This window comes from Vibrio sp. 10N.286.49.E11 (assembly GCF_041469505.1).
GTDB classification, from domain to species: domain Bacteria; phylum Pseudomonadota; class Gammaproteobacteria; order Enterobacterales; family Vibrionaceae; genus Vibrio; species Vibrio crassostreae_C.
In genome coordinates, this window is record NZ_JBFRKQ010000065.1 from 1 (window position 1) to 57,671 (window position 57,671).

A 57,671-nucleotide genomic window follows, 5' to 3' on the forward strand; every position below is an offset into this window, starting at 1 on the left:
TTCAAAACTTTTTTCAAGCGATTGGCTTGGCTAATTTGGCTTGCTGATTCGTTCTGGTTTCCTAAGAAGCCATCCCGTGTCAGCGAGGTGGCATTATAGAGATTTCGATCACACTGGCAAGCCCTTTTTTAAGTTATTTTCGTTTTTTTATTCGTTCGATTAAAAAGAACTCAAAACGCCTCAAAAGTAGGCTTTTATCTTACATATTCTTCAGTTTTTCAGTGAACAAAGAGACTTTTTCCCAGTTTGTGTACTCAACTTCCTTCGTTGTATCCGTTTCACCACCTGTCATATTCATAATAAAGCGGATCATGGTTCTATCGAACCAGTTATAACGTGGGTAATAGAGGGCACCTGCAAATACACCGATTAAAGTCGGCTGCCATGGAGACTTGGTAAGGAACTTCTTAATATACGCACTGCCTTCTGGTGTATCTTTGCCTTGGTCTTCTTTACGCGCCGTTAAGTTAACACAGAAGAACGCAACCTTGCTTGATTGCAACTGAGTAAGGTTGGCATCAATAAATTGATATAGCTTCTTATTAAGGTGGCCATAACGAATCGATGCGCCAATCAACACTCTGTCGTACTGAGCAAAGTCCACCTTGCCAATAGTGTGCAGATCTTGAAGCTCACATTCGAACTCACTCATTTCTTCTTTTATATAGTTCAAGATTTTCTTGGTCTGCCCTTCACGGCTTGAATACAAAAATAGAGCTTTTGCCACAATGTTGTCCTTAGCTACGCCAAAACGTAGGGGTCAATAAGATTAATAAGGTGAAGATTTCTAATCGGCCAAACAGCATAGATACGATAAGTACCCATTTTGCTTTGTCGTTCACATCGCCAAAGTGCACCGCGACTTCACCAAGGCCCGGGCCAAGGTTATTTAATGTCGCCGCTACCGCAGAGAAAGCACTCAACTCGTCCATACCAGTTGCAATAAGAGCCAGCATACAAACCACAAACACTAATGCGTATGCAGAGAAGAAGCCCCAGACCGCATCTACAACACGTTGTGGTAGTGCAGAACCGCCAACCTTGATGGTATAGACAGCCCGTGGGTGAACAAGACGCTTCATTTCACGAGCACCTTGCAGAGTAAGTAGTAAGATTCGAATCACTTTCATACCACCACCCGTAGAACCTGCACATCCCCCTATAAAAGAAGAGAACAAAAGCAGTACGGGTAAGAACAATGGCCACTCTGAGAAACCCGTCGTTGTAAAACCCGCGGTCGTAGAGATAGACACGGTTTGGAACAAGGCTTGGTCGAAAGCATCGTAGTACGAATCATAAGAGTGATGGTTAAGCAGCAATAAGAAGCATACTAAAAACAGTAGCGCTTGAATAAAGATAAAGGCGCGGAACTCAGGATCTTTCCAATAGTATTTAGGGTGCACACCACCTGAAGCAAAAGCGGCAAAGTGAAGAGAGAAGTTACATGCTGATATAAGCAGGAACACGACGGTAATCATGTTGATCGCCGGGCTATTGAAATAACCCATACTCGCATCGTGAGTCGAGAAACCACCAATCGCAATAGTAGAGAAGCTATGGCTGATCGCATCAAAGAAACTCATCCCTGCTAGCCAGAACGCCACTGCACAAGCAATCGTTAGACTCAAATAGATGTACCAAAGTGCTTTTGCCGTTTCAGCAATACGCGGAGTCATCTTACTGTCTTTTACTGGACCTGGAATTTCAGCACGGTACAGCTGCATGCCACCGATGCCCAGTACAGGAAGAATGGCTACTGCCAATACGATGATACCCATACCACCAAACCACTGCAGAAACTGGCGATAAAACAAGATCGCTTTAGGTAAATCATCAAGGCCAACGATCACCGTCGCACCTGTAGTGGTTAATGCAGAGAAAGATTCGAAGAAAGCGTCTGTTACCGAAACGCTCGGGTTATCAGCGATCAAAAACGGTAAAGCACCCGCACTGCCGATTACCGTCCAGAACAAAACAACAATCAAAAAGCCATCACGCGCTTTCAATTCATGCTTATAACGTCGGTTGGGAAACCAGCAAGTTGCTCCACAGAATAAGAGAACGAAGAAAGTCGTCACAAATGGCACACCCGCACCGTCTCGATAGATCAGTGCGACGAGCGCAGGAGCAAGCATTGATACACTAAAAAGTGCTAATAATAATCCGACGATTCGAATAATTGAGCGAAATTGCATGAGCTATTGAACGAAGCGAAATGCTTCACACTTCCTAGTTGTCTTTGACTTTCGTTACCAGTGCCTTAGCACCGCTTTTATTGATCATGGTTTGGGTAAACGAATCTACCTGAAGGAGCTCTATTTCAATAATAAGCTCAACTTGAACACCATAATCCGCTTGGACCTCAACAGCCTGATGCTGAGCCATGATGGATTGTGCGATCGGCACAAAGCCATAGTCTAACTCTAGCCGTAATTTTGTGGTTATTTTTTTCTCGATAGTTTGAAGCAGCTTGAGAGCTTGTTGTACGCCACCGCCGTAAGCCTTAACCAAACCGCCGGTTCCAAGCTTAATTCCGCCAGAGTAGCGCGTCACAACAGCCGTTAATTCACCGACACCAGAGCCCGATAGTTGCGCCAAGATAGGCTTACCCGCTGTACCCGAGGGTTCACCATCATCACTGAAACCCCAAAGCATTGAGTCTTCAGGTCGACCAGCAACAAAACCCCAACAGTTATGTCGTGCTGAAGAATGCTCTTTTTTCACCTGTTCTACGAACTGTTTTGCAGCTTCAACACTTGGAGTATGAGCAAGATGCGTAATAAAGACGCTCTTTTTTATCTCTTCTTCAAACAGAGCCGACGCAGAAGGTATTAAATAAGGCTGTTCATTCATATCGTTAACTTAGTTAATAAGAGCGACGAAGTGTATCACGCGTGAATAATAAGGGTTAGAGGATCTGTGCCATCGCACAATGTTAAACAATTGTTTAAAAAATGTATTGAAATTAATCAAGCAGAGGTACAGACTAAGATAACTGGTCTTACCAGGTATTCTACAATAATAGAAAGATAACAAGATTCTCTCAAACAATCGTGGATTGTATGTCATGGAGATAGACAATGATTTACCAAGCTAACACCCTACAGGTAAAGGAATTACAAGATGGTATTGCGGAATTAAGCTTCTGTGCACCAGCCTCTGTAAACAAACTCGACCTTGCTACTTTAGAATCACTAGATAAAGCGTTAGATGCTCTTAATGCTCACGCAGGATTACGTGGTTTAATCTTAACTTCAAACAAAGACGCGTTCATTGTAGGCGCAGACATCACTGAATTTCTTGGCCTATTTGCTAAGCCAGAAGCAGAACTTGATGAATGGTTAAGATTCGCTAATTCAATCTTCAGCAAGCTCGAAGACCTTCCTGTCCCAACTCTTTCAATGATGCGTGGCCATGCCCTTGGCGGCGGCTGTGAATGTGTACTCGCTACCGATTTCCGTATCGGTGACAAGACCACCAGCATTGGCCTACCTGAAACCAAACTTGGCATCATGCCTGGTTTTGGTGGTTGTGTGCGCCTACCTCGTGTTATCGGTGCTGACAGCGCAATGGAAATTATCACGCAAGGCAAAGCATGCCGTGCAGATGAAGCGCTTAAAGTTGGCTTGTTAGATGCGATTGTTGAAACAGACCAGTTACTAGAATCGGCAATCAATACCGTTTCTCTGGCTGCTAATGAAAAATTAGACTGGCAGCTACGCCGTAAACAAAAGACATCAGCGCTTTCACTAAGCAAACTCGAAGCGATGATGAGCTTTACCATGGCGAAGGGCTTAGTTGCTCAAAAAGCAGGGCCTCACTACCCAGCTCCGATTACTTCTGTGATTGCGATTGAAGAAGCAGCACGCAGCAATCGCGATGCAGCACTCGACATCGAACGTAAGCACTTCGTTAAGCTAGCGAAATCGGAAGAAGCAAAAGCATTAGTTGGCTTATTCCTGAATGACCAGTACATCAAAGGCTTAGCGAAACAAGCGGGTAAGTCAGCAAACAAAGCAACTGAGCGTGCAGCCGTACTTGGTGCAGGTATCATGGGCGGCGGTATTGCTTACCAATCAGCTCTAAAAGGCGTGCCAGTGATGATGAAAGACATCGCACAAGCATCGCTTGATCTAGGTATGAACGAAGCATCTAAGCTGTTGAATAAACGCTTATCACGCGGTCGCTTAGATGGATTCAAGATGGCAGGTATTCTGTCTTCTATTACTCCAAGCCTGCATTACGCGGGTGTAGAACAGTCGGATGTGATTGTTGAAGCAGTAGTAGAAAACCCGAAAGTAAAAGCAGCAGTACTGAGCGAAGTGGAAGGTTTGGTTGGTGAAGACACGGTTCTAACATCAAACACCTCTACAATTCCGATCAACCTGCTAGCGAAATCACTGAAGCGCCCAGAAAACTTCTGTGGCATGCACTTCTTTAACCCTGTGCATCGCATGCCTTTGGTTGAGATCATCCGTGGTGAACAAACTTCAGAAGAGACCATCAATCGCGTGGTTGCTTACGCAGCGAAGATGGGTAAATCCCCAATCGTTGTTAACGACTGCCCAGGCTTCTTCGTTAACCGTGTACTTTTCCCTTACTTTGGCGGTTTCAGCATGTTGCTACGCGACGGTGCTGATTTCACTAAGATCGATAAAGTGATGGAGCGCAAGTTCGGTTGGCCAATGGGCCCGGCTTACTTACTAGACGTTGTAGGCCTAGACACTGCACACCACGCACAAGCTGTGATGGCGCAAGGTTTCCCAGAGCGTATGGGCAAAGAAGGTCGTGATGCGATTGATGCACTTTACGTTGCTGAAAAATACGGTCAGAAAAACGGTAGCGGTTTCTACACATACAGCGTAGACAAGCGTGGTCGTCCGAAGAAGACCTTCTCTGAAGACATTCTTCCTATCTTGGCTGACGTATGTCAAGCACCACAAGATTTTGATGACCAAACAATTATCCAGCGCGTGATGATTCCAATGATCAACGAAGTGGTGCTTTGTCTAGAAGAAGGCATTATCGCGACACCGCAAGAAGCGGATATGGCACTGGTTTACGGTTTAGGCTTCCCTCCATTTAGAGGCGGCGTATTCCGCTACTTAGACAGTGTGGGCATTGGTAACTTCGTTGAAATGGCGAAAGGCTACCAAGACTTAGGTGCAATGTACCAAGTTCCTCAGCTATTGCTTGATATGGCAGCGAAGGGCGAAAGCTTTTACGACAGCCAACAAGCCAGTTCTCTGTAACCCACATTTGGAAAAGGAATAGCAAAATGAAAAATGTAGTTGTTGTTGATTGCCTTCGCACCCCAATGGGACGTTCCAAAGGTGGAGCTTTCCGTCACACTCGTGCTGAAGATCTGTCTGCACATTTGATGAAAGGCATTTTAGAGCGCAACCCAGAAGTAAACCCTGTCGAAATTGAAGATATTTACTGGGGTTGTGTACAACAAACACTAGAGCAAGGCTTCAACGTTGCACGTAACGCTGCCTTGCTTGCTGGTCTACCGATTGAGATTGGTGCTGTAACAGTCAACCGTTTATGTGGTTCATCTATGCAAGCTTTGCATGATGCAACTCGCTCTATCATGGTTGGTGATGCTGAAATCTGCCTGATTGGTGGTGTGGAGCACATGGGCCACGTACCAATGAACCATGGTGTTGATTTTCACCCAGGCATGTCAAAACACGTAGCAAAAGCGGCCGGCATGATGGGGCTAACCGCTGAGATGTTAGGCAAAATGCACGGTATTAGCCGTGAAGACCAAGATGCATTCGCAGCACGCTCACATGCTCGCGCTCAAGCAGCTACGGTTGAAGGTCGTTTCAAAAATGAAATCCTGCCAACCGAAGCTCACGCTGCAGACGGTTCTCTGTTCACTCTGGATTACGACGAAGTCATTCGCCCAGAGACAACAGTTGAAGGCTTATCCCAGCTGCGTCCGGTATTTGACCCAGCAAACGGCACAGTAACAGCAGGTACTTCATCAGCTCTGTCTGATGGTGCTTCTGCAATGCTTATCATGAGCGAAGAGAAAGCTAACGCACTTGGCCTTAAGATTCGCGCTCGCGTGAAGTCTATGGCTATCGCTGGCTGCGATCCTTCAATCATGGGTTACGGCCCAGTACCAGCAACCCAAAAAGCACTTAAACGTGCAGGACTAACCATTGAAGACATGGGTGTGATTGAGTTAAACGAAGCGTTTGCTGCTCAATCTCTACCTTGTGCTAAAGACTTAGGTCTACTGGATGTTGTTGACGAGAAAGTAAACCTTAACGGCGGTGCGATTGCTCTGGGTCACCCACTAGGCTGTTCTGGTTCTCGTATCTCGACGACGCTAATCAACCTGATGGAAGCACAAGACGTGAAATACGGCTTGGCGACTATGTGTATTGGTTTAGGCCAAGGTATTGCAACGGTATTTGAACGCCCATAGCGTTTACTGACTGTAATATTTGAAGGGTAATCTTTTGTGCAGCTATATTTATATAGCTGCACTTTTTATTGCTTGGCATCCAACAATGCATCGATTGTGTTCAGCGAACTCAACGAGAGAAAAACCAACCCTGACATCTATGCACAAAACGCATATATTCAATGTTGATGTTTCATTATTTTTTCTCGGATGATTCAACTAAAGTTACTTCAGTTTCCTAATATTCCTCCACGGAGCAGATCATGTTTAAAGCACTTGTACTAAACCAAGAAGACAAAAAAACTATCGCGTCAGTTTCTCAAATTGAAGAATCTCGATTACCAGAAGGTAACGTGAAGATTGATGTTAGCTACTCTTCTTTGAACTACAAAGATGGTTTGGCGATTACAGGTAAAGGGCGCATTGTTCGCAACTTCCCTATGGTTCCTGGTATCGACCTTTCTGGTGTGGTTTCACAATCTGATGACCCTCGCTACAAAGCAGGCGACGAAGTGGTTCTAACTGGTTGGGGTGTTGGTGAAGGTCACTGGGGCGGCATGGCTGAGAAAGCAAGCCTAAACGGTGACTGGTTAGTGCCGATGCCTAAAGGTCTAGACGCTAAGAAAGTAATGGCGATTGGTACAGCAGGCTTCACAGCAATGCTTTGTGTTCAAGCTATTGTCGATGCTGGCATCAAGCCTGAAGACGGTGAAATCCTAGTTACCGGCGCAAGTGGCGGTGTAGGTAGCGTATCTATCACTCTACTAAACCAACTGGGCTACAAAGTGGCAGCAGTGACTGGCCGTGCTTCTGTAAACGGTGAACTACTTAAATCACTAGGCGCGACACGTATTGTAGAGCGTGCTGAACTAGAAGAACCAGCTAAGCCACTAGAAAAACAACTGTGGGCTGGCGCTATCGATACGGTAGGCAGCAAAGTCCTTGCGAAAGTATTGGCGCAAATTGATTACAACGGTGCGGTTGCGATGTGTGGTCTAGCAGGCGGTTTTGACTTACCAACCACGGTAATGCCATTCATTCTGCGTAACGTTCGCCTACAAGGTGTTGATTCTGTAATGTGCCCTCGTGAAAAACGTATTAAAGCGTGGGAACAACTGGCTGAGCTACTACCAGAATCTTTCTACGCTCAAGCAACCAAAGAAGTGTCTTTAGACGGTGCAATTCAAGCAGCAGAAGACATCACTAACGGTCAAATCACTGGTCGCGTAGTCATTAAACTATAGGCTCTCAAACATAAAGTTATCAAACCTTAAGCAACAACTTTAGGCTTGGATAACCCAAAACAACAAAGGGCTGATTTTTATCAGCCCTTTTGCGTTTTTGTCATTCGGGTCAAGTGAACTCAGACTCAGATCCGGTTAACCCAAACCGACATCCGCAATCCGTTTTTGAATCAACTCACCACACTCTTCTTTTACCACTCTTCTTAACCATTGTTGTGAAGCAGAAGAATCGCAACGCGAGTGCCAGATCAGTGAGTAATCAAACGGCATAAATTCAAATGGTAATGGCTTAACAACCAAGTCATAACGCTCTGCTACCAAATAAGCCAAATCAGCAGGCACAGTAATCACCAACGGCATTCTATCGACAATCGCCAATGCCGCTTCAAGGTGATAAGCACGCAGTACCATTTTTCGTGGGTTTTGATTGGCTAAAGCATTATCTAATAACGCTTTAACACCATCACTGATCGCAATCATCGCGTGCGGGAGTGATACATAGTCTTCAAGGCTTAAAGGCTGATCCGCCAATGGGTGGTTTTTAGATAACAGACACGACACACCGACCGGCCCCAAGACCTCTTGATGAAGTGGTGCAACGCTGCCACTCGGTCGACAGATCGCCATATCAACACGTTCGGTACTGAGCTGTTTAAACAAATGCTCATGCTGCAGCGGTGCAAACTCCAAAGAGATGTTCGGCGCTTGTTCATAAATCTTAGGCAATGCATAAGGCAAGATGGTTTGCATCGCATAATCGGTGGTAGCGATCAGAAAACGTTCGCTGCAATAGTAAGGGTCAAAGTCACTCGGACTCAGCAATTGGCGAAAAGACTCCAAAGGCTGATCAATACGCTGACTGATCTCGAGTGCTTTCTTGGTAGGAATAAGGTGCTGACCTTGACGTGTAAACAACGGATCGTTTAGTAATTCTCTTAAACGCCCTAATACTCGACTGGTTGCGGATTGGCTTAAGTTAAGACGAAGCGCGGCCTGGCTTACGCTGCCCTCTTCAATCAATACCTTTAAAGCGACCAATAAATTAAGGTCTCTACGATAGATGTCTTCTAATTCCACGCCACTTACCTAGCTGTATACGATTGCCATTAGTCACTAAGTTGTTTATAGCATGCTTTAGATAAAAAAAATCCCGCAATTACGCGGGGAAGCCCAAGAAAATTTGGGGATAGTGTCGGAATGTTGTCGTATCGGAATTCGCTTGCTGTATTCGGGTTAGTGCTCTTGCTCTTCGGCTATGCCTTGCCAACGGCGCATCTCTACCCAAATACCAATAATCGTTGCTACTATGCCAAAAATAGGCATCAGTGAGGTCTCTGTCGATGAGCGTAGTACTAACGCACAAAAAGAAATAAAACAGAGAACCGAATAAATTGTTAATCTATCTAATCCTGTCAACATCGCCACTCCTTAGCTAGTTGCCTTTGCTTCAAGTTGTTATCAACTTGTTAACTAAGTTATAGGAAATGATTCTGTTTGCCAAGCACTTATTGCATATTTTTTCTGCAGACGTATTATTCACTCGTTAGATAGATATAGAGATACAAACCATGACATTCAAACCTGAACTGGCAACCCATACTTTAGAAGCTGAAGGCCTGCGTTGCCCGGAACCAGTAATGATGGTCAGGAAGACAATTAGAAACATGCAGGATGGCGATGTGTTACTGGTAAAAGCTGACGATCCTTCGACAACTCGAGATATTCCGAGCTTTTGTCGATTCATGGATCACCAGTTGGTAGGCCAAGCAACAGAAACGTTGCCTTACCAGTATTTGATCAGAAAGGGATTGGAGGCGTAACGCCCCACCGACTATCAAGTATCAAAAAAGCCGCTCGTACCTTATGTTCTTAAACAGAACTCAGAGTACGAGCGGCTTTTTGTTTATTCGCTTCTAGATTTGTTTTGCAGATGCTCCAGCTGATGCTGAATTTCTCGGATATCTTTGCGCATCGGAATAATATGCGCGACCCGAATCCAAGCCTCTACCGCAAGTGCAGTCATGATGATGGCACCCGCGACCATTGGCAGCCACATGTCCGTCAACACCATGCCTAACAGTGTAAGTGCAAGACCAAAAGTAAATAGATAACTTTGGCTTTGTGGAGTAATACCCATATAACGCGTCAACATAATCATGCCCTCGTGTTCTTAACTCACAAGATTAAAATATCATGACAAGTATGACAGTTATATGTCCATTCGCTCGATAAACCCCACAATACTGTAAGAGTATGACCTACAACACATTACTCTACTGATTGAGTATAATAAGACTCAAAACACTTACGAGTAAAACGCAGCAGCGATAGCTAAACCCACGAATAGCAAGGCTGTGATCTTACGAATCAGATCAAGAGGCATCTTATCAGCAGACAGCTTACCGATGATCACCACAGGCACATTTGCCAGCAACATACCAATGGTTGTACCCAGAATCACCCACGCTAATGCATCCGCATATTGAGCCCCTAGGATAGAGGTCGCAATTTGGGTTTTATCGCCGATCTCAGCAATAAAGAAAGCGATAAAACTGGCGACAAACGGTCCTCGGTTTGAGATCTGTTCATCGTCATCTAACTTATCGGGAATCAAAATCCAGCCAGCCATCGCAATGAAACTGACCACCAGCACCCACTTTAATACTTCAGGTGAAAGATAATCAGCAACCACGACCCCGAGCCATGCTGCAAGGGCATGATTGGCAATGGTGGCAAAGAAGATAGCTGCGATGATAGGTATCGGCTTGCGATATCGACTGGCTAATAAAAGAGATAGCAACTGAGTCTTATCACCGATCTCGGCTAAGGCGACAGTTGTAATTGAAATTGCTAAAACGCTCACGACATGCTCATTTGGGATGGGGATTATTATATTTAACCAAAGACAAACCTCGCGCCCCATCCCGGTTCACGATGCTTGTCTATGGTCTTGCTAAGCACCACCAAGGTGGTGGTTGCCTCGAACGCCATGATGATTTTGCATCAATTATGTTGACGAACGAACTCATTCAATAGGATATGAATAAGTAAGCTACTCCCCAAAGACCGCGAGATTTTAATAGCCCATGCTTTCAAACACAAGTGTCAAAGTTATCAAAATATCCACTTGTGCCGAAAAACAAACATTAAAGGCACAAAAATCCACTAAACGACATTTTAGACCACTAATTAAACAAGATTACCCCTACTCGCTTTACAAATATCTCGGTATACTCAGAGGTTATTTTTCTCATTCATTTAAAAGAATCGCGCGAACCTGACTATGCAAAAATACGATATCAAAACCTTCCAGGGAATGATCCTCGCGCTGCAGGATTACTGGGCTCAAAACGGTTGTACCATTGTTCAACCTCTAGATATGGAAGTAGGTGCAGGCACCTCTCACCCAATGACATGTCTACGAGCACTTGGCCCAGAGCCAATGTCTACAGCTTACGTTCAACCTTCTCGTCGTCCGACCGATGGCCGTTACGGTGAAAACCCGAACCGTCTGCAGCACTACTACCAATTCCAAGTAGCGCTAAAACCATCGCCAGACAATATCCAAGAGTTGTACCTAGGCTCCCTAGAGGTTCTTGGTGTTGACCCACTTGTTCACGACATTCGCTTCGTTGAAGATAACTGGGAAAACCCAACACTAGGCGCATGGGGCCTTGGTTGGGAAGTATGGCTAAACGGCATGGAAGTAACACAGTTTACTTACTTCCAACAGGTTGGCGGCCTTGAGTGTAAACCTGTAACAGGTGAGATCACTTACGGTATCGAGCGTCTAGCAATGTACATCCAGGAAGTAGATTCTGTTTACGACCTAGTATGGAACGTAGCACCAGACGGTTCTAACGTGACTTACGGTGACATCTTCCACCAAAACGAAGTTGAGCAATCAACATACAACTTCGAGCACGCAGACGTAGATTTCCTATTCACTTTCTTCGATCAGTGCGAGAAAGAGTGTAAAGAACTACTTGAGCTTGAGAAGCCACTGCCGCTTCCAGCTTACGAGCGCATTCTAAAAGCAGGTCACGCATTTAACATCCTTGATGCGCGCAAAGCTATCTCTGTAACAGAGCGTCAACGTTACATCCTTCGTATCCGCAACCTGACTAAATCAGTTGCTGAGGCGTACTACGCGTCACGTGAAGCGCTTGGCTTCCCAATGTGTAAGAAGGACAAATAATCATGGCGAAGAATTTTCTAATTGAACTGGGTACGGAAGAGCTTCCACCAACAGCACTTCGTTCTCTAGCAGAAGCGTTTGCTTCTAACTTTGAAGCAGGTCTTAAAACGGCTGAGCTTTCTCACGAAGGCATCAAGTGGTACGCAGCACCTCGTCGTCTAGCACTTAAAGTAACTGCACTGGCTGAAGGCCAAGCAGACAAAGTGGTTGAGAAACGTGGCCCTGCTGTTTCTGTGGCGTTCGATGCTGAAGGCAACGCGACCAAAGCGGCACAAGGTTGGGCTCGTGGTAACGGTATTACTGTTGAGCAAGCTGACCGTCTGAAAACAGACAAAGGCGAGTGGCTTCTTTTCAAACAAGAAGTAGCTGGCAAACCAGTTCAAGAATTGGTGATGGACATTGCTGCGAAAGCACTGGCTGGCCTACCAATTCCTAAAGCAATGCGCTGGGGTAACTCAGACATTCAATTTATCCGTCCAGTAAAAACACTGACAGTACTACTAGGTGATGAGCTTGTTGAAGGCGAAATCCTAGGCGTAGCATCTGCTCGTACTATCCGTGGCCACCGTTTCATGGGCGAACAAGAGTTCACAATCGACTCTGCTGACCAATACCCTGCGATCCTAGAAGAGCGCGGTAAAGTAATGGCAGATTACGAAGCGCGTAAAGCGATCATCCTTGCTGATTCGCAAAAAGCGGCAGCTGCGGTTGGCGGTACAGCTGACCTAGAAGATGACCTTGTTGAAGAAGTAACGTCTCTGGTTGAATGGCCAGTAGTACTGACAGCGAAGTTTGAAGAAGAGTTCCTAAAAGTCCCTTCTGAAGCTTTGGTTTACACCATGAAAGGTGACCAAAAGTACTTCCCTGTTTACGATGACAACAAGAAGCTACTACCGAACTTCATCTTCGTATCGAACATCGAGTCTAAAGAGCCTCGTCACGTTATCGAAGGTAACGAGAAAGTGGTACGCCCACGTCTTGCTGATGCTGAATTCTTCTTCAACACAGACCGTAAGCGCCCGCTTATCGACCGTCTTGCTGAACTAGACCAGGCTATCTTCCAGAAGCAATTGGGTACTATCAAAGACAAAACAGACCGCATCACAGAGCTTGCAGGCTACATTGCTGAGCAAATCGATGCTGACGTTGAAAAGTCTAAACGTGCTGGCCTACTGGCTAAGTGTGACCTAATGACCTCTATGGTATTCGAATTTACGGATACTCAAGGTGTGATGGGCATGCACTACGCGACTCACGACGGTGAAGACGAGCAAGTTGCACTGGCACTTTACGAGCAATACATGCCTCGTTTCGCGGGTGACGATCTACCAAGCACGGGTATCTCTTCAGCAGTAGCAATGGCAGACAAGCTAGACACTATCGTAGGTATCTTCGGTATTGGCCAAGCACCAAAAGGTTCTGACCCATTTGCACTTCGTCGTGCGTCTCTAGGTGTGCTACGTATCATCGTTGAAAACGGCTACAACCTAGACCTAACCGATCTGATCGGCAAAGCGAAAGAGCTACTAGGCGACAAGCTGACTAACAAAAACGTAGAAGCTGACGTTATCGACTTCATGCTAGGTCGTTTCCGCGCATGGTACCAAGATGCTGGTTTCAGCGTTGATATAATCCAAGCGGTACTAGCACGTCGTCCAACTAAGCCTGCTGACTTTGACCAACGTGTTAAAGCGGTTTCTCACTTCCGTGAACTGGAAGCAGCAGAAGCACTAGCAGCAGCGAACAAGCGTGTAGGTAATATCCTTGCGAAATTCGATGGCGAGCTACCAGCTGAAATCGACCTAACGCTTCTTCAAGAAGACGCAGAGAAAGCACTGGCTGAAAACGTTGAAGTAATGACGGAAGCACTAGAACCAGCATTCGCAACAGGTAACTACCAAGAAGCCCTAAGCAAGCTTGCTGATCTACGTGAACCAGTTGATGCATTCTTCGATAACGTAATGGTGATGGCTGATGACGAAGCGCTTAAGAAGAACCGTCTAACGCTACTGAACAACCTACGTAACCTGTTCCTACAGATTGCTGACATATCTCTACTGCAAAAATAAGCACAAGTGAGACAATTACTCTAAGTCATACTCTGAGTAATTAACGGTAAACACCCAAAGGGAAGCGAAAGCTTCCCTTTTTGTTTTTGTGAACCAAGCATTTGTTTGTAGAGGTCTTATTGATTAACTGAATGAAACAGCACTCAGACTGTAGAGGGCATTGTTTGCTATAACTGACCTGTTTATTCAGGGGAAGGGAACAATGAAAAAAACAGTACTCGCGCTTTCAATACTCGCACTCAGCGCATGCAGCCAAACCAGTGACAACAACCTATTACTGACAATTGATAACGACACTGTCGTATTCGAATCATCCGGTAAAGGCACCGTGATTGCAGAACAGGAACTCGCGAAAGGTAGCTATACCTTCTCTATCAGCGATACTCAAAATACCTGTGGCACCAACTATGCGCTGGCTGAAGAAAACCGCATCAAATTCAATAAACCCCTTCGCCTAGACGACTGCGCCGAGAAGTCTGAATTAGATATCAAGATCTTTCGCGCTAACACCTATCAGTTTATGCTCAACCCACAAACCAATGAACTGACCGTTCAGATAAAGCCGAAGCAACAACAAGTACAAAGCTTTGCTTGTCCGGTTCCTAGTGACGAACCAACCATCATCGACGTTGCTCAAACCTTTGATGATGGCACCGTGGTTAGAGACGCTCTTTCAGGCAAACAAGTCACAGTAACGAATGGCAGCGTCACCATGCAGCCAGCAGAAAATAGCCAAGGTGTTCTGCTGCTTGAGAAAGTAGAACCAGAAACCAAAGCTGACTTTAGTTGGGATAACGCCACGGTTTACTTCGTAATGACTGACCGTTTCCACAATGGTAATCCTGATAACGACAACAGTTACGGTCGCAGCCAAGATGAACAAGACGAAATCGGCACCTTCCACGGTGGTGACTTGGCAGGCTTAACCGAAAAACTCGATTACATAGAATCACTCGGTGCTAATGCTATCTGGATAACGTCTCCGTTAGAGCAAATCCACGGCTGGGTTGGCGGCGGTGATCGAGGTGACTTCAAACACTACGGCTACCACGGCTACTACCATCAAGATTGGACCAAGCTCGATGACAACATGGGCACCGAAGACGAGCTAAAAACCTTCATCGATACCGCGCATAGCAAAGGCATTCGTGTTGTTTGGGATGTGGTAATGAACCACACCGGCTATGCGACGCTTGCCGACATGCAAGAGTTTGATTTTGGTAAGCTCAACCTAACTGACGAAGAAGCCAAACAAACACTTGGCGAAAACTGGACAGATTGGCAACCTGCCAAAGGTCAGAACTGGCACTACTTCAACAACTACATCTCTTACAGCGACAAAGAAGCGTGGGAAAAGTGGTGGGGCAAAGCTTGGCTACGCAGCGATATCGGCGCCTATGACTCTCCGGGCTACAATAACCTCACCATGTCTTTGGCGCATCTGCCCGATTTCAAAACAGAGTCGACAGAGACAATCGGGCTGCCTAATTTCTATCGCAATAAGTCCACCAGCGCGACCGATGAACTCAAAACACCTCGTAACCATTTAATCACTTGGTTATCGGATTGGGTGCGCGAATATGGTGTCGATGGTTTCAGGGTCGATACCGCTAAACACGTTGAACTCGAAGCATGGGCAGAACTGAAAGAGAGCACCAACCAGGCACTTGCCGAGTGGAAACAGAACAACCCAGACAAGGCCTTGGATGACTTACCCTTCTGGATGACTGGCGAAGTATGGGCACACAGCGTGGTCAAATCAGATTACTTCGCTAACGGATTTGATTCGATCATCAACTTTGAATTCCAGAGTGATATCGCACCAAAGGCGCTCAAGTGCCTATCCGATCTTGATGCTGATTACCTTCGATACGCAGAGAAGATCAACAACGACAGCGAGTTCAACGTACTGAGTTACCTTTCGTCTCACGACACCTCGCTATTCTGGACACAACATGGCAGTGACTTTGCAAAACAAACCAAAGCTGCAAACGCGTTGATGCTGGCTCCCGGTCCGGTACAGATCTATTACGGCGATGAAATCGCCCGAGACTTTGGCCTAACGGGTTCTGATCCAATGCAAGGCACACGCTCAGACATGCCTTGGGATCAAATCACTGGCGAACGTGCAGAGCTGCTAGAACACTGGCAAGCGCTTGGCCAATTCCGCCAACGCCACCCAGCCGTTGCTCAGGGTAAGCACATCATCCGTAACAGCAAGGGCTACTATGCGTTCGAACGCCAATACCAAGATGACAAGGTATTAGTCGTTTATACCGGTTCGAACTAAACCTTCATTAACATAAACACCAGAAACTAAAGGGGAAGCTTAGGCTTCTCCTTTTTTTATCGCTAAAGGTACGTTCAATAAGCAAGCTGTCACTCATTAACCAAACTTTATAGAAGTTTTTTACGTGTTAGAGCATTTGGCGCTATGCGTCGCAAAAACATTGCGGTATGTTCAAGGAATACACTGATGGCAGACATAAGGTCTGCCTTAATGACACGTAACAAGCAATCACAATGAATTAGGTAAAATTAGTAATGCAGTTCTCTAAGTTTGGCGAAAAGTTTAATCGATACTCTGGAATCACTCGTTTAATGGATGATTTGAATGATGGCCTGCGCACTCCTGGCGCTATCATGCTCGGTGGTGGCAACCCAGCCGCTATCCCTGCCATGCTCGATTACTTTAACCAAGCCAGTGCCGACATGCTCGCCAGTGGAGAACTCATCGCCGCCCTCGCCAACTACGATGGTCCGCAGGGTAAAGACAGCTTCATCAAATCGTTAGCGGCAATGCTGAAAGAGACCTACGGTTGGGACATCAGCGAGAAGAACATCAGCCTGACTAATGGCAGTCAAAGTGGCTTCTTCTACCTATTCAACCTGCTAGCAGGCCAACAGCCTGACGGCTCACATAAGAAAATCCTACTGCCGATCGCACCGGAATACATCGGCTACGGCGACGCGGGTATTGATGACGATATTTTTATCTCTTACCACCCAGAGATCGAACTGCTAGAAAACCGTCAGTTTAAATACCACGTTGATTTTGAACAACTAAAGGTTGATGACTCAGTCGCGGCTATCTGTGCATCTCGTCCAACCAACCCAACGGGTAACGTACTGACCGACGAAGAAGTGCGTAAACTGGATAAACTGGCGCGTGAAAACAACATCCCACTGCTGATCGACAATGCTTACGGCCTGCCGTTTCCTAACATCATCTTTGAAGATGTCGAACCGCTCTGGAATGAAAATACGATTCTGTGCATGAGCCTTTCTAAGCTTGGTTTGCCGGGTGTGCGTTGCGGTATCGTAATTGCGAGTGAAGAAGTAACACAAGCATTGACCAACATGAATGGCATCATTAGCTTAGCGCCAAACAGTGTTGGCCCTGCAATTGCCAATCACATGATTGAAAAAGGCGATTTACTGCGCTTAAGTAGCGAGGTAATCAAACCTTTCTATAAAGATAAGTCACTACGTGCAGTTGAACTGTTACAAGACGCTATCGACGACCCTCGCTTCCGTATTCACAAACCTGAAGGCGCTATCTTCTTATGGCTATGGTTTGATGAGCTGCCGATCACCACAATGGAACTGTACGACCGCCTTAAAGCTCGCGGCGTATTGATTGTTCCGGGTGAATACTTCTTTATCGGCCAAGAAGACGAGTGGGATCATGCCCATCAATGTCTACGTATGAACTACGTGCAAGATGATGAGGCGATGCAGAAAGGCATTGCTATCATTGCTGAAGAAGTGAAAAAGGCTTACTCATAGCAGTAATAAGAGCTTTTAGCTTACCGCAGGTCAAATACAAAAAGAGCACCTAATGAGGTGCTCTTTCACTTTTACTTCCCGATGATGTTTGTCACTTGAATACCCTAAATAATTGAGGGTTCAGCTAGGCGACTAGAAAATTCAGCCCTATGAGCATAGGGAACCTATGTGATTAGGGGGGATTTACGACGTCAACAACGCTGTAGCTTCAAGTATGACGGGTATTAGCCTTCTAGTAGACTATTACCATTAATAGCAATCTTACGTGGTTGCATCGCTTCTGGGATTTCGCGTTCGAGGTCGATGTGAAGAAGACCATTTTCCATGCTTGCACCTACCACTTTTACGTAGTCAGCCAGTTGGAATTTACGCTCGAAATCGCGCTCTGCGATACCTTGGTATACGAAGGTTTTCTCTGCTTCTGCTTTACGCTCACCTTTCACAATTAGCATGTTCTCTTTCTGAGTCAGATCTAATTGGTCATCAGCAAAACCAGCGACTGCCATAGTAATACGGTAGTTGTTCTCGTCTTTTTGCTCGATGTTGTATGGAGGGTAACCGCCAGAAGAGTTCTTCGATGTATTCGCTTCCATCATGTTGAATAGACGATCGAAGCCGATTGCGTTGCGGTAAAGTGGAGTGAAATCTACAGTTCTCATAATGCTATCCTTTTAGTAAGCAATAGTCTTAGCTGCGAATTTTACTTGGATCTAACCTGTGTGTGACCCAGTAAACAGCTAAGAGATTCAATTCGCATTCCTCGGGTTTCACCTCTATTGGCGACAACGCTGGGACATGGCAATGAATCAATTTTTAAGTTGTGTGCTGCCAAAGTTATCCTCTATTGAGCGATACTTCGTTAGCGGTAATGAAGGTTCTGTTTCTTCTCTTGTAGAGCAAGACAGTCATCCTCTTCACAAATAGATATATGGATTGAGCAAAATAGTTTCAAGGGGTTATTTTCAATTATTTTTGCAACTCAATATTTTTCAATATCTTACAAACATAAAAAAGCACCATCCAAAGGATAGTGCTTTAAAATGATTTTAGTTTTTTGAGACGAAGCTATTTGGCTTTAGTTCAAGGAAGGGGCGCGGAGCATACGAATGTATGTGAGCACCTCTGACACAGAAATTAAGCCAAAGAGCGAAGTATCAAAGAGACTAAACGTCTAGGTTTGCTACTTTCAGCGCATTCTCTTCGATGAAGTTACGACGAGGTTCAACTTGGTCACCCATTAGCGTCGTAAACAACAAATCAGCACCAACAGCGTCTTCAATTGTTACTTGCATCATACGGCGAGTTTCAGGATCCATCGTGGTTTCCCAAAGTTGATCAGGGTTCATCTCACCTAGACCTTTGTATCGCTGTAGGCTTAGACCACGACGAGACTCTTTCACTAACCAGTTCAGAGCATCAACGAAGCTAGAAACTTCTTGAGTACGCTCACCACGCTTAATGTAAGCGCCTTCTTCAATCAAGCCATCAAGAGCTTCAGAAAGATCCGCTAGCTTACCAAACTCTTTAGAGTTAATAAGATCGATGCTTAGTAGGTGTTCATGAGTCACACCATGAGTACGAACCACAATCTTAGGAACGCTTAAGCCTAGCTCTTCGTGTTTTTCAACTTCAAGGCTGTATTGGCTTGCACCTACTTCTTTCGCGTTTAGCTGTTCAACAAGCTGCTTACCCCAAGCTTCAACTGCCGCGTCATCATGACACTGCTCGGCCGTTAGACGAGGAACGTAAATCAGTTCGTGAACCAATGCGCGTGGGTAACGGCGGCTCATACGATCAACAAGCTTGATGCCTGCATTGTATTGCTGAACAAGCTTCTCTAAACCTTCACCTGCAAATGCTGGCGCTTCAGGGTTTACGTGCAGTTCTGCGTTGTCTAAAGCCAAAGATACTTGATACTGGTTCATCGCATCTTCATCTTTAATGTACTGCTCTTGCTTACCTTTCTTCACTTTGTAAAGTGGCGGTTGAGCAATGTAGATGTAGCCACGTTCAATCAGCTCTGGCATTTGACGGTAGAAGAACGTCAGTAGCAGGGTACGGATGTGAGAACCATCGACATCGGCATCGGTCATGATGATGATGTTGTGGTAACGCAGTTTATCTGGGTTGTATTCGTCACGACCAATACCACAACCAAGAGCGGTGATTAGCGTTGCTACTTCTTGAGAAGACAGCATTTTATCGAAACGTGCTTTCTCTACGTTAAGGATTTTACCTTTCAGCGGTAGGATTGCTTGGTTCTTACGGTTACGCCCCTGCTTAGCTGAACCGCCAGCAGAGTCTCCTTCCACAATATATAGTTCAGACAGTGCAGGATCTTTTTCCTGACAGTCAGCAAGCTTACCAGGAAGACCCGCTAAATCTAATGCGCCTTTACGACGAGTCATTTCACGAGCTTTACGCGCTGCATCACGAGCACGTGCTGCATCAATAATTTTAGAACAAACTGTTTTCGCTTCACCTGGGTTCTCAATAAGGAACTCAGACAACTTCTCACCCATTGTAGATTCAACGGCAGACTTCACTTCTGAAGAAACCAGCTTATCTTTAGTTTGGCTTGAGAACTTAGGATCAGGCACTTTAACAGAAACAATCGCCGTCAGACCTTCACGAGCATCATCACCAGAGGTCGCAGTCTTCGCTTTCTTAGAGAAGCCTTCCTTGTCCATGAAGCTGTTCAGAGTACGCGTTAGCGCCGCACGGAAACCTGCTAAGTGAGCACCACCATCGCGTTGAGGGATGTTGTTGGTGAAACAGTAGATGTTTTCTTGGTAGCCGTCATTCCACTGCATCGCAACTTCAACAGTAATACCGTCTTCGCGCTCAGAGTTAAAGTGGAAGATTTTTTGGATGATTGGCGTTTTGTTAGTATTAAGGTGTTCAACAAACGCTTGGATACCGCCTTCGTATTCGAAGTGATCCATTTTGTCTTCTTCGCGCTCGTCAATTAGCTTAATTGATACACCTGAGTTCAAGAATGATAGCTCACGTAGACGCTTAGCTAAAATGTCGTAATGGAACTCGATGTTAGTGAAGGTTTCTTCACTCGGCCAGAAACGAATCTCTGTACCTGTTTTATCCGTGTCACCGATAACCGCTAGTGGCGCTTGAGGCTCACCGTGGCTGTAGGTTTGAGTGTGGATTTTGCCACCGCGGTGGATAGTAAGAGTAACTTGCTTAGAAAGTGCGTTAACTACTGAAACACCAACACCGTGCAGACCACCAGATACCTTGTACGAGTTATCATCGAACTTACCACCAGCGTGAAGAACCGTCATGATTACTTCGGCTGCAGATACGTTTTCTTCTGGGTGCAATTCTGTTGGAATACCACGGCCGTCATCGCTCACAGACACAGAACTATCTTCATGGATAGTTACAATGATGTCATTACAGTGACCAGCTAGCGCTTCATCAATAGAGTTATCTACCACCTCAAAAACCATGTGGTGCAGACCGGTACCATCATCCGTGTCGCCAATGTACATTCCAGGACGCTTACGTACCGCATCCAGACCCTTCAGTACTTTAATACTCGATGAATCGTAATTATCTGACATAGTTACTCTCTGACTAATTATCCTTGCTCTATTTTGCCATGTTCCACATGAAACATCCTGCTATTTTCGTCATGCATATCTGCAATCTGATCAGCGGTAATAGAGCTTACAAAAACTTGAGCCTGGGTCGCCTTTAAACACTCAGCAAGACGTGCTCGGCGTTGGCTATCTAATTCGGAAGCGAAGTCATCTATCAAATAGATGCACTGCTTACCTGTCATTTGAGTGAGGTGTTGCCCTTGTGCTACTCGTAGCGCGCACACCATCAACTTCAATTGACCTCGTGACAAGACATCTTCCACTGGAGTGCCGTTCACTTTTATCTTCAGATCCGCTTTGTTTGGCCCACTAAAGGTGTAACCAAGCTGCTGATCCCTTTCAAAATTCTTTTCTAATATATCGGCGTACGGGGTGTCTTTGTCCCAGCCACGATAGTAGTTAATCTTTATCTCAAACTCAGGAAGGAAGGTCGCACAGATTTCTTCGGCGACTTCTTTGAGCTGATCAACGTAGGTGGCACGCCACTGACTGATGCTTTCTGCTAAACGGGCCAATTCTTGGTCCCAATAGCTCAGCTCTCGATAGTGCGTTGCCGTTTTCAATAAGGCGTTTCGCTGCTTATTGAGGCGCTTTACCCTGCCCCACGCATCATAAAAGCCCGACTCACTGTGGAAGACTCCCCAATCAATGAATGCTCGGCGATGCTTAGGTCCATCGGTTAGTAAATCAAACCCTTCAGGGTGAATCAACTGCAAAGGTAAGACTTGAGCTAACTGAGCCAACTTTTGCCCAGTTTGACCGCTTATTTTAACCTCTGTCGTGCCATCGCGCTGCTTATTAATGCCAATTGGCAGCTCAAATTGATCCGAGGTCATAAAACGGCCATGTACAAACAGCTCACTACACTCGTTTTGTATGATACGACCGGTAAGTGAACTCTTGAATGAGCGACCATGTCCGAGCAGATACACAGCTTCAAGGACACTGGTTTTGCCGCTTCCGTTAGCCCCTATAAGAAAGTTAAAGCCTGATGACGGTTGAATGTCACAGGCTTCAATATTTCTAAACTGCTTAACGATTAAGCGCGATAAAGGCATAACGTCTTCATATTAATCTTCAATCACGACTCGGTAGGTCAACATAGGGCTGCTTATAAGCGAATTGGCATAACAACGTACATCGCGCTGTCATCTTGTGCGTTCTCGATAAGAGCACTCGCATTGGCGTCTGACATTGAGATGCGAACCTGTTCACAACGCAGTGTGTTCAGAACATCCAATACGTAGCTTACGTTGAAGCCAATCTCTAGCGCGTCACCGTCGAAGTTAACATCGAGTACTTCTTCTGCTTCTTCTTGCTCTGGGTTGTTCGCGGTAATGCGCATCTCGCTATCCGCAAGGTTAACGCGAACACCACGGAATTTTTCATTCGATAGAATCGCAGCACGAGAAAATGCTGAACGTAATTCATCACAGCCAGCTTCAAGTGTCTTGGTGGTATTTTGCGGCATTACGCGGCGATAATCAGGGAAACGACCATCAACCAGCTTAGAAGTGAAGACATAGTTGTTCACTTCAGCTCGCACGTTAGAGTTACCAATTTGCAGTGTTACTGGCTGTTCAGGTGCATCCAATAGCTTCACTAACTCTTGAACACCTTTACGAGGAACAATGATCTGCTTCTGAGCAAAATCCGCACCCAGTTGTGCTTGAGATACTGCCATACGGTGACCATCGGTCGCTACGCTGCGCAGGATAGAGCCTTCAATCTCAAACAACATACCGTTGAGGTAGTAACGAACATCTTGGTTCGCCATTGAGAATTGTGTTTTCTCGATAAGACCGCGAAGTTCAGCTTGTGTCACTGACACTTCAACTTCACTGCTCCAGTCTTCAATATTTGGAAAATCTGCCGCAGGTAATGTTGCTAAAGAGAAGCGGCTACGACCAGAGCGAACCTGAATACGGTCACCATCCAATACCACAGTGATCACTGAGTTATCTGGCAATCCACGGCAGATATCTAGGAATTTACGTGAAGGTACGGTAATGCTACCCGCTTCGAAATCACCTTCAAGCGTTACACGGCTGATCAGTTCAACTTCTAGATCCGTCGCTGTCATCGACAACACGTTATCTTCTACTTTAATCAGTAGGTTTCCTAGAATTGGAAGCGTTGGCCTGCCACCGAGTGCGCCAGATACTTGTTGTAATGGCTTAATCAGGTGACTACGTTCAATGGTAAATTTCATATCTTGCTCTTACGGTCTAAATGGCACTGCGTAATAGTACGTGGCCAAGATTCTGCTTATTAAGGTTAAGAATACTGTGTATTAAGAAGAAAGGGTACGAATCAAGTTCGAATAATCTTCTTTAATGTCGTGGCTCTCTTCACGCAGCTGAGCAATCTTACGACAAGCATGCAGTACCGTCGTGTGGTCACGACCACCGAATGCATCGCCAATCTCAGGCAAGCTATGGTTTGTTAGCTCTTTCGCCAGTGCCATCGCCAATTGACGTGGACGAGCAACAGAACGAGAACGACGCTTAGACAATAGATCAGCGACTTTGATTTTGTAGTACTCGGCTACTGTCTTTTGAATGTTATCAATAGTGACCAGTTTTTCTTGCAGTGCAAGTAGGTCACGCAGTGCTTCACGCACAAAGTCGATCGTGATCGGGCGGCCAGTGAAGTTTGCATTCGCAATAACACGGTTCAATGCGCCTTCCAGTTCACGAACGTTAGAGCGTAGACGCTTGGCAATAAAGAACGCCACTTCATCCGCAAGGTGAATTTGGTGGTCTTCGGCTTTCTTCATCAAGATCGCAACACGTGTCTCAAGCTCTGGTGGCTCAATCGCTACCGTCAAACCCCAGCCGAAACGAGATTTAAGACGATCTTCTACCCCGTTGATCTCTTTTGGATAACGGTCAGACGTTAGGATGATCTGTTGATTGCCTTCAAGCAGCGCGTTAAAGGTATGGAAGAACTCTTCTTGAGAACGCTCTTTATTAGCAAAGAATTGGATGTCATCGATAAGCAATGCATCAACACTACGGTAGTAGCGCTTAAATTCTTCGATCGCGTTGTTTTGCAGAGCCTTTACCATATCCTGAACAAAACGCTCTGAGTGCATGTAAACCACTTTCGCATTCGGCTTATTATCAACAATGGCGTTACCCACCGCATGCAACAAGTGCGTTTTACCTAAACCAGTGCCGCCGTATAGGAACAACGGGTTGTAGGCTGTACCTGGGTTATCAGAAACCTGACGTGCCGCAGCCAAACCGAGTTGGTTCGACTTACCTTCAACAAAGTTATTGAACTTATGTTTTGGGTTCACGTTTGAGCGGTGATTCAAGTCAACCGCGACAGGCTCTTCATCACGCCAGATATTATGGACAGGTTTGCGAGCTTGTAATTGCGCAGGTGCTGATGACTCAGCGGCCACATCAGCTGCAGTGCGAGTCTGAGTTGGTGTCGGTGTCGCAGGCTTTGGTGCAATCACACGCTTGCTTCCCACTTCAAAATGAAGATGTGGGATATCGTTACCGCAATATTCTTGCAGCAGACGGTTAATGCTATTTAGATACTTATCACGAACCCAATCGAGTACGAAACGGTTCGGTGCAAATAGAGTTAGAGTATTGTCATTGAGTTCCGCTTGTAACGGACGAACCCACATACTGAATTCTGTAGCTGGTAACTCTTCTTGAAGCTGTTGCAAACACTGCAACCAAAGCGAAGATGACACGGTGCCCTCACTCTATTTAAAGTAATATGAAATGACCGCTAATTTTACCTGTTGATAAGTCAGATCACCAGCAATTGATCACAGATCCAGTGAATAAGATCCAAGTTATTCACAATAAATTTGTAATTTATCGGTGGATCCACACATCTTGCCCCTAATTTACTCACACAATGATCCACTTATGCCCGGATCCTTGCTAGTTATCCCCAAATCGGGAATTCAATCTGGTTATGGTTAATAACATCTGGTTATTTATTCTAGTGAGCATTTTCCCAGTAACATCCAAACCCATAAATATAAGGAGTTACCAAATGAATAACTGGATTAAGGCTGCAATTGCGGCTATCGCACTCTCTGCTGCTACTGTTCAAGCTGCGACTGAAGTTAAAGTCGGCATGTCTGGTCGCTATTTCCCGTTTACGTTCGTTAAACAAGACCAGCTACAGGGTTTTGAAGTGGATTTATGGGATGAGATCGGTAAGCGTAACGATTACAAGGTTGAATACGTAACGGCAAACTTCTCTGGTCTGTTTGGTCTTCTTGAAACGGGTCGCATCGATACCATTTCAAACCAAATTACAATGACGGATGCACGTAAAGCGAAATACCTATTCGCAGACCCATACGTAGTAGACGGCGCACAAATTACCGTTCGTAAAGGTAATGACAGCATTAAAGGCATCGAAGACCTTGATGGTAAGACGGTTGCGGTAAACCTAGGCTCAAACTTTGAACAACTGCTTCGCAGCTACGACAAAGATGGCAAGATCAATGTAAAAACCTACGATACAGGTATTGAACATGACGTGGCACTGGGTCGTGCCGATGCATTCGTAATGGATCGCCTATCAGCACTAGAGCTTATCAAGAAGACTGGTCTACCATTACAACTAGCAGGTCAGCCATTCGAAACAATTGAAAACGCTTGGCCTTTCGTCGACAACGATAACGGCAAAAAACTGCAAGCAGAAGTAAATGAAGCATTAGCAGCAATGCGCGCAGATGGTACGCTAGAAAGTATCTCTCAGAAATGGTTTGGTGCGGACATTACTCAGAAGTAATTACTCACTTTCTCCATTCAAGGCCCACTGCTTTATACAGCGGTGGGCTTTTTGCTTTTGTGCACTGATTAAAAAACCTGATACAACAGTACTTACATATAGAACAACACTGCCAATAAAAATACGAGATAGATTATGGGATTTGACTTTAATTACATGCTAGAGCTGTTGCCAATACTACTGAAGTATTTAGGCACCACGATGGAGATGGCGACCTGGGGCTTGTTCTTTGCTCTGATCCTGTCTCTGATACTGGCGAATATTCGTGTATTCAAAATCCCAGTGCTCGACCAACTGAGCCAGCTGTACATTAGCTTCTTCCGAGGCACACCACTGTTGGTGCAGCTGTTCCTCCTTTATTACGGCTTACCACAAGTCTTCCCGTGGATGGTTGGGTTGGATGCCTTCAGCGCCGCTGTGATTGGCTTAACCCTGCACTTTGCCGCGTATATGGCAGAAAGTATTCGTGCCGCGATTATCGGTATTGATCGCAGCCAGATGGAAGCCAGCCTTTCGGTCGGTATGACAACCAGCCAAGCGATGCGCCGAGTGATCTTACCGCAAGCAACTCGCGTGGCACTGCCGTCGTTGATGAACTACTTCATCGATATGATCAAGTCGACTTCACTTGCCTTCACCCTAGGTGTCGCCGAAATCATGGCTAAAGCTCAGATGGAGGCTTCTTCAAGTTTCCGCTTCTTCGAGGCTTTCTTAGCAGTCGCACTGATTTACTGGGGCGTGGTGGTTATCCTCACTCGTATTCAAATTTGGGCCGAAGTGAAACTGAATAAGGCGTATGTACGATGATCAAATTACAAAGTATCCACAAGCAGTTTGGTGACACCGAAGTTTTGAAAGGGATCGACCTAGAAATCAAACAAGGTGAGATAATTGTCATCATAGGTTCAAGTGGTACGGGTAAATCTACCCTACTGCGTTGTGTGAATTTTCTAGAGCAAGCCGATCAAGGCACGATTTCGATTGATGATATCAAGGTTGATACTCAGAAACACACTAAGGCAGAGGTGCTTGCACTGCGTCGTAAGACCGGTTTTGTGTTCCAAAACTATGCACTGTTCGCTCACCAAACCGCGAGACAGAATATTGCTGAAGGTTTAATTACCGTTCGTGGTTGGAAAAAACAGCAAGCCCATGAAAAAGCACAACAAATACTTGATGATATTGGCTTAGGTGACAAAGGTGATAGCTACCCAGCCGCGCTCTCTGGTGGCCAGCAACAACGGGTGGGTATTGGCCGTGCAATGGCACTACAACCCGAGCTTTTACTGTTTGATGAGCCGACTTCAGCGCTCGATCCTGAGTGGGTTGGCGAAGTGCTTAACCTAATGAAAAAACTGGCAAATCAGCATCAAACCATGCTGGTGGTTACCCATGAAATGCAGTTCGCGAGAGAGGTCGCAGACCGAGTGATCTTCATGGCTGACGGTCATATTATCGAGCAGGGATCTCCACAGGATATTTTTGATAATCCACAGGATCCTAAATTAAAAAAATTCTTAAATAAGGTTGGGATCGACTAAGGATCCTTGTGATTTTAGTTATTCTACGTATAATCCCCCGACCGGAATTTTAGTTAACCCAATCATTGACACTTTTTGTGACAGTGATTACAATTCCGCCTCTTTGTTGAGAGGCGTCGGTTTTCCTTTCTTATATAAAGAAGAGAAAAAATGCCCACGCCGGGTTTAACAAAAACCTAAAACTACTGATCAGTAAGGTAATTACAATGAAACGCACTTTTCAACCTACAGTTCTAAAGCGTAAGCGTACTCACGGTTTCCGTGCTCGCATGGCTACTAAGAACGGTCGCGCAACAATCAATGCACGTCGTGCAAAAGGCCGTAAGCGTCTTTCTAAGTAATCTTTGATTATTTTGAATAAGCTAGCCTTCGGTCGGGAGTTACGCTTGTTAACTCCCGAACATTATCAAAATGTCTTCAAGCAAGCTCATCGAGCTGGCTCCCCTCATTTCACCATCATTGCCCGAAATAACTCTCTTTCAAATCCTCGTCTTGGATTAGCCGTTCCGAAAAAGCAGATTAAAACCGCCGTGGGTCGTAACCGATTCAAGCGTCTTACTCGTGAAAGCTTTCGTAACACTCAACACAAACTTCCTAACAAAGATTTTGTTGTAATCGCTAAGAAGAGCGCGCAAGATTTAAGCAATGAAGAAATGTTCAAGCTACTCGACAAATTATGGCTTCGCCTGTCTCGCCCTTCGCGTGGATAGCGCTAATACCCATCTATTTTTATAGATGGTTTATTAGTCCACTCATCGGCCCACGCTGCCGATTTACTCCAACCTGCTCTTTATATGCGATAGAAGCGTTGAAAGCTCACGGTTTTGTAAAAGGGTGTTGGTTATCAGGCAAACGTCTATTAAAATGCCATCCTTTGAACGAAGGGGGCTTTGACCCCGTTCCACCAGTCCAAAAACAAGACAGAGATAAATAACGATGGATTCTCAACGTAATATCCTGTTAATCGCATTGGCTTTGGTTTCTTTCCTACTGTTCCAACAATGGAACGTAGCTCAGAATCCAGCACCACAAGCGGTTGAGCAGGCACAATCTGGCAGCACCCTACCAGCGCCATCTTATGCAGATGATCTAGACCCGGCTCCTGGTCAAGTTGCTTCTTCTGCTAAAACTATCACAGTAACAACTGATGTACTGACTCTGTCAATTGATACGGTTGGTGGTGATGTCGTTAAAGCAAACCTAAACGATTACTCTGCTGAGTTCGATTCTGAAGATACGTTTGTTCTTCTTAAAAACGAACCAGGTCACCAATTTATCGCACAAAGCGGTCTAGTGGGTCCTCAAGGTATCGATTTAAGCAGCACAAACCGCCCAAGCTACACAGTTTCAGCAGACAGCTTCACGCTTGCTGATGGTCAGGATGAACTACGCATCCCGATGACTTACCAAGCGAACGGCCTTGATTACACGAAAACATTCATCCTTAAGCGTGGCAGCTACGCAATGGATGTTGAATACGATGTAGTCAACAACTCTGGTAACAACGCGACATTCGGCATGTACGCTCACCTGCGTCAGAACGTAATGGATGACGGCGGTAGCCTAACAATGCCAACTTACCGTGGTGGTGCTTACTCTACGGAAGATACGCGTTACAAAAAATACAGCTTCGACGACATGCAAGATCGCAACCTGTCTCTTAACCTAGCAAACGGTCAAGGTTGGGCAGCGATGATTCAGCACTACTTTGCAAGTGCTTGGATCCCACGCGACGAAGCAGGCAGCAACCTTTACACTCGTGTAATCGGTAACCTAGGCGACATCGGTGTTCGTATGCCGAACAAGACTATCGCTAATGGCGACGAAGCGAGCTTCAAAGCAACGCTTTGGGTTGGTCCTAAACTTCAAGACCAAATGGCTGAAACTGCACCTAACCTAGACCTAGTAGTTGACTACGGTTGGTTATGGTTCATTGCTAAACCACTTCATACTCTGCTTTCGTTCATTCAAGGCATCGTTGTGAACTGGGGTCTGGCAATCATCTGTCTAACTTTCATCGTTCGTGGTGCTATGTACCCACTAACGAAAGCTCAGTACACGTCTATGGCGAAAATGCGTATGCTTCAGCCTAAGCTGACTGCAATGCGTGAGCGTATCGGCGACGACCGTCAACGCATGAGCCAAGAAATGATGGAGCTTTACAAGAAAGAGAAAGTAAACCCACTAGGTGGCTGTTTACCTATCCTTCTGCAAATGCCTATCTTCATTTCGCTATACTGGGCACTAATGGAGTCTGTTGAACTGCGTCACTCACCGTTCTTCGGTTGGATTACTGACCTTTCAGCACAAGACCCATACTACATCTTGCCACTTCTGATGGGTGCTTCAATGTTCCTAATCCAGAAGATGAGCCCGACAACTGTAACGGATCCAATGCAGCAGAAGATCATGACCTTTATGCCGGTTATGTTCACATTCTTCTTCCTGTTCTTCCCTTCAGGTCTGGTTCTATACTGGCTAGTATCGAACATCGTAACTCTGATTCAGCAAACGCTTATCTACCGCGCGCTGGAAAAGAAAGGCTTACATTCTAAGTAAGTTCGATAATAGAAAGAGACAAAGAAAGGCGACCAAAAGGTCGCCTTTTTGTTTTTAGCTGATTACAATTCAGCTAATTGATTAATCGTGAGCGCCCCTTTTTGGCTTTCACATGCTAGCAGGCACAACTATGACTACAGATACGATTGTTGCTCAAGCGACTGCACCCGGCCGTGGCGGCGTCGGTATTATTCGCGTTTCAGGCCCACAAGCAGCCCAAGTTGCGCTTGAAGTTACCGGCAAAGTACTGAAACCACGTTACGCTGAGTACACCCCTTTTAAATCTCACGATGGTTTAGAGCTAGACCAAGGCATCGCGCTTTACTTTCCTAACCCGCACTCGTTTACCGGTGAAGACGTTTTAGAGCTGCAAGGCCACGGTGGTCCTGTGGTAATGGATATGCTCATCAAGCGCATCCTCGCTATTCCAGGGCTACGCGCAGCACGCCCAGGTGAGTTCTCGGAGCGTGCCTTCTTGAACGACAAGATGGATTTAACCCAAGCAGAAGCGATTGCTGACCTCATTGATGCCAGTTCAGAAGAAGCGGCGAAATCAGCTCTGCAATCGTTACAAGGCGAGTTTTCAAAACGCATTAATACGCTGGTGGATTCTCTGATTCACTTACGCATCTATGTTGAAGCCGCTATCGACTTCCCAGAAGAAGAGATTGATTTCCTTGCTGACGGTAAAGTAAGTGCTGACTTACAAGCTATCATCGACAACCTCGAAGCGGTTCGCCAAGAAGCCAATCAAGGTGCCATCATGCGTGAAGGTATGAAGGTGGTGATTGCAGGTCGTCCTAATGCCGGTAAGTCGAGCTTACTGAATGCATTATCGGGTAAAGACTCCGCGATTGTGACTGATATTGCAGGTACAACCCGTGATGTACTTCGTGAACATATCCATATTGATGGTATGCCACTGCACATTATTGATACCGCAGGCCTGCGTGAAGCCTCGGATGAAGTCGAAAAAATCGGTATTGAACGCGCTTGGGAAGAAATTGCTCAAGCCGATCGCGTTTTATTTATGGTCGATGGCACCACTACCGATGCAACCGACCCGAAAGATATCTGGCCAGATTTCGTTGATCGTCTGCCGAATAACATCGGAATGACCGTGATTCGTAACAAAGCCGATCAAACCGGTGAAGATCTCGGGATTTGCCATGTTAATGATCCAACTCTGATTCGACTATCAGCAAAGACGGGACAAGGCGTTGATGCACTACGTAATCACTTAAAAGATTGCATGGGCTTTGCTGGTGGCAATGAAGGTGGCTTCATGGCACGTCGTCGCCACTTAGATGCCCTAGAACGCGCATCTGAGCATCTAGATATTGGCCAGCAACAGCTCGAAGGCTATATGGCAGGGGAAATCTTGGCAGAAGAACTGCGTATAACGCAGCAACACCTTAACGAGATTACTGGTGAATTCAGTTCCGATGACCTACTCGGCCGTATCTTCACCTCTTTCTGTATTGGTAAATAACCTTTAAAGGCCGGCTCATGCTGGCCTTTTTCTTTAGTAAGGACAGCTTAATGATCCACATTATTACAGGCAGCACCTTAGGTGGTGCAGAGTACGTTGGCGATCACCTTAATGATCTTCTTGAAGAGCAAGGCCACGAGATCACCCTTCATAATCAGCCTGAATTCGATGATATTCCCCAACAAGGCTTTTGGTTGCTGGTGACTTCAACTCATGGTGCGGGTGAATTTCCAGATAATATTAAGCCGTTTATCGACGCATTGACCCAGCAATCTCCAGATTTAAGCCCGGTTCGCTTTGCTGTCGTGGCGCTTGGTGATTCGAGTTACGATACCTTCTGTTTGGCGGGAAAATCAGTCCACAGCCAGATGAAAGAGCTCGGTGCTCAGCCTATTTCTGACTGTTTTACCATCGATGTATTGGAAACTCCGGTACCAGAAGACGCAGCAGAAGCTTGGTTCAACGATCATAGCGACCAGTTTTAACCTCTCTCCTCTCTCCTCTCTCAAAAAGCGGCTTATGCCGCTTTTTTTGTCTCTGAACATCGTGATTGTGAATAACTTTTTTTCAAAAACATCGAAAATTAGCGATCTATTTTCAATTTCTGCTGTGGATAAGATCATACATATACGGTGATTAACCTATAGTTATCCAAATAACAAGTTTTAGGCTAATTTCCTCCTGTGAATAAGTAGCCATTTTGATCCCAGCTAATCCTCATCCTGATCAAAGTTAGATCACATCATTTGATCCAAAAAAGATCCATGATCTCGTTGATTATTTCCGACTTATCCACAGATACCCTCGATCCTAATAATAGATCTAATAAAAGATCTCCTTAAAGATCTTATCTATATTAATTAAAAACAGCTTTTTCGAAAAATCCCAAAAACGTTTTCTCAGGCTATGAAAACAGGTAGAATATCGCTCCTTTTTATCAATCTAGAAAACGTTTGAATACCTGAGGTCGGTTCATGCTTTATCACGAAAAATTTGACGTCATCGTTGTTGGTGGTGGCCATGCAGGAACGGAAGCCGCACTCGCATCTGCACGTACTGGTCAAAGTACGTTATTACTTACTCATAATATCGATACACTAGGACAAATGTCTTGTAACCCAGCCATTGGCGGGATCGGTAAGGGCCACTTGGTAAAAGAGGTCGATGCAATGGGTGGATTAATGGCGCAAGCTATTGATCATGCAGGTATTCAGTTCAGAACATTGAACGCATCAAAAGGCCCTGCGGTTCGTGCTACTCGTGCACAAGCTGACCGCGCACTGTACAAAGCCTTTGTTCGTAACGTTCTTGAAAACACGCCAAACCTGACTTTGTTCCAACAGTCGGTTGATGACTTGATCGTTGAACAGGATCAAGTGGTAGGTGTGGTAACGCAGATGGGCCTTAAGTTCCGCGCAAGCGCTGTGGTTCTGACTGTGGGCACATTCCTAGGCGGCAAGATCCATATTGGTATGGAAAGTTCTTCAGGTGGCCGTGCTGGTGATCCACCATCGATCGCACTGGCTGACCGTCTTCGTGATCTTCCATTCCGAGTTGATCGCCTGAAAACAGGTACTCCTCCTCGTATCGATGCGCGTAGCGTTGATTTTTCTGAGCTTGAGGTTCAGCACGGTGATAACCCGACGCCTGTTTTCTCGTTCATGGGCAGCCGAGCTCAACAACCTCGTCAAATTCCATGTTACATCACGCATACCAATGAAAATACGCATGACGTAATTCGTGCCAACCTTGATCGCAGCCCTATGTACGCGGGTGTGATTGAAGGCATTGGCCCTCGTTACTGCCCTTCGATTGAAGACAAAGTAATGCGTTTTGCTGACAAGAACAGTCACCAAATTTTTATTGAGCCTGAAGGTCTAACGACTCATGAGCTATACCCGAATGGTATCTCTACCAGTCTGCCTTTTGATGTACAGGTTCAAATTGTTCGTTCGATGAAGGGTTTTGAAAATGCTCATATCGTTCGCCCTGGCTATGCGATTGAGTACGATTTCTTTGATCCTCGCGACCTTAAGCTGACTTACGAAACTAAGTTTATCAAAGGTCTATTCTTTGCGGGTCAAATCAACGGTACCACTGGCTACGAAGAAGCAGCTGCACAAGGCTTAATGGCGGGTCTGAACGCGAGTTTGTTTACTCAAGGCAAAGAAGGCTGGAGTCCGCGTCGTGACCAAGCTTACATGGGCGTGCTTATTGACGACCTATCGACCATGGGTACCAAAGAACCTTACCGCATGTTTACGTCTCGTGCGGAATACCGTTTGCTGCTTCGTGAAGACAATGCTGATATCCGTTTGACTGAAAAGTCGCGTGAACTTGGCCTTGTCGATGACGCTCGTTGGTCTCGTTTCAACGAGAAGATGGAAAACATGGAGAAGGAGCGTCAACGTCTGAAAGAAACATGGATTAATCCAAAATCTGAAGATATTGATCAACTGAACCAAATTCTGAAAACACCGATGTCTCGTGAAGCGAGTGGTGAAGATCTTCTTCGTCGCCCGGAAATGACTTATTCACAGCTAACCGCACTGGATCGTTTTGGTCCTGCATTGGAAGATCAACAAGCGTCTGAGCAAGTTGAGATCCAAGTGAAGTACGATGGTTACATTCAGCGTCAACAAGACGAAATTGAAAAATCACTGCGTCATGAAAACACCAAACTGCCTGCTGATATCGATTACAGCAAGGTGAAAGGACTTTCTAACGAAGTGGTTCTTAAACTAACGACAGCTAAGCCTGACTCAATTGGTATTGCTTCGCGAATCTCAGGTATTACACCTGCAGCAATCTCAATTCTGTTGGTCTACTTGAAAAAACACGGCCTGTTGAAAAAGGGTGAGGAAGCATAATGAGCGCATTACGCGAAAAACTGGATCACCTGATTGGCCAGACTGAACTTGAAGTATCTGAAAAACAACGTGGCCAATTGGTTGGCTACGTTGAGTTACTGAACAAGTGGAACAAAGCTTATAACCTAACATCTGTTCGTGACCCGCAAGAAATGATGGTGAAACATATCTTAGATAGCATCATTGTTAGCACTCACTTACAAGGCAAGCGCTTTATCGACGTTGGCACGGGACCTGGTCTTCCTGGAATTCCGCTCTCAATCATGAATCCAGACTGCGAGTTTTACTTGCTAGACAGCCTAGGTAAGCGTATTCGTTTTATCAAACAGGTGATTCATGAATTGGGTATCGACAACGTGGTACCGGTTCAAAGTCGCGTTGAGGAGTTTCAACCAGAAGAAAAGTTTGATGCAGTGCTCAGTCGCGCATTTGCGTCAATGACAGACATGGTAGAGTGGTGTCACCATTTACCTAAAGAGCAATCCGGTGTATTTTTGGCTCTTAAGGGACAACATCCTAGAGATGAAATCGACCTGTTACCTGAATGGTGTTCAGTGACAGACATTAAAGCTTTGCAAGTGCCAGAGCTTGATGGAGAGCGTCATCTAGTTACTTTATCGCGTCAGGGATAATCAGCGAGGCCATAGTGGGTAGAATCGTAGCAATTGCCAACCAAAAGGGTGGCGTAGGAAAAACAACAACTTGCATTAATTTGGCAGCATCAATGGCGGCAACAAAACGCAAGATATTGGTTGTTGACCTCGATCCTCAAGGTAATGCCACTATGGCGAGCGGTGTCGACAAGTATCAAGTTGAAGCAACTGCTTACGATTTGCTGGTTGAAGACACCCCATTTGATGAGGTAGTTTGCAGAAGTACATCTGGCAACTATGACCTCATCGCCGCAAACGGTGATGTGACTGCGGCAGAAATCAAGTTAATGGAAGTATTTGCTCGTGAAGTTCGTTTAAAAAACGCACTCGAATCTATTCGCGACAACTATGATTTCATCTTTATTGATTGCCCACCTTCATTAAACCTTCTTACAATCAACGCGATGGCTGCGGCCGATTCCGTATTGGTTCCAATGCAATGTGAATATTTTGCTTTGGAAGGTTTGACTGCGTTGATGGATACCATCAGTAAGCTCGCTGCGGTAGTAAACGAGAATCTGAAGATCGAAGGTCTTCTTCGTACAATGTATGATCCTCGTAACCGCTTATCGAATGAAGTCTCTGATCAACTCAAAAAACACTTCGGTAGCAAAGTTTACCGAACTGTGATCCCTCGAAATGTACGTTTGGCAGAAGCGCCGAGTCATGGCAAGCCAGCAATGTACTACGACAAGTATTCCGCAGGTGCTAAGGCATATCTTGCTCTTGCAGGCGAAATGTTGCGTCGTGAAGAAGTCCCAGTATAGATCTAACCAAAGGAATTCGCTCAATGTCTAAGCGTGGTTTAGGAAAAGGGTTAGATGCATTGCTTGCAACTAGCTCATTGGCTCGTGAAAAACAACAAGTTGCTTCTCATAGTCAGGCTTTGTCTGCAGAAGGCGAGTTCACAGAGATTGCTATTGGTAGCTTGAAGCCAGGTGTATATCAACCGCGTAAGGATATTGCGCCGGAAGCGCTAGAAGAGTTAGCGGCATCTATACAATCTCAAGGCATTATCCAACCGATCGTTGTACGCCCTTTAGCGCACGACCAATTTGAGATTATTGCTGGTGAACGTCGTTGGAGAGCGGCTCGTCAAGCTGGTCTTAAACAAGTTCCATGCTTGATCAAGAGAGTAGAAGACAAGGCCGCGATTGCGATGGCATTGATCGAGAACATTCAACGTGAAGATCTGAATGTTATCGAAGAATCACAAGCGCTAGAGCGCTTGCAGAACGAGTTTTCACTGACACATCAGCAGGTCGCCGATGTGATTGGTAAATCCAGAGCTACCGTTAGTAACTTATTACGTCTAAATCAGCTCGAAAATGAAGTAAAAGGTTTAGTTTCCAGTAAACAACTAGAAATGGGGCATGCTAGAGCACTGCTTGCGCTTGAAGGTGTTACCCAGGTTGAGGCAGCGAATACTGCAGCAACCAAAAAAATGACCGTGCGTCAAACTGAGCAACTTGTCAAAAAGTGCTTAAAACCAGACGTTGAAGCGGAATCGAAGCCCGAAGACACTGAGGCCATCGAACTTTCACGAAGACTCACGGAAAAATTGCAAGCAAACGTTTCAGTTACTCGTTCTGTTAGCGGTAAGTCAAAAGTGACAATTACTCTTGATGAGCCTCACAAATTAGAGCAACTTATTGCTAAACTAGAGTACTAAATGAGATAATTGATTTAGGTCAATTATGTAATAAACAAGTAATTTCTTACAAAAGTTGTCGGTTTGTATACAGAAATGTAAATGATTGCTGCATTCTTATTGCAATCAATTTGGCTGAACGTATAATTTTCGCCAATTTCTCAGCACGCTTTTAAGCGAGTGGTAAAGTGGGCTTAAAGAGGAACGAATACATGGTAGCGGCGTTAGCAAGACCAGGACGAGTGCTTGCAAAGCAAATGTTATTGATCGAGCTTAGCGCGGTTATATTAGTGGCGATAGGGTTAGGTTTAGCTGTTAATCCTGATTGGGGTTTTGCTGCATTAATCGGTGGCGGTATTTTTGTCATCGCAAATGCAGTTTTTTGTGTGTGTGCTTTCCTATTTAGTGGAGCTCGCGCAACTAAGTTAGTTGCGGCGTCGTTCTATGCAGGCGAAGCGCTAAAAATCCTTATCACAGTTCTACTATTCTCTATTGTCTACATGTATATGCAGGTGGAATTAGTTCCCCTCAAACTGACCTATTTACTGGTTCTAGGTATTAATATCTTTGCGCCAGTGCTTTTCATTAACAATAAAAAATAGGATGAGTTATGGCTGCGCCAACAGCATCCGGATACATTGAGCACCACTTACAAAACCTTTCTTTAGCTAAGTTTGGTCTTGTAGAGGAGACAAGTTTCTGGAACGTACATATAGACAGTCTGTTTTTTTCGGTGTTGACAGGGATGTTATTCCTTTGGGTTTTTCGCTCAGTCGCTAAGAAAGCAACAGTAGGTGTACCTGGTAAGCTTCAGTGTTTTGTTGAAATGGTAGTTGAATTCGTTGATGGCAACGTTAAAGACACTTTCCATGGCCGCAACCCTCTGATTGCTCCATTAGCACTGACTATATTCTGCTGGATTATTTTAATGAACTTGATGGACTTAGTGCCTATCGATTTCTTACCATATCCTGCGGAGCATTGGCTAGGTATCCCTTATTTGAAAGTGGTTCCTTCAGCTGATGTTAATATAACCATGTCAATGGCCTTAGGTGTTTTTGCTCTGATGATCTACTACAGCATCAAAGTGAAAGGCCTAGGTGGATTCGCCAAAGAACTTGCTTTACATCCATTTAATCACCCAATCATGATCCCGTTTAACCTACTGATTGAAGTGGTATCGCTACTCGCGAAGCCTCTATCACTTGGTATGCGTCTATTCGGTAACATGTTCGCAGGTGAGGTTGTATTCATTCTTTGTGCGGCAATGCTACCGTGGTATTTACAATGGGTAGGCTCTCTACCCTGGGCTATCTTCCATATCTTGGTTATTTTGATTCAAGCATTTGTTTTCATGATGTTAACAATTGTTTATTTATCAATGGCCCATGAAGATGGCGATCACTAAAAATTTTTAAGTTTTATTCTAACTATTAATGTTAATCGGAGAACGTAAATGGAAACTGTACTAAGTTTTTCAGCAATCGCTGTTGCTATTATTGTTGGTCTTTGTGCCGTAGGTACTGCAATTGGTTTTGCTATTCTTGGTGGTAAATTCCTAGAAGGCGCTGCGCGTCAACCTGAAATGGCTCCAATGCTACAAGTTAAGATGTTCATCATCGCTGGTCTACTGGATGCTGTTCCAATGATCGGTATCGTAATCGCACTACTATTCACGTTTGCTAACCCATTTGTTGGTCAACTAGCAGGCTAATTAACTGTTAATTAGTTAATTAAATTTTTGTAGTTGATTCTTAACGAGGGGTAGCTGTTGTGAATATGAACGCAACTCTGTTAGGTCAAGCAATTGCTTTTTCTATGTTTGTTTGGTTCTGCATGAAATATGTATGGCCACCAATCATGCAAGCAATTGAAGAGCGTCAGAAAAAAATTGCTGACGGTCTAGTAGCCGCTGAACGCGCTGCTAAAAACTTGGATCTAGCACAAGCCAACGCTTCTGACCAATTGAAAGAAGCGAAGCGCACCGCAACTGAGGTTATTGAACAGGCAAATAAACGCAAGGCTCAAATTATTGATGAAGCTCGCGAAGAGGCTCAGGCAGAACGCCAGAAAATCTTAGCGCAAGCGGAAGCCGAAATTGAAGCTGAGCGCACACGTGCCCGTGATGACCTGCGCAAACAAGTCGCAACTCTGGCAATTGCTGGTGCTGAGAAAATCCTTGAGCGTACAATCGATAAAGATGTACACGATGATCTTCTTAACAACATTACTGCAAAACTTTAAAGCAAGGGGCTGTATATGTCTGATTTGACTACAATCGCACGCCCCTATGCTAAAGCAGCGTTTGACTTTGCGGTAGAGAAAGGTGAGCTAGACCAATGGGGTCAGATGCTTACTTTTGCTGCCGAAGTGGCACAAAATGATGATGTTCACAATTTCTTAAGCAGCTCTCAAACTGCTGAAAAATTAGCTGAAGTATTCATTGTAATTTGTGGCGAACAATTTGATGAATTCGGCCAGAACTTGATAAAAGTAATGGCAGAGAATGGCCGCTTAATGGCTTTTCCTGATGTTTGCAAAGAGTTCTTATTGCTCAAACAAGAGCACGAGAAAGAGATCGACGTTGAAGTCACTTCAGCGGTTGAACTTTCTAAAGAACAACGCGCAGAGATCAGCAGCAAATTGGAACAGCGCTTAGCGCGCAAAGTTCAGCTGAATTGCAGTATAGATGAGACTCTACTTAGTGGAGTTATTATTCGAGCCGGAGACCTAGTCATCGATAACTCAGCGCGCAGTCGTTTAGACCGCCTGAGCGATGCATTGCAGTCTTAATGGGGATTGGAGCATGCAACTTAATTCCACTGAAATTAGCGATCTAATTAAACAACGTATTGAATCTTTCGACGTTGTTAGTGAAGCTCGCAATGAAGGTACTATCGTTTCTGTAAGCGATGGCATCCTTAGCATCCACGGCCTAGCGGACGTGATGCAAGGTGAAATGATCGAACTACCGGGTGGCCGTTACGCTCTAGCACTGAACTTGAACCGTGATTCGGTTGGTGCTGTTGTAATGGGCCCGTATGCTGACCTACAGGAAGGCATGAAAGTTACAGGTACTGGTCGTATTCTAGAAGTACCAGTAGGTCCTGAAATGCTTGGTCGTGTTGTAAACACGCTAGGTGAGCCAATTGATGGTAAAGGTCCAATCGAAGCTAAATTGACTTCGCCTGTAGAAATTATCGCACCAGGTGTAATCGACCGTAAATCGGTAGATCAACCTGTTCAAACTGGTTACAAGTCAGTTGACTCAATGATCCCTATCGGTCGTGGTCAGCGTGAACTTATTATCGGTGACCGTCAGACTGGTAAAACAGCGATGGCGATCGATGCGATTATTAACCAAAAAAATTCTGGTATTTTCTCTATCTACGTTGCAATCGGCCAAAAAGCGTCGACTATCGCTAACGTAGTTCGCAAACTAGAAGAGCACGGCGCACTAGCAAACACTGTTGTTGTTGTTGCATCGGCTTCTGAATCTGCAGCGCTGCAATACCTTGCACCGTATGCTGGTTGTGCGATGGGTGAATACTTCCGTGATCGCGGTGAAGATGCACTGATTGTTTATGATGATCTATCTAAGCAAGCTGTCGCTTACCGTCAGATCTCACTACTGCTTAAGCGTCCACCAGGTCGTGAAGCGTTCCCTGGTGATGTTTTCTACCTTCACTCTCGTCTACTAGAGCGTGCTGCTCGTGTAAGCGAACACTACGTAGAAGAATTCACTAAAGGCGAAGTGAAAGGCAAGACGGGTTCTTTAACTGCTCTTCCTATCATCGAAACGCAAGCTGGTGACGTATCTGCATTCGTACCGACGAACGTAATCTCGATTACCGATGGTCAGATCTTCCTACAAACTGAGCTATTCAACGCGGGCGTACGTCCAGCTGTTGACCCTGGTATCTCAGTTTCTCGTGTAGGTGGTTCGGCGCAGACTAAAATCATCAAGAAGCTATCTGGCGGTATCCGTACTGCTCTAGCTCAATACCGTGAACTTGCAGCATTTGCTCAGTTCTCTTCGGATCTTGATGAAGCGACTAAGAAGCAGCTAGACCATGGTCAAAAAGTTACAGAACTGATGAAGCAGAAGCAATACGCTCCTATGTCTGTATTTGACCAAGCTCTAGTAATCTTCGCTGCAGAGCGTGGATACCTTCAAGACGTTGAACTTTCTAAAGTTCTAGACTTTGAAGCTGCTTTACTGTCGTTTGCTCGTGGTCAATATGCCGATCTAGCAACACAGATCGACACAACGGGTGCTTTCAATAAAGAAATCGAAGCTGAGCTGAAGAAGCTTGTTGACGATTTCAAGGCAACCCAGACCTGGTAATTGGTAGGTGGTCTTAGGGCCACCTCATACCATTAACGGAGAGTAACGATGGCCGGCGCAAAAGAGATACGTAATAAAATCGGTAGTGTTAAAAGCACACAGAAGATTACGAAAGCAATGGAAATGGTAGCAGCTTCAAAAATGCGTCGTTCTCAAGACGCAATGGAAGCTACTCGTCCATATGCAGAAACAATGCGTAAAGTGATCGGTCATTTGGCTAATGGTAGCCTCGAGTATAAGCATCCTTATCTTGAGGAACGTGAAGCCAAACGTGTTGGTTACATCATCGTTTCTACAGACCGTGGTCTTTGTGGTGGTTTGAACATTAACTTGTTCAAAAAAGCCATGAACGACATGAAAGATTGGTCTGAGAAAGGTGCTGACGTTGAACTTGCAATTGTAGGTTCAAAAGCGACAGCATTTTTCAACAACAGCGGCGCGAAAGTAGCAGCTCAAGTTTCTGGTCTGGGCGATCGCCCAAGCCTTGAAGACTTGATTGGCTCTGTAAGCGTTATGCTGAAGAAATATGATGAAGGCGAATTGGATCGCCTGTTCGTAGTGTTCAACAAGTTTGAAAACACTATGGTACAAGAACCAACGATCGATCAATTACTTCCTTTGCCTAAATCAGACAGCGAAGACATGAAACGCGATCATGCTTGGGACTACATTTATGAGCCTGAGCCAAAACCACTACTAGATGCACTACTGGTTCGCTACGTCGAATCTCAAGTATATCAAGGTGTGGTCGAGAACCTTGCTTGTGAGCAAGCGGCTCGAATGATTGCTATGAAATCAGCAACAGATAACGCTGGTGACATTATTGATGACTTAGAACTTGTGTACAACAAAGCGCGTCAAGCGGCAATTACACAAGAACTTTCTGAGATCGTTTCAGGCGCAGCTGCGGTTTAAGCTTAGGTAAAACTAAATAGTTAGAGGATTAACGATGGCTACAGGTAAGATCGTACAGATCATCGGTGCGGTAGTCGACGTAGAGTTCCCACAGGGTGAAGTACCTCGTGTATACGACGCTCTGAATGTTAATGAAGTACAAGAACGTCTAGTTCTTGAAGTTCAGCAACAACTTGGCGGTGGCGTAGTTCGCGCAATCGTAATGGGTAGCTCTGATGGTTTACGTCGTGGTTTGACAGTTGAAAATACTGGCGCTCCAATCTCAGTACCAGTAGGTACTAAGACATTGGGTCGTATCATGAATGTCCTAGGTGACGCGATTGATGAGTGTGGCGAGATTGGTGCTGAAGAGCATTACGCCATTCACCGTGAAGCTCCAAGCTACGAAGAGCAGTCTAACGAGACAGCTCTTCTAGAAACTGGTGTTAAAGTAATCGACTTGATTTGTCCATTCGCTAAGGGTGGTAAAATCGGTCTATTCGGTGGTGCTGGTGTAGGTAAGACCGTTAACATGATGGAACTTATCAACAACATCGCACTTCAACACTCAGGCCTATCTGTATTTGCAGGTGTAGGTGAGCGTACTCGTGAAGGTAACGATTTCTACTTTGAGATGCAGGAAGCAGGTGTTGTAAACATCGAAAAACCTGAAGAATCAAAAGTAGCGATGGTTTACGGTCAGATGAACGAGCCACCAGGTAACCGTCTACGTGTTGCCCTGACTGGCCTAACAATGGCAGAGCGCTTCCGTGACGAAGGTCGTGACGTTCTACTGTTCGTTGATAACATCTACCGTTACACACTAGCAGGTACTGAAGTATCAGCACTTCTAGGTCGTATGCCTTCTGCGGTAGGTTACCAACCTACACTGGCTGAAGAAATGGGTGTTCTACAAGAGCGTATCACGTCAACTAAAGCGGGTTCTATCACGTCTGTACAGGCGGTATACGTACCTGCGGATGACTTGACTGACCCGTCTCCAGCAACAACGTTCGCTCACTTGGATGCAACGGTTGTACTTAACCGTAACATCGCATCTATGGGTCTATACCCTGCGATCGACCCGCTAGATTCTACTTCACGTCAACTGGATCCATTGGTAGTTGGACAAGAGCACTACGACATCGCTCGTGGCGTTCAGTCTACTCTTCAGCGCTATAAAGAGCTGAAAGATATCATTGCTATCCTAGGTATGGACGAGCTATCTGAAGAAGATAAGCAAGTTGTATCTCGTGCTCGTAAGATTGAGAAGTTCCTAACTCAGCCTTACCACGTAGCGGAAGTATTTACAGGTGACCCAGGCATTTACGTACCTCTTAAAGAGACTCTACGTGGCTTCCAAGGTCTTCTATCTGGTGAATACGATGACATTCCAGAGCAAGCGTTCATGTACTGTGGTGCAATTGACGAAGCTATCGAGAATGCTAAGAAGCTATAAGGCTAACTAGGAGGCGATATGGCAGCAATAACCTTTCACCTAGACGTTGTAAGTGCAGAGAAACAAATTTTCTCAGGCCTTGTTGAGACGTTTCAGGTGACCGGTAGTGAGGGTGAACTTGGTATTTTCCATGGTCACTGTCCACTGCTGACCGCTATCAAGCCTGGCATGGTGCGTATTGTTAAGCAGCACGGCCACGAAGAAATCATTTATGTTTCTGGTGGTATGGTAGAAGTTCAGCCTGGTACAGCAACTGTACTGGCTGATACAGCTATCCGTGGTGAAGAGCTAGACGCAGCAAAGGCGGAAGAAGCTAAGCGCAAGGCTGTGGAGAATATCCAAAATCAGCATGGCGACATAGACTTCGCACAAGCGGCCGGTGAACTGGCTAAAGCCATTGCTCAGTTACGAGTTATCGAACTGACAAAACAGCGTCGTTAATCTTTTTAAGATTACAGACTCTGAGATAAAGGCGACCTAAGGGTCGCCTTTTTGCATTTTTAGATTCTCAAAAATGCTTCTTTTACGTATCACTACTGGTTAAATGGTTATTGCGATTTAATTTTTTGCCCAAAAACGGTTACAATATCGGCTTAATAAAAATAACGTTGGATAGGTTTACAATGAAGTTTAGCGCGGTAATTCTCGCGGCGGGCAAAGGCACTCGCATGTATTCAAACACACCAAAGGTTCTGCACACACTTGCGGGTAAGCCAATGGTGAAGCATGTTATCGATACATGTAATGGTTTAGGCGCTCAAAACATCAACCTGGTTTACGGCCACGGTGGTGATCAGATGAAGGCTACTCTAGCTGAAGAATCTGTAAACTGGGCACTGCAAGCTGAGCAGCTGGGTACGGGTCACGCTGTGGATCAAGCATCTGCACATTTCGCTGATGATGAAAAAGTATTGGTGCTATACGGTGATGTTCCACTGATCTCACCTGAAACCATTGAAAACCTATTAGACGCTCAACCAAACGGTGGCATCGCGCTACTTACTGTCGTGTTAGACAACCCGATGGGCTACGGACGTATTATTCGTCGTAATGGCCCTGTTGTGGCTATCGTTGAACAGAAAGATGCAACGGATGAGCAGAAGCTTATCAAAGAGATCAATACCGGCGTTATGGTGGCGACTGGTGGCGATCTGAAGCGCTGGTTGTCAGGTCTAAGCAACGACAACGCACAGGGTGAATATTACCTGACTGACGTTATCGCTGCGGCTCACGACGAAGGTCGTGCAGTTGAAGCGGTACACCCAGTAAGCCCAATTGAAGTGGAAGGCGTTAACGATCGTTCGCAACTGGCTCGCCTAGAGCGCGCTTACCAAGCTACGCAAGCCGATAAGCTATTGAAGCAAGGCGTGATGCTACGCGACCCAAGCCGCTTTGATCTGCGTGGTGAACTGCAGTGCGGTATGGACGTTGAGATTGATACTAACGTTATCATCGAAGGCAGCGTAAGCATTGGCGATAACGTGGTTATCGGCACTGGCTGCGTGCTGAAAGACTGTGAGATCGATGACAACACAGTTATTCGTCCATACAGCGTAATCGAAGGAGCGACTGTTGGTGAAGACTGTACGGTTGGTCCATTTACTCGCCTACGCCCTGGTGCAGACATGCGTAACGATTCGCACGTCGGTAACTTTGTTGAAGTGAAGAACACTCGCCTTGGCGAAGGCTCTAAAGCCAACCACCTGACTTATCTTGGGGATGCTGAAATTGGTCAGCGCGTAAACGTGGGTGCGGGTGCAATTACTTGTAACTACGATGGGGCGAATAAGTTTAAGACCATTATTGGTGATGACGTATTCGTTGGTTCAGACAGCCAATTAATCGCGCCTGTTACGATTGGTAATGGTGCTACCGTTGGAGCTGGCTCTACCGTAACACGCGATGTTTCTGAAAATGAGCTGGTTATCAGCCGTGCGAAAGAGCGTAAGATTGCTGATTGGAAACGTCCAACTAAGAAATAATCTCTAACGTTCAAAAGATATTCTTACGAAAGCCAGTAGCATCGCTACTGGCTTTTTTGTATCGGTCACTCACTGCTAACAAAATAATCAATTTGGCAATTGTATTTTTTTAATAGATTGTTAATATTCGGGCAGTAGTTCGGTATAAATGGGTTGATGTACGGTGATATTGGTTGAAAAGAAATGGCAAACATTGCCGATCATTATTTTGTCTTTTTCAATGTTAATAGGTCTCTATGGCTTTTATGTAACGTTGGAAAAGCTGGTTGTTGAGAATGAGCGTGATCACCTTGTCTCTTTGATGTCAGATGTTATCTATGAAATTCGTGAAGATAGTCAGTTATTTACAGCTGATATGGATGTCGATGATTACATCGGAGACTTAACGCAAGCCAACACTCGACTTCGAATCCAAGTGATCAGTCCTGATGGTGTCGTGATTGGTGATACGGATCTTTCAGACCATGCACTAGCTAGAGTCGAAAATCACGGTAACCGCCCTGAATTCAAGCAAGCCCTTCAACAAGGTACTGGCAGTGATGTCCGTTTTAGTACTGTTACCTCTATCGACCGAATCTATTATTCAATGAAAGAGAGCGTTAACGGACAAGACTTCGTTATCGTGATCTCTTCGCCAATGCATCAACTGAAACAGATGAATTTCCAATTGATGGGGATTCTGGTTGGGATGGTGTTGCTGAGTTTGAGTTTCTTGATTGGCACCTCTTACGTGAGCAATCGCCAAATTGTTCATCGAGTGGAGGAAGAACAGAAGAAGCAAGATGAGCGCATTCGCCAACGAACCCATGAAATCGAGTTGATGCACCGCCTCGCGAATATGCTGGCCGCGTGTAACAATATGGTGGAAGCTCAGCAGATTGTTTCGGATATCTTGCCGCGAATTCTCGGTAACGTGAACGGCAGTGTTTCTTTGATGCGTGCATCTCGTAACCAGTTGATCACTCAGCTCGATTGGGGAGAGACTTGGCCGGGAAGTGCGAGCTTTGCTCCAGAAGAGTGTTGGTCACTGCGAAAAGGCCGTGCACATCAATCGAATGATGATTTCCACTCGTTAACCTGTGGTCACATGCATGAGATGGAAAACAACCAAACCCTGTGTATTCCGTTGACAGCACACGGCAACACCATCGGCATCATGCACCTTTACTTCGGTGTTGGTGACATCAAGATAGATCCCATTACCGAGCAATTGGCGTTCAGCGTTTCCGAGCACTTAGGCTTGGCATTAGCTAACCTGAGCCTGCAAGAGAAGCTTCGCTCACAAGCATTGAGCGACCCGCTGACTGGCTTATTTAACCGTCGTTTCTTCGAGCAAAAACTGGAAGAGCACTCAATGAATTCGGCCACCAGCGAGCAGCCATTATCGCTATTGATGCTCGATTTGGATCACTTCAAACGCTTTAATGACAACTTTGGTCATGATGCGGGTGATTTCGTATTGAAAGAGATCAGTGCACTACTTAAACAGAGTGTTAGCGAAGACGAGATTGCTTGCCGACTCGGTGGTGAGGAGCTAGCGGTATTGCTTCCACATTATTCAATGCAAGAAGCGACGGAGTTTGGTCAAACCTTGTGTGATGCGGTGCGTTCGATGCACCTTGAACATAAAGGTCTGTCATTAGGTCAGTTGGGTGTTTCGATAGGTGTCGCCACTTATCCTAAGCCAGCGTCTGATACTGAATCTCTGGTTAAGATGGCCGATAATGCTTTGTACATGGCAAAAGATATGGGCCGCAGCCGAGTGGTTAACTATGATGAATATAGCCGCCATAAAGCGCCAACGTTAGAAGTAGTCGATGGTGACGTTGCTGCTAGGTGACGTTGCTGCTAAATAAGTAGAAGTAAAATTTAGATATAAAAAAGAGCGAGTAATATCGCTCTTTTTTGTTTTCGTTAATCCAGAAATTAGTCTTGTTTCTCGTCAGCGACCACTCGAGAGTTGTCTGGTGTCGCGAAGTGTTCAGAAAGCTCTTTGTTCGAAACAATATAACCAACCCACAATGCACCCAAACAGATCACAACTGCAATACCCGTCGCGCTTAGTGCTTGGCTCGCCATTGCTGCGACCAATGCACTTGATAGGCCACTGATACTGATTTGCAGGCTGTTTTGTAGGCCAGCAGCTGTTGCTGGGCTTTGTTTAGCGCTTGATAGGGCACGGTTTACTACGATTGGGTAAAGAGCACCGTTTGCGACAGCAATCAAACAGAAAGGCGCAAGTAGAGGCCAGATTGACGTCAGTTCCCACTGTGATGCGATAAAGATAAGCATCGCCGCTACACTGAACAAACCGATAAGGTTTCTTAGTACAACGCCATCGCCATATTTCTTCACTGCTTGCTTACCGAAGTAACCACCCGCCATGAACGCGATTGTTTGTGGGATAAAGCTCAAACCGATGTCTTTTGCTTCATAACCTAGTTGAGCCATGATCTCTGGCATACCCGTTAGGTAAGCGAAGAACGCGGCAGATGCTGAAGCAAACATTAAGACATTACCCATGTAAGGCTTTGATTTAAGCAACATCTTGATGTCTGTCTTAATCGATGTCTGTTTTACTTCAGGCGCTTCTTTTGGTTGAGCCATTGTTGTCGCCACTAGCAGTGCACCCATCAAGGTTAATGTGATGAAGATGCTGTGCCAGCCAAAGCTATCCGCCAGTAACACACCTAGCTGAGGTGCTAATGCAGGAGATAGCGCAACCAAAGGCATGATGGTTGCAAAAATTTGTTGGCTACTGCTTTGTGAGTAACGCTTGATAACCATTGCTTGCCAGATTACCGCAGGAGCACATACGCCGATCGCTTGAATGAAGCGCAGTGTCAGTAGATGCCATACCTCGGTGCTGAATGCTAAGCCGAATGAAGCTGCAGTAAAGATAACAAGACCAACCGCCAGCGTATTACGGTGACCATACTTGTCACTCGCCAGACCCCAAAGAAGCTGACCCATTGCCATACCGCCAAGGAATACCGTTAAAGACAGGGCAATCTGCTCTGGGCCGGTTGCGAAATCAACTTCCATTGCCTTAAATGCAGGAAGGTACATATCGGTCGCAATAAAGCCAAGCATTGAAAGAACTGCAAGGTAGACCAATTGAAATTTAGAAATATTCATAAGATGCCATTAAGCTAAAGGTAATGATGTTTTTATCATCAAAAAAATTGTTTGATATACAGAAGTGAAAGCCCCTGTTTATTTATGCTGACATTCTATTTTTCAGACCTGATAAAATAAAACGCTAAAATATGTGGTTATCAATCAAAAAATTTGAAGGCTTATGTTCTCTAAATCCTCTTTAGAAATGCTCGATACGGTAGCGCGCTTGGGCAGTTTTACCGCGGCGGCTGAGCAGTTGCACAAAGTGCCCTCGGCGATCAGTTATGGTGTCAGACAGGTCGAACAAGAACTGGATGTGCTGCTTTTCAGGCGTTTACCGAGAAAGGTTGAGCTCACTCCGGCAGGTGAACTGTTCATTGAAGAGGCGCGTGCACTACTGAGGCAAATGGAAGAGGTCAGTGCCCAGACTCGTCGAGCAGCTCGAGGTTGGAAGAAAACCTTGCGTCTGACGCTCGATAATGTGGTGAAGCTCGACAAGATGAAGCCGATGATTGAAGAGTTCTATCAAACCTTTGAGTTTGCCGAACTTCAGATCAACATGGAGGTATTCAACGGCTCATGGGAAGCGATTGCACAGGGCAGGGCGGATATCGTGATTGGCGCCACCTCAGCTGTGCCAGTTGGTGGCGATTTTGAAGTCAAAGACATGGGGCAATTAGATTGGGCATTTGTAATGTCGCCAAGTCACCCGTGTGTGCGCGAACAGAACCTCAATGAAGAGTTCGTGAGCCAATATCCAGCCATCTGCTTGGATGATACCTCCAGTGTGCTCCCTAAGCGACACACAGGCCACTACTCAAGTCAAAGACGCCTGTTGTTACCCAATTGGTATAGCGCAATTGAATGCCTTAAAAATGGAGTAGGGGTGGGTTATATGCCGAGGCACATTGCCGTGCCAATTATCGAACAAGGCTTGCTGGTGGAAAAAATACTGCCTGAACCGAGTCCGCAGAGTCATTGTTGTTTGGTGTGGCGAAAAGACGATAACCATAAGTTGATCGAGTGGATGGTGAAATACCTAGGATCGAGTGAACAACTTCACCAAGATTGGTTGGATCATCGCAAGGCGATCTAATGATCTGTTTACAAGAAGATCCTTTTCAAGCTTGAGCTGAATCAGCACCAATAAAAAGAGCGAGTAAATACTCGCTCTTTTTTGATTCGGTCGTTAACTCTTATGACAAGAAGAACTTGTAGGAAGGGTTATCGGTTTCATCTTTACACTGATAGCCAAGCTCTCGTAGATGTGTTGAGAACTGAGCTAAATCATCATCATCCAGTTCGAATCCACACAATACACGGCCGTAATCAGCGCCGTGGTTACGGTAGTTGAACAGGCTGATATTCCAATGGGTACCTAAGGTATCAAGGAACTTAATCAATGCTCCTGGGTATTCAGGAAACTCGAAGCTGTATAGGCGCTCTTTCAATGGTTTTGATGGTTTGCCACCAATCATGTAACGAATGTGCAGTTTTGCCATCTCATCATCAGAGAGATCGACAACCGGGTAGCCGCCCTCACGTAAGTCATTGATGATGTGTTCGAGTTCTTCTTGACCACCTTGTAGGCGTACACCAACGAAGATATTCGCTAGGCTTTCGTCGTTGTGGCGGTAGTTAAACTCAGTTACCGCTCGACCACCAATAATATTACAGAACTCTAGGAATGCTCCTTGTCGCTCTGGAATCGTAACCGCAAGTAGACCTTCTCGCTTCTCACCTAGTTCACAACGTTCAGAGACATAACGCAGACCATGGAAGTTGGTATTAGCACCAGAAAGTACAGTTGCCAGTTGTTTGCCTTGCAGTTGGTTCTGCTCTGCAAACTTCTTTAAACCAGCCAGAGCAAGCGCACCAGAAGGCTCGGCAATCGCACGAGTGTCTTCAAAGATGTCTTTGACCGCAGAGCAGATCTCATCGCTAGACACGGCAATGTGACCATCGATGTACTGCTGACACAGACGGAATGTCTCTTCACCAATGCGCTTAACCGCAACGCCATCGGCAAACATGCTGACTTGATCCAGTACTACTGGCTCACCGGCATCCAGTGCTGCTTTCAAGCAAGATGAATCTTCAGGTTCAACCGCGATGACTTTTATTTCCGGCATCAATTGCTTAACTAGCACGGCAACACCCGCAGCCAAACCACCACCACCGACAGGCACAAAGATGTAATCCATGTGACCATTTTGCTGAAGCATTTCCATACCCATGGTGCCCTGTCCGGCGATCACCAATGGGTGATCGAATGGAGGCACAAAGGTGTAGCCATGTTCAGCGGAAAGGCGTTCTGCTTCAGCTTTAGCTTCATCAAAGTTGCTGCCGTGTAGAACTACGTTACCGCCAAAGCCACGTACCGCATCAACCTTGATGTCTGGTGTGGTTTTTGGCATCACAATCGTGGTTTGAATACCAAGCTTAGAACCGGACAGCGCCATACCTTGAGCATGGTTACCTGCCGATGCTGCAATCACACCTGCGGCTTTCTGTTGCTCTGAAAGGCTTGATACCATGTTGTAGGCACCACGTAGCTTGAACGAGTGGACCGGCTGACGGTCTTCACGCTTTAGCTGAACCTGATTACCAATGCGAGCACTTAAGCGAGGCATCTCTTGCAGAGGTGTCACGATTGCGGCTTCGTAAACTGGCGCTCTCAGGATCTGACGCAGATAATCTGCGCCAGTTTGTTTTTGGGGACTGACCGTGTCATCACTCATAGACTAGCCCTCTAGCTTAGACTTATCACGCACGGCGCCTTTGTCGGCACTGGTCGCCATGCTTGCGTAAGCTTTCAGTGCGAAAGACACTTCACGCTGACGGTTTTCTGGTTTCCAGCCTAGTGCGTCTTGCTTAACACGACGCGCTTCTAGTTCAGCTTCAGGCACATCAAGTGTGATCGAACGGCTAGGGATGTCGATAGTGATGATATCGCCAGTGTTTACTAGACCAATCACACCGCCACTTGCTGCTTCTGGAGAAGCGTGACCGATAGACAAACCGGATGTACCGCCAGAGAAACGTCCGTCAGTTAGAAGAGCACAAGACTTACCTAGACCCATAGATTTTAGGTAGGTAGTTGGGTAGAGCATTTCTTGCATGCCCGGACCACCTTTAGGACCTTCGTAACGGATAACAACCACTTCGCCTGCTTTTACTTTACCCGCTAAGATGCCGTCTACGGCTGTGTCTTGGCTTTCAAATACGATAGCAGGACCTTGGAATTTCAGGTTCTCTTCATCAACACCTGCTGTCTTAACGATACAACCGTCAACGGCGATGTTGCCTGAAAGTACGGCTAGGCCACCTTCTTGGCTGAATGCATTCTCTTTAGTACGGATACAACCTTCTTTACGGTCGTCATCAAGACGATCCCAACGGCAATCTTGTGAGAAGGCTTTGGTGGTACGAATACCTGCTGGGCCCGCGCGGAAGAACTTAAGTACCGCTTCGTCTTCTGTCTGCATGATGTCGTATTGAGCTAGCTGCTCTTGCATGCTTAGGCCAAGTACAGTGCGAGTTTGGTTGTTCAGTAGGCCTGCGCGGTCTAGTTCACCTAGGATAGCCATAACACCACCAGCGCGGTGAACGTCTTCCATGTGGTATTTAGGTGTTGAAGGCGCAACCTTACATAGGTGTGGAACGCGGCGAGACATCTCGTCGATATCACCCATATCAAAGTCGACTTCACCTTCTTGAGCTGCTGCCAATAGGTGAAGAACGGTGTTACTAGAACCGCCCATTGCGATATCCAGTGCCATCGCGTTTTCAAATGCTGCGCGGTTTGCGATGTTACGAGGCAGTGCTGATTCGTCATCTTGCTCGTAGTAACGCTTGGTTAGGTCAACGATGCGCTTACCAGCATTGATGAATAGCTCTTCACGGTCTGCGTGGGTTGCTAGCATAGAACCGTTACCTGGCTGAGATAGACCAAGCGCTTCTGTTAGACAGTTCATTGAGTTCGCTGTGAACATACCTGAACATGAACCACATGTCGGACATGCAGAACGCTCTACTTGCTCACTTTGCTCATCAGAAATGGTTGGATCGGCACCTTGGATCATTGCGTCAACAAGGTCTAGCTTGATGATTTGATCTGAAAGCTTAGTTTTACCCGCTTCCATTGGGCCGCCTGATACAAAGATCACTGGGATGTTAAGGCGCATTGCTGCCATCATCATTCCCGGAGTGATTTTGTCACAGTTAGAGATACACACCATCGCATCCGCACAGTGTGCATTGACCATGTATTCTACTGAATCCGCGATAAGCTCACGTGATGGCAGTGAGTACAGCATGCCGCCGTGGCCCATTGCGATACCATCATCGACTGCGATGGTGTTGAATTCTTTAGCGATACCGCCCGCTTTCTCGATTTCACCCGCAACCAGTTGACCCATATCTTTAAGGTGAACGTGGCCTGGTACGAATTGAGTGAACGAGTTTACAACTGCGATGATTGGCTTACCGAAGTCATCATCTTTAACGCCAGTTGCACGCCATAAAGCGCGCGCACCAGCCATGTTGCGTCCGTGGGTAGTCGTTGCTGAACGATAGATTGGCATTGCTTAAATCCTTATAAAATATTTGGCTGTTGCTTACTTAGTTGTTTGCGTTTGGTTTTCTGAAGTTTGGCCTGCTGGATAAACGTAGTCTAACCAGCCCCACTTATCTTCAGTGGTGCCATTGAATAGACCAAAGTAAGCCGCTTGAACTTTTTCAGTGATAGGACCGCGTTTGCCTTCACCTACTGTAATTTTGTCTACGCTACGAACCGGAACGATTTCCGCCGCTGTGCCTGTCATGAATACTTCATCAGCAAGGTATAGCGCTTCACGAGCAATGTTCTCTTCACGGATCTCATAACCCATGTCTTTTGCTAGTGTCATGATCGAATCACGCGTGATACCCGGCAGAATCGCACTGGTCGCTGGTGGTGTGGATAGCACGCCGTTACGTACCACAAAGATGTTCTCACCAGCCCCTTCAGAAAGGTAACCATCAACACTCAGTGCGATGCCTTCATCGTAACCATGACGGCGAGCTTCGCCACCAACTAATAGTGAAGATAGGTAGTTACCACCGGCTTTTGCTGCGGTTGGGATCGTGTTTGGAGCGGCACGGTTCCAGCTAGAAATCATTGCATCAACGCCGTTTTCTAGTGCTTCTTCGCCTAGGTAAGACCCCCAAGGGAAAGCAGCGATGATCAGTTCCATCTCAGTATTTTCTGGCGGGCAGACACCCAAACCAACGTTACCTACGAAACCTAGAGGGCGGATGTACGCTGACTCTAGCTTATTTTGGCGTAGCGTTTCGCGAGTCGCTTCCATAATTTCTTCCTCAGTGTAAGGAATAGGGAAGCGATAGATTTTTGCTGAGTCTTTTAGGCGCTTAGCATGTTCAGGGTGACGGAAGATAACCGGCCCTTTTGGTGTGTTGTAACAACGAACACCTTCAAACACAGAAGTACCGTAGTGCATTGCGTGAGTCAGGACGTGAACGTTCGCCTCTGCCCAAGGAACCATCTCACCGTTAAACCAAATATAGTCTGCTGTTTTAGCTGTCATGTTTGCGGTTCCTTATGCGTTTATCTTTTGTTGTAAGTTGTTGTTTGGCAGTTCATTACGGCTGATCGAGATAACGTCAACGGTACGCACATCCCACAGCTTTTCGATTTGATTGACCAAAAAAGAGATTGGACGGTCACTGTCTACAATGATCTCTACACTCGCCACTTTACTTTCGTGGTTTTGAGTGCCCGCGACTTGCTTAACAATAAAGCCACGGTGGCGGATAACACGAAGAACACGCTCTAGTAGTACAGGCTTATCATCGGCTTTGATGTCTAATAGGTATCTTTTCATGTTATGTGTTCTCCAACATCTCACTGTTTGAAGCACCTGGCGGTACTAGTGGCCATACGTTCTCTTCTTCATCAATAAGAACATGAAGTAGGTAAGCGGTTTTGCTTTCTAGCATCTCTTTCAGTGCTGGCTCTACTTCTTCTTTGCGCGTGATGGTTTTACCCGGGATATCGAAGGCTTTCGCTAGCATCACGAAGTCTGGGTTGTCATCTAGGATGGTTTCACTGTGGCGGCCATCGAAGAACAACGATTGCCATTGGCGAACCATACCCAAGCGAGAGTTGTTTAGAAGCACCATCTTCACTGGGATTTGGCGGCGTTTCAATGTGCCAAGCTCTTGAATGTTCATCATGAACGAGCCGTCACCAGAGATAAGTATAGATTGGTCGTCAGGACGCCCAACCGATGCACCCATTGCAGCTGGCAAGCCAAAGCCCATGGTGCCTAAACCGGCAGAGGTAATGAAGTTCTGTGGATCGCGAGGCTGAATGTGCTGAGCTGCCCACATTTGGTGTTGGCCCACATCAGTCGATACGATAGAGCTTGCTGGCATCATGTCTGACAGTTGCTTCAACAGCAGTGGAGCAAAAATCAGATCACCAGGGTGGTCGTAACGCCATTTGAATGAGCTACGAAGACCTTCAGAGTGATGAACCCAAGAGGAGATGTCTTGGCTTAGCTCTAGTTGAGGCATGATCTTGTTGATGTCACCGCGAATTGGCGCATTGGCAAGACGCAGTTTGCTGAACTCAGCGGCATCGATATCGATATGGATAACCTTAGCATGCGGCGCAAAGGTATCGAGTTTGCCAGTTACTCGGTCATCAAAACGAGCACCGACAACAATCAACAGGTCACTCTCTTGAACCACAAGGTTAGCGGCTTTAGTGCCGTGCATACCCAGCATGCCAAGGTAGTGTGGGTCGTCACGTTCGATAGTGCCCAAGCCTTTCAGTGTGCTTACTGCTGGCATTGGGTTTAGGCGTAAAAACTCACGAACCGCATCGGTTGCTTTAGCAAGTTGAACACCACCACCTACGTATAAAACAGGACGGGTCGCTTGAGACAAAAAGTACTGTGCCTGTTCAATGGCATCAGTTGTCGCAACAGGAATTGCGGGTGGAGTAAATTCAGGAAGAGCGTTAACAGGTGCTTCTGCTAGTTGAACGTCTTTAGCGATATCGACGATAACCGGGCCAGGGCGGCCAGACTTTGCTACCACAAACGCTTCAGCGAGGGTTGGAGCTAGCTCTTCAATATCAGTTACTAGGTAGCTGTGTTTAGTACATGACAGAGACATACCAATCACATCCATTTCTTGGAATGCATCGGTACCAATGTGGGAACTTGCAACCTGACCTGTGATAGCAACCATTGGGATTGAATCCATAAAGGCATCAGCAAGGCCAGTGACTAGGTTGGTTGCACCTGGTCCCGAGGTTGCCATACAAACAGCGACATCTTGTGTTGCTCTAGCCATGCCGATCGCGGCCATAGCGGCGCCTTGCTCATGGCGACATAGGATATGTTCAACCCCGCCGTCATAGAGTGCATCGTAGATTGGCATGATGGCACCACCGGGGTAACCAAATACGGTCTCAATTCCTTGTTGCTTGAGTGCGGATACGACTAGTTCTGCGCCTTTCATCGGAATTCTCCCGTATTACCTTTATTTTGGTAACTGTTTCCTTTGTCTCTGCACATCTTGTGCTCCCATTCTTCCTGTAAATCGGCAAAGCCGAAAATGCTCAAAAATATAAAAATCGAATGTTTAAATTAGAAAAAACCCCCGGACTTGTCAGTGCGGGGGTTTTTTCTAATTCGTGGTTACTTTCTTCCCACTCGCCCCCGCGCAGTCTTAATAATGACTACGATAATCAGGTTAATCAGTGCGTAAATGCGAGCGTTAAAAATCATAATATTCGAGTTTTCTCGTTTATTGTCTTCAGTAAATGTCTACATCTCTAGTGTTATCACACAAATCTGCCGCATGACAAGGGAAATGTCATTCTTTTTTCACATTAAAATACCATTCCACCAAGCTATATAACAACCTTATCGCTTTGGTGAGCAACGAATATCCAGAGCGAATACTTTTAAATCAAAGACAAAGGAAAGTTATGGGACTCGCGATAATTCATAGCCGAGCTAGTGTGGGTGTAGAGGCGCCAGAAGTGACCGTTGAGGTGCATATAAGCAACGGAATGCCTGGTTTCACGCTGGTGGGTCTACCTGAAACAACGGTCAAGGAATCTAAAGACCGAGTGAGAAGCGCGATCATCAATTCTCGCTTTGAGTTTCCATCGAAAAGAATTACGGTCAATCTCGCCCCAGCCGATTTGCCCAAAGAAGGTGGCCGTTTTGACCTGCCCATCGCGCTTGGGATTTTGGTGGCGTCAGATCAGCTTCCGACATCAAAAATAGCTCAACATGAATTTATCGGTGAGTTGGCATTGTCAGGAGAACTTCGCTCGGTAAAGGGCGTTTTGCCTGCGACGTTAGCCGCCGACAGTGTAGAGCGATGCTTAGTTGTCCCACATCATAACGGTGATCAGGCTGCGCTGGTGGGCAAGGGAGCGCATAAATCTGCACAAACCTTGTTGGAGGTTTGTGCTGACATGTGTGGACAGGCTCAGCTTGGGCTATATAGAACGGAACATCATCAGGCTGATGTTTCAGTGCTTCGCGACCTACAAGATATTATCGGCCAACAACAAGGCAAGCGAGCTCTAGAGATAGCCGCTGCTGGGAATCATAACTTATTGTTTCTTGGCCCACCCGGAACCGGAAAAACTATGCTCGCTTCTCGACTGCGTGACCTATTACCTGAAATGAGTGATGACGAAGCGATGGAAACCGCGTCGGTGGCCTCGTTAACGCAACAAGAAATCAATCAATACAACTGGAAGCAACGACCTTTTCGCTCTCCTCACCATTCCAGTTCAATGGCGGCATTAGTGGGTGGTGGTTCGGTGCCTCGCCCCGGAGAGATCTCTTTAGCGCATAACGGCTTATTGTTCTTAGATGAGATGCCGGAGTTTGAGCGCAAGGTGCTTGATTCATTACGAGAGCCACTAGAGTCGGGCGAGATCATTATCTC

At 45.8% G+C, this 57,671-nt stretch carries 53 protein-coding genes and 1 riboswitch (1 of these 54 running past the window's edge); of the genes, 35 read left to right on the forward strand and 18 right to left on the reverse strand.

Going from position 1 to position 57,671, the window contains the following annotated elements; genetic code table 11:
* Positions 1–199 precede the first annotated feature (199 nt).
* From hemG to AB4167_RS15485, 3 genes are read right to left on the reverse strand one after another with little or no spacing between them, the layout of a single operon-like run.
* Positions 200–727, reverse strand: a complete 528-nt coding sequence (gene hemG, locus AB4167_RS15475; protein ID WP_065584162.1) for a menaquinone-dependent protoporphyrinogen IX dehydrogenase — start codon at positions 725–727, stop codon at positions 200–202.
* Positions 728–737: 10 nt separating this feature from the next.
* A complete protein-coding gene (locus AB4167_RS15480) occupies positions 738–2,195 on the reverse strand; it encodes a TrkH family potassium uptake protein (RefSeq protein ID WP_372136731.1) in 1,458 nt (485 codons plus the stop codon).
* Positions 2,196–2,229: 34 nt separating this feature from the next.
* Positions 2,230–2,853 (reverse strand): YigZ family protein, encoded by a 624-nt coding sequence (locus AB4167_RS15485; protein WP_017058823.1) that lies wholly within the window; start codon positions 2,851–2,853, stop codon positions 2,230–2,232.
* Between the two features lie 227 nt (positions 2,854–3,080).
* On the opposite strand from AB4167_RS15485, the gene fadB reads away from it, so the two are divergent.
* The 3 genes from fadB (at position 3,081) to AB4167_RS15500 (ending at position 7,665) form a co-directional block, all read left to right on the forward strand.
* Positions 3,081–5,252 (forward strand): fatty acid oxidation complex subunit alpha FadB, encoded by a 2,172-nt coding sequence (gene fadB, locus AB4167_RS15490; protein WP_017058822.1) that lies wholly within the window; start codon positions 3,081–3,083, stop codon positions 5,250–5,252.
* Positions 5,253–5,278: 26 nt separating this feature from the next.
* Positions 5,279–6,442, forward strand: a complete 1,164-nt coding sequence (gene fadA, locus AB4167_RS15495; RefSeq protein ID WP_017058821.1) for an acetyl-CoA C-acyltransferase FadA — start codon at positions 5,279–5,281, stop codon at positions 6,440–6,442.
* A gap of 242 nt (positions 6,443–6,684) precedes the next feature.
* Complete coding sequence (locus AB4167_RS15500) at positions 6,685–7,665, forward strand: MDR family oxidoreductase (protein ID WP_017071789.1); 981 nt, start codon at positions 6,685–6,687, stop codon at positions 7,663–7,665.
* 135 nt (positions 7,666–7,800) lie between these two features.
* Here the strand turns inward: AB4167_RS15500 and AB4167_RS15505 are convergent, their stop codons facing one another.
* Both AB4167_RS15505 and AB4167_RS15510 read right to left on the reverse strand, forming a co-directional pair.
* On the reverse strand, positions 7,801–8,742 hold the full coding sequence (locus AB4167_RS15505; protein ID WP_102397891.1) for a LysR family transcriptional regulator: 942 nt from the start codon (positions 8,740–8,742) through the stop codon (positions 7,801–7,803).
* A 156-nt stretch (positions 8,743–8,898) separates the two neighbouring features.
* Positions 8,899–9,084, reverse strand: a complete 186-nt coding sequence (locus AB4167_RS15510) for a hypothetical protein (RefSeq protein ID WP_004736674.1) — start codon at positions 9,082–9,084, stop codon at positions 8,899–8,901.
* Between the two features lie 149 nt (positions 9,085–9,233).
* Here AB4167_RS15510 and tusA point away from each other — a divergent pair, with 149 nt between their 5' ends.
* The gene (gene tusA, locus AB4167_RS15515) at positions 9,234–9,485 is read left to right on the forward strand and encodes a sulfurtransferase TusA (protein ID WP_004736675.1); all 252 of its coding nucleotides are present in this window, start codon (positions 9,234–9,236) and stop codon (positions 9,483–9,485) included.
* Positions 9,486–9,568: 83 nt separating this feature from the next.
* Here the strand turns inward: tusA and AB4167_RS15520 are convergent, their stop codons facing one another.
* Together AB4167_RS15520 and AB4167_RS15525 are read right to left on the reverse strand one after the other, a co-directional pair.
* Positions 9,569–9,823 carry a hypothetical protein gene (locus AB4167_RS15520; RefSeq protein ID WP_017058818.1) on the reverse strand — a complete coding sequence of 85 codons (255 nt, stop codon included), beginning with the start codon at positions 9,821–9,823 and terminating at the stop codon, positions 9,569–9,571.
* 147 nt (positions 9,824–9,970) lie between these two features.
* Positions 9,971–10,528: a TMEM165/GDT1 family protein gene (locus AB4167_RS15525; RefSeq protein WP_004739245.1), complete on the reverse strand. Its 558-nt coding sequence runs from the start codon at positions 10,526–10,528 to the stop codon at positions 9,971–9,973.
* A 93-nt stretch (positions 10,529–10,621) separates the two neighbouring features.
* Positions 10,622–10,738, reverse strand: a riboswitch (yybP-ykoY riboswitch).
* A gap of 210 nt (positions 10,739–10,948) precedes the next feature.
* Between AB4167_RS15525 and glyQ the strand changes: the two genes are divergently transcribed.
* The 4 genes from glyQ to AB4167_RS15545 all read left to right on the forward strand — a co-directional run bounded on the left by glyQ (position 10,949) and on the right by AB4167_RS15545 (position 17,721).
* Complete coding sequence (gene glyQ / locus AB4167_RS15530; protein WP_017632669.1) at positions 10,949–11,863, forward strand: glycine--tRNA ligase subunit alpha; 915 nt, start codon at positions 10,949–10,951, stop codon at positions 11,861–11,863.
* Between the two features lie 2 nt (positions 11,864–11,865).
* Complete coding sequence (gene glyS / locus AB4167_RS15535; protein WP_017058814.1) at positions 11,866–13,932, forward strand: glycine--tRNA ligase subunit beta; 2,067 nt, start codon at positions 11,866–11,868, stop codon at positions 13,930–13,932.
* 202 nt (positions 13,933–14,134) lie between these two features.
* Positions 14,135–16,222 carry an alpha-amylase gene (locus AB4167_RS15540; protein ID WP_372136732.1) on the forward strand — a complete coding sequence of 696 codons (2,088 nt, stop codon included), beginning with the start codon at positions 14,135–14,137 and terminating at the stop codon, positions 16,220–16,222.
* Positions 16,223–16,476: 254 nt separating this feature from the next.
* Entirely contained in the window at positions 16,477–17,721 is a 1,245-nt protein-coding gene (locus AB4167_RS15545; RefSeq protein ID WP_372136733.1) for a valine--pyruvate transaminase, read from the forward strand.
* Positions 17,722–17,945: 224 nt separating this feature from the next.
* Here the strand turns inward: AB4167_RS15545 and AB4167_RS15550 are convergent, their stop codons facing one another.
* Entirely contained in the window at positions 17,946–18,380 is a 435-nt protein-coding gene (locus tag AB4167_RS15550) for an Hsp20 family protein (RefSeq protein WP_009848140.1), read from the reverse strand.
* Positions 18,381–18,522: 142 nt separating this feature from the next.
* Between AB4167_RS15550 and AB4167_RS15555 the strand changes: the two genes are divergently transcribed.
* Entirely contained in the window at positions 18,523–18,645 is a 123-nt protein-coding gene (locus tag AB4167_RS15555) for a hypothetical protein (protein WP_267869012.1), read from the forward strand.
* 239 nt (positions 18,646–18,884) lie between these two features.
* On the opposite strand, the gene gyrB is transcribed toward AB4167_RS15555, so the two are convergent.
* The 4 genes from gyrB to dnaA form a co-directional block, all read right to left on the reverse strand.
* A complete protein-coding gene (gene gyrB / locus AB4167_RS15560; RefSeq protein ID WP_017058811.1) occupies positions 18,885–21,302 on the reverse strand; it encodes a DNA topoisomerase (ATP-hydrolyzing) subunit B in 2,418 nt (805 codons plus the stop codon).
* A 17-nt stretch (positions 21,303–21,319) separates the two neighbouring features.
* Entirely contained in the window at positions 21,320–22,399 is a 1,080-nt protein-coding gene (recF, locus tag AB4167_RS15565) for a DNA replication/repair protein RecF (RefSeq protein WP_017058810.1), read from the reverse strand.
* 53 nt (positions 22,400–22,452) lie between these two features.
* Positions 22,453–23,553, reverse strand: a complete 1,101-nt coding sequence (gene dnaN, locus AB4167_RS15570) for a DNA polymerase III subunit beta (protein ID WP_017058809.1) — start codon at positions 23,551–23,553, stop codon at positions 22,453–22,455.
* Between the two features lie 81 nt (positions 23,554–23,634).
* On the reverse strand, positions 23,635–25,056 hold the full coding sequence (gene dnaA, locus AB4167_RS15575; RefSeq protein ID WP_017058808.1) for a chromosomal replication initiator protein DnaA: 1,422 nt from the start codon (positions 25,054–25,056) through the stop codon (positions 23,635–23,637).
* 311 nt (positions 25,057–25,367) lie between these two features.
* On the opposite strand from dnaA, the gene AB4167_RS15580 reads away from it, so the two are divergent.
* The 24 genes from AB4167_RS15580 to AB4167_RS15695 all read left to right on the forward strand — a co-directional run bounded on the left by AB4167_RS15580 (position 25,368) and on the right by AB4167_RS15695 (position 47,406).
* Positions 25,368–26,117, forward strand: coding sequence for an amino acid ABC transporter substrate-binding protein (locus AB4167_RS15580; protein ID WP_009848135.1), 750 nt, complete (start codon positions 25,368–25,370; stop codon positions 26,115–26,117).
* 135 nt (positions 26,118–26,252) lie between these two features.
* Positions 26,253–26,924, forward strand: a complete 672-nt coding sequence (locus tag AB4167_RS15585; RefSeq protein WP_009848134.1) for an amino acid ABC transporter permease — start codon at positions 26,253–26,255, stop codon at positions 26,922–26,924.
* Positions 26,921–27,658 (forward strand): amino acid ABC transporter ATP-binding protein, encoded by a 738-nt coding sequence (locus AB4167_RS15590; protein ID WP_372136734.1) that lies wholly within the window; start codon positions 26,921–26,923, stop codon positions 27,656–27,658. The genes AB4167_RS15585 and AB4167_RS15590 overlap by 4 nt, the downstream gene beginning before the upstream one ends.
* Positions 27,659–27,864: 206 nt before the next feature.
* Positions 27,865–27,999 (forward strand): 50S ribosomal protein L34, encoded by a 135-nt coding sequence (gene rpmH / locus AB4167_RS15595; protein WP_004735800.1) that lies wholly within the window; start codon positions 27,865–27,867, stop codon positions 27,997–27,999.
* 45 nt (positions 28,000–28,044) lie between these two features.
* Complete coding sequence (rnpA, locus tag AB4167_RS15600; protein ID WP_017055478.1) at positions 28,045–28,368, forward strand: ribonuclease P protein component; 324 nt, start codon at positions 28,045–28,047, stop codon at positions 28,366–28,368.
* Positions 28,335–28,592 (forward strand): membrane protein insertion efficiency factor YidD, encoded by a 258-nt coding sequence (gene yidD / locus AB4167_RS15605; RefSeq protein ID WP_004735802.1) that lies wholly within the window; start codon positions 28,335–28,337, stop codon positions 28,590–28,592. Before rnpA ends, yidD begins: the two co-directional genes overlap by 34 nt.
* 2 nt (positions 28,593–28,594) lie before the next feature.
* The gene (yidC, locus tag AB4167_RS15610) at positions 28,595–30,217 is read left to right on the forward strand and encodes a membrane protein insertase YidC (protein ID WP_017069558.1); all 1,623 of its coding nucleotides are present in this window, start codon (positions 28,595–28,597) and stop codon (positions 30,215–30,217) included.
* A gap of 130 nt (positions 30,218–30,347) precedes the next feature.
* Positions 30,348–31,709, forward strand: coding sequence for a tRNA uridine-5-carboxymethylaminomethyl(34) synthesis GTPase MnmE (mnmE, locus tag AB4167_RS15615; RefSeq protein ID WP_029235098.1), 1,362 nt, complete (start codon positions 30,348–30,350; stop codon positions 31,707–31,709).
* A 50-nt stretch (positions 31,710–31,759) separates the two neighbouring features.
* A complete protein-coding gene (gene mioC, locus AB4167_RS15620) occupies positions 31,760–32,194 on the forward strand; it encodes an FMN-binding protein MioC (protein ID WP_017058804.1) in 435 nt (144 codons plus the stop codon).
* A 489-nt stretch (positions 32,195–32,683) separates the two neighbouring features.
* Complete coding sequence (mnmG, locus tag AB4167_RS15625) at positions 32,684–34,579, forward strand: tRNA uridine-5-carboxymethylaminomethyl(34) synthesis enzyme MnmG (RefSeq protein ID WP_060983468.1); 1,896 nt, start codon at positions 32,684–32,686, stop codon at positions 34,577–34,579.
* A complete protein-coding gene (gene rsmG / locus AB4167_RS15630) occupies positions 34,579–35,211 on the forward strand; it encodes a 16S rRNA (guanine(527)-N(7))-methyltransferase RsmG (RefSeq protein ID WP_017058801.1) in 633 nt (210 codons plus the stop codon). Before mnmG ends, rsmG begins: the two co-directional genes overlap by 1 nt.
* A 14-nt stretch (positions 35,212–35,225) precedes the next feature.
* Positions 35,226–35,999, forward strand: a complete 774-nt coding sequence (locus AB4167_RS15635; protein ID WP_136978676.1) for a ParA family protein — start codon at positions 35,226–35,228, stop codon at positions 35,997–35,999.
* Positions 36,000–36,022: 23 nt separating this feature from the next.
* Positions 36,023–36,904 (forward strand): ParB/RepB/Spo0J family partition protein, encoded by an 882-nt coding sequence (locus AB4167_RS15640; RefSeq protein ID WP_136982659.1) that lies wholly within the window; start codon positions 36,023–36,025, stop codon positions 36,902–36,904.
* A gap of 191 nt (positions 36,905–37,095) precedes the next feature.
* Entirely contained in the window at positions 37,096–37,485 is a 390-nt protein-coding gene (locus AB4167_RS15645; protein ID WP_017058798.1) for a F0F1 ATP synthase subunit I, read from the forward strand.
* 8 nt (positions 37,486–37,493) lie between these two features.
* Positions 37,494–38,291: a F0F1 ATP synthase subunit A gene (gene atpB, locus AB4167_RS15650; RefSeq protein WP_017058797.1), complete on the forward strand. Its 798-nt coding sequence runs from the start codon at positions 37,494–37,496 to the stop codon at positions 38,289–38,291.
* A 48-nt stretch (positions 38,292–38,339) separates the two neighbouring features.
* On the forward strand, positions 38,340–38,597 hold the full coding sequence (gene atpE, locus AB4167_RS15655) for a F0F1 ATP synthase subunit C (RefSeq protein ID WP_004411110.1): 258 nt from the start codon (positions 38,340–38,342) through the stop codon (positions 38,595–38,597).
* A gap of 59 nt (positions 38,598–38,656) precedes the next feature.
* The gene (gene atpF / locus AB4167_RS15660) at positions 38,657–39,127 is read left to right on the forward strand and encodes a F0F1 ATP synthase subunit B (RefSeq protein ID WP_032545592.1); all 471 of its coding nucleotides are present in this window, start codon (positions 38,657–38,659) and stop codon (positions 39,125–39,127) included.
* Positions 39,128–39,142: 15 nt separating this feature from the next.
* On the forward strand, positions 39,143–39,676 hold the full coding sequence (atpH, locus tag AB4167_RS15665; RefSeq protein WP_017058795.1) for a F0F1 ATP synthase subunit delta: 534 nt from the start codon (positions 39,143–39,145) through the stop codon (positions 39,674–39,676).
* A gap of 13 nt (positions 39,677–39,689) precedes the next feature.
* Positions 39,690–41,231, forward strand: coding sequence for a F0F1 ATP synthase subunit alpha (gene atpA / locus AB4167_RS15670; protein ID WP_372136735.1), 1,542 nt, complete (start codon positions 39,690–39,692; stop codon positions 41,229–41,231).
* Between the two features lie 48 nt (positions 41,232–41,279).
* Positions 41,280–42,146 (forward strand): F0F1 ATP synthase subunit gamma, encoded by an 867-nt coding sequence (atpG, locus tag AB4167_RS15675; RefSeq protein ID WP_017058793.1) that lies wholly within the window; start codon positions 41,280–41,282, stop codon positions 42,144–42,146.
* Positions 42,147–42,180: 34 nt separating this feature from the next.
* Positions 42,181–43,584 carry a F0F1 ATP synthase subunit beta gene (gene atpD / locus AB4167_RS15680; RefSeq protein ID WP_017058792.1) on the forward strand — a complete coding sequence of 468 codons (1,404 nt, stop codon included), beginning with the start codon at positions 42,181–42,183 and terminating at the stop codon, positions 43,582–43,584.
* 18 nt (positions 43,585–43,602) lie between these two features.
* Positions 43,603–44,025 (forward strand): F0F1 ATP synthase subunit epsilon, encoded by a 423-nt coding sequence (locus AB4167_RS15685; RefSeq protein WP_017058791.1) that lies wholly within the window; start codon positions 43,603–43,605, stop codon positions 44,023–44,025.
* A 182-nt stretch (positions 44,026–44,207) separates the two neighbouring features.
* Positions 44,208–45,566 (forward strand): bifunctional UDP-N-acetylglucosamine diphosphorylase/glucosamine-1-phosphate N-acetyltransferase GlmU, encoded by a 1,359-nt coding sequence (glmU, locus tag AB4167_RS15690; RefSeq protein WP_372136736.1) that lies wholly within the window; start codon positions 44,208–44,210, stop codon positions 45,564–45,566.
* A 220-nt stretch (positions 45,567–45,786) separates the two neighbouring features.
* Positions 45,787–47,406 carry a sensor domain-containing diguanylate cyclase gene (locus AB4167_RS15695; RefSeq protein WP_136982681.1) on the forward strand — a complete coding sequence of 540 codons (1,620 nt, stop codon included), beginning with the start codon at positions 45,787–45,789 and terminating at the stop codon, positions 47,404–47,406.
* An 86-nt stretch (positions 47,407–47,492) separates the two neighbouring features.
* Here AB4167_RS15695 and punC read toward each other — a convergent pair whose 3' ends face one another.
* Positions 47,493–48,704, reverse strand: coding sequence for a purine nucleoside transporter PunC (punC, locus tag AB4167_RS15700; protein WP_017063021.1), 1,212 nt, complete (start codon positions 48,702–48,704; stop codon positions 47,493–47,495).
* 163 nt (positions 48,705–48,867) lie between these two features.
* Here punC and punR point away from each other — a divergent pair, with 163 nt between their 5' ends.
* Positions 48,868–49,782 (forward strand): DNA-binding transcriptional activator PunR, encoded by a 915-nt coding sequence (gene punR, locus AB4167_RS15705; protein WP_372136737.1) that lies wholly within the window; start codon positions 48,868–48,870, stop codon positions 49,780–49,782.
* Between the two features lie 100 nt (positions 49,783–49,882).
* Here punR and ilvA read toward each other — a convergent pair whose 3' ends face one another.
* Genes ilvA through ilvG form a run of 5 tightly spaced genes read right to left on the reverse strand, consistent with a single transcriptional unit; the run spans position 49,883 to position 56,219 of the window.
* Positions 49,883–51,427 carry a threonine ammonia-lyase, biosynthetic gene (ilvA, locus tag AB4167_RS15710; protein ID WP_102429012.1) on the reverse strand — a complete coding sequence of 515 codons (1,545 nt, stop codon included), beginning with the start codon at positions 51,425–51,427 and terminating at the stop codon, positions 49,883–49,885.
* 3 nt (positions 51,428–51,430) lie between these two features.
* Entirely contained in the window at positions 51,431–53,272 is a 1,842-nt protein-coding gene (gene ilvD, locus AB4167_RS15715) for a dihydroxy-acid dehydratase (protein WP_017058786.1), read from the reverse strand.
* A gap of 33 nt (positions 53,273–53,305) precedes the next feature.
* Positions 53,306–54,274: a branched-chain amino acid transaminase gene (locus AB4167_RS15720; protein ID WP_065584154.1), complete on the reverse strand. Its 969-nt coding sequence runs from the start codon at positions 54,272–54,274 to the stop codon at positions 53,306–53,308.
* Between the two features lie 12 nt (positions 54,275–54,286).
* The gene (ilvM, locus tag AB4167_RS15725) at positions 54,287–54,571 is read right to left on the reverse strand and encodes an acetolactate synthase 2 small subunit (RefSeq protein WP_017055442.1); all 285 of its coding nucleotides are present in this window, start codon (positions 54,569–54,571) and stop codon (positions 54,287–54,289) included.
* Position 54,572: 1 nt separating this feature from the next.
* Positions 54,573–56,219: an acetolactate synthase 2 catalytic subunit gene (ilvG, locus tag AB4167_RS15730; protein ID WP_136982682.1), complete on the reverse strand. Its 1,647-nt coding sequence runs from the start codon at positions 56,217–56,219 to the stop codon at positions 54,573–54,575.
* Positions 56,220–56,691: 472 nt separating this feature from the next.
* Between ilvG and AB4167_RS15735 the strand changes: the two genes are divergently transcribed.
* Positions 56,692–57,671, forward strand: partial view of a YifB family Mg chelatase-like AAA ATPase gene (locus tag AB4167_RS15735; RefSeq protein WP_017058783.1) — the 5' portion only. The gene runs 544 nt beyond the window's last position; only the first 980 of its 1,524 coding nucleotides appear in the window; its start codon is at positions 56,692–56,694; its stop codon lies off the right edge, out of view.

Coding starts and splice junctions, on each gene's coding strand:
- AB4167_RS15480 (WP_372136731.1), bottom strand. CDS start 2,195: ATGCAATTTCGCTCAATTATTCGAATCGTCGGATTATTATTAGCACTT.
- AB4167_RS15485 (WP_017058823.1), bottom strand. CDS start 2,853: ATGAATGAACAGCCTTATTTAATACCTTCTGCGTCGGCTCTGTTTGAA.
- fadB (WP_017058822.1), top strand. CDS start 3,081: ATGATTTACCAAGCTAACACCCTACAGGTAAAGGAATTACAAGATGGT.
- fadA (WP_017058821.1), top strand. CDS start 5,279: ATGAAAAATGTAGTTGTTGTTGATTGCCTTCGCACCCCAATGGGACGT.
- AB4167_RS15500 (WP_017071789.1), top strand. CDS start 6,685: ATGTTTAAAGCACTTGTACTAAACCAAGAAGACAAAAAAACTATCGCG.
- AB4167_RS15510 (WP_004736674.1), bottom strand. CDS start 9,084: ATGTTGACAGGATTAGATAGATTAACAATTTATTCGGTTCTCTGTTTT.
- tusA (WP_004736675.1), top strand. CDS start 9,234: ATGACATTCAAACCTGAACTGGCAACCCATACTTTAGAAGCTGAAGGC.
- AB4167_RS15520 (WP_017058818.1), bottom strand. CDS start 9,823: ATGATTATGTTGACGCGTTATATGGGTATTACTCCACAAAGCCAAAGT.
- glyQ (WP_017632669.1), top strand. CDS start 10,949: ATGCAAAAATACGATATCAAAACCTTCCAGGGAATGATCCTCGCGCTG.
- glyS (WP_017058814.1), top strand. CDS start 11,866: ATGGCGAAGAATTTTCTAATTGAACTGGGTACGGAAGAGCTTCCACCA.
- AB4167_RS15540 (WP_372136732.1), top strand. CDS start 14,135: ATGAAAAAAACAGTACTCGCGCTTTCAATACTCGCACTCAGCGCATGC.
- AB4167_RS15545 (WP_372136733.1), top strand. CDS start 16,477: ATGCAGTTCTCTAAGTTTGGCGAAAAGTTTAATCGATACTCTGGAATC.
- AB4167_RS15550 (WP_009848140.1), bottom strand. CDS start 18,380: ATGAGAACTGTAGATTTCACTCCACTTTACCGCAACGCAATCGGCTTC.
- AB4167_RS15555 (WP_267869012.1), top strand. CDS start 18,523: ATGAATCAATTTTTAAGTTGTGTGCTGCCAAAGTTATCCTCTATTGAG.
- gyrB (WP_017058811.1), bottom strand. CDS start 21,302: ATGTCAGATAATTACGATTCATCGAGTATTAAAGTACTGAAGGGTCTG.
- recF (WP_017058810.1), bottom strand. CDS start 22,399: ATGCCTTTATCGCGCTTAATCGTTAAGCAGTTTAGAAATATTGAAGCC.
- dnaN (WP_017058809.1), bottom strand. CDS start 23,553: ATGAAATTTACCATTGAACGTAGTCACCTGATTAAGCCATTACAACAA.
- AB4167_RS15580 (WP_009848135.1), top strand. CDS start 25,368: ATGAATAACTGGATTAAGGCTGCAATTGCGGCTATCGCACTCTCTGCT.
- AB4167_RS15585 (WP_009848134.1), top strand. CDS start 26,253: ATGGGATTTGACTTTAATTACATGCTAGAGCTGTTGCCAATACTACTG.
- AB4167_RS15590 (WP_372136734.1), top strand. CDS start 26,921: ATGATCAAATTACAAAGTATCCACAAGCAGTTTGGTGACACCGAAGTT.
- rpmH (WP_004735800.1), top strand. CDS start 27,865: ATGAAACGCACTTTTCAACCTACAGTTCTAAAGCGTAAGCGTACTCAC.
- yidD (WP_004735802.1), top strand. CDS start 28,335: ATGGCTTCGCCTGTCTCGCCCTTCGCGTGGATAGCGCTAATACCCATC.
- yidC (WP_017069558.1), top strand. CDS start 28,595: ATGGATTCTCAACGTAATATCCTGTTAATCGCATTGGCTTTGGTTTCT.
- mnmE (WP_029235098.1), top strand. CDS start 30,348: ATGACTACAGATACGATTGTTGCTCAAGCGACTGCACCCGGCCGTGGC.
- mioC (WP_017058804.1), top strand. CDS start 31,760: ATGATCCACATTATTACAGGCAGCACCTTAGGTGGTGCAGAGTACGTT.
- mnmG (WP_060983468.1), top strand. CDS start 32,684: ATGCTTTATCACGAAAAATTTGACGTCATCGTTGTTGGTGGTGGCCAT.
- rsmG (WP_017058801.1), top strand. CDS start 34,579: ATGAGCGCATTACGCGAAAAACTGGATCACCTGATTGGCCAGACTGAA.
- AB4167_RS15640 (WP_136982659.1), top strand. CDS start 36,023: ATGTCTAAGCGTGGTTTAGGAAAAGGGTTAGATGCATTGCTTGCAACT.
- AB4167_RS15645 (WP_017058798.1), top strand. CDS start 37,096: ATGGTAGCGGCGTTAGCAAGACCAGGACGAGTGCTTGCAAAGCAAATG.
- atpB (WP_017058797.1), top strand. CDS start 37,494: ATGGCTGCGCCAACAGCATCCGGATACATTGAGCACCACTTACAAAAC.
- atpE (WP_004411110.1), top strand. CDS start 38,340: ATGGAAACTGTACTAAGTTTTTCAGCAATCGCTGTTGCTATTATTGTT.
- atpH (WP_017058795.1), top strand. CDS start 39,143: ATGTCTGATTTGACTACAATCGCACGCCCCTATGCTAAAGCAGCGTTT.
- atpA (WP_372136735.1), top strand. CDS start 39,690: ATGCAACTTAATTCCACTGAAATTAGCGATCTAATTAAACAACGTATT.
- atpG (WP_017058793.1), top strand. CDS start 41,280: ATGGCCGGCGCAAAAGAGATACGTAATAAAATCGGTAGTGTTAAAAGC.
- atpD (WP_017058792.1), top strand. CDS start 42,181: ATGGCTACAGGTAAGATCGTACAGATCATCGGTGCGGTAGTCGACGTA.
- AB4167_RS15685 (WP_017058791.1), top strand. CDS start 43,603: ATGGCAGCAATAACCTTTCACCTAGACGTTGTAAGTGCAGAGAAACAA.
- glmU (WP_372136736.1), top strand. CDS start 44,208: ATGAAGTTTAGCGCGGTAATTCTCGCGGCGGGCAAAGGCACTCGCATG.
- AB4167_RS15695 (WP_136982681.1), top strand. CDS start 45,787: ATGTTAATAGGTCTCTATGGCTTTTATGTAACGTTGGAAAAGCTGGTT.
- punC (WP_017063021.1), bottom strand. CDS start 48,704: ATGAATATTTCTAAATTTCAATTGGTCTACCTTGCAGTTCTTTCAATG.
- punR (WP_372136737.1), top strand. CDS start 48,868: ATGTTCTCTAAATCCTCTTTAGAAATGCTCGATACGGTAGCGCGCTTG.
- ilvA (WP_102429012.1), bottom strand. CDS start 51,427: ATGAGTGATGACACGGTCAGTCCCCAAAAACAAACTGGCGCAGATTAT.
- ilvD (WP_017058786.1), bottom strand. CDS start 53,272: ATGCCAATCTATCGTTCAGCAACGACTACCCACGGACGCAACATGGCT.
- AB4167_RS15720 (WP_065584154.1), bottom strand. CDS start 54,274: ATGACAGCTAAAACAGCAGACTATATTTGGTTTAACGGTGAGATGGTT.
- ilvM (WP_017055442.1), bottom strand. CDS start 54,571: ATGAAAAGATACCTATTAGACATCAAAGCCGATGATAAGCCTGTACTA.
- ilvG (WP_136982682.1), bottom strand. CDS start 56,219: ATGAAAGGCGCAGAACTAGTCGTATCCGCACTCAAGCAACAAGGAATT.